Consider the following 53,063-nt stretch of genomic DNA (forward strand, 5'->3'; position numbering starts at 1 on the left):
ACATTGGCTGCCTTGACCATTGCGTCAGCAGCTTCAATAGCTGCTACCAAACCTTTGGTTTCAATCATTCCTAGTGCATTATTCATTATCTTTTCCTCCTATTTATGTATTAAGTTTATTGATAACTCTTTCAACTAATAAATTAATGAGCTGCTCCTTAGAAAGATCTTCTCCAGCTATATTTGAAGATTGTTCTCCCGCTGCCCCGCGGATATCTTTCATCGTGCGAACACCCTGAACAACACGCTTAATATTAATTAAATTAAGTGGACTGATATTATCAGAAGTTGAACTTCCTCCAACAGCTCCGCAGCCCAACGTCAAAGCTGGAAACAAGTTTGTCGTTGCACCGATGCCGCCTAAAGTTCCCAGCGTATTAACCAGCAAACGTGATACTGGCTTTTCTAAAGCAAAAGCTTTAATAATATCATCATTTTGTGAATGAATGGTCATGGTATGTCCAGCTCCTTCATTCGTCAAGATTTCACAGCACAAACGGCAGGCATCCTGCCAATTATCAACTGTGTAAAAGGCTAGTATCGGTCCTAGTTTCTCACGAGAATAAGGTATTTTGTTTCCTACCCTGGTTTCTGGAGCAATAAGAACGGTAGCATCATTCGGCACATGCAAATTAGCTAATTTGGCAATAGTAGCAACATCTTTACCAACAATTTGAGGATTCATGGTACCGTTATCACGCAGAATAAATTTTGCCAGCCTTGCAGACTCTTCTTTATCTAAAAAATATGCTTTTTGCTTCTTTAATTCTGCAATGACTTGATCTTTAATTTTATTGTCTGTGATAATTGACTGCTCAGACGAACAGATTGTCCCATTATCAAAGGTCTTTGATTCAATAATATTTTTTACTGCGGTTGCGATATCTGCACTTGTTTCAATATAAGCCGGACCGTTGCCAGGGCCAACACCGATTGCTGGTCTTCCCGAAGAATATGCTGCCTTTACCATGGCTGAACCACCTGTTGCCAGAATTAATTTTGTCAAGTCGCTTTTCATCAGCTCTTCAGTTCCGGACATCGTTAAAGTAGTCTGAACACTGATGGCATCAGCCGGACAGCCAGCCTCAACAGCTGCAGAACGGATCAAATCAACCGTTTTGTGAATACAGTTTTTTGCAGCTGGATGGGGTGAAAAAACAATGGCATTACCTGCCTTGAGGGCAATTAGCGATTTATAAATAACTGTTGAGGTAGGGTTGGTTGAAGGAATGAGGGCAGCAATGACACCTATTGGGACTCCAATTTCTGTAAGCTTCTGCTCTTTATCTTCTCGCAAAACGCCTACTGTCTTCATATTTTTGATAGCTTCAAAGACCCTTTTTGAAGCAAACTCGTTTTTGATTACTTTATCTTGCCACTTACCAAATCCTGTCTCTTCAACAGCCATCTTTGCCAGCTCTTCACGGTTATCAAAACCCGCTTTTGCAATAGCTTTGCAGATACTGTCAATTTGTTCCTGACTCATTTGGGATAGCTTTTTTTGAGCTGCAGTTGCCTTTCGCAATAAATCGCGTGTTTCCTGAATAGAAGCTAAATCTTTATCAAGCACATTATTCAACTCCTTTTTCTCTTAATTTTTGCACTAAGGTTTGCTTATTAGCAAACTTAATTTCTTTTTTTGTTATGGATTCTAATTCTAAAGCATAGGCCAAGGAACGCAGTTCTGTTACTTTTAAGTCCTCAAGCCGCTCAATCTTTTCACGATTGATTCTTTTTAAAAACTGAGTATAAATTGATTTGATGCTGTTTCCCTGACTGATCGATACATTTTCAGGAGTTTTTTGAATGTTAGTATCCATTCTTTCAATAGACTTAGACAATGATTGCAATATCATCTTTTCAACTTGAGGATCGAGATTGGCAATGACATTTGAGCTAATATAGCAATTCATTTTACTGACCGACTCCCTTGCACTTTGTACCGCTTCCTTAATGGCTCCGACATCACCAAATAATTCCACACTTGTCAAACCGCCCTTTATCGTACTTTGATTCACAATATGCACCTCAGCAGTCTTAACGGCAACATCAGCAGCTACAATTGACCCCAGCAATCCTCTGACTTCAATCATCCCTAAAGCATTTTTTACCACTTGTCATCACCCACTTAATATTTAATAGGAGCATTTGCTACATCAGTCACTGCTTCTGCGAATGCTTCGCAGGCAGCTTTACAAGCAGATTGTGTTCCTGTTAGTAGGGCCCCAGCAAAATTTGTTTCTGAAGGGGGACCATAAAAAATTCCTAAACGGACCTCAGCAACCTTCAAAGCTGCATCAAGCGCTACAATAGCCTCGGCAGGAGGGGCTATAAGATAAGCAATTGCCTGTCCAACTGAAACATTTGCTGCTTCAGATAGATAACTGCCGCTCCTTGAGATACAGTGAGCAAAATAAGGAATAGAGTTATCTTCATTGGCACTGTAGAAGCTTGCTTCTGACTCTATAACACGAACTGCCGCTTCCAAACCGCTCTTTACTTCCGAAGGACTTGGTCCGGCCAAAATGCCTATTACTTCACCTGCTAATTTGGTTGATGCATTATTAGCACCAGCATACATACTTCTGCCATAAACTACTTCAACTTCAGCTGCCTTGGTGGCTTCATCTAAAGCTACATAGGTCACATCGTCACAGTCAGAAGTAATAATACCCAAACTTTTTTGATTTTCTTTTAAATCTAATGCCTCTATCAAACCTGCATCTGCATTAGAAATAACTTGGACACTGAGCACCTCAGCACCTAAACGTTCTCCTATCATTAAGTAACCTCCTTTCTTAGTACAAATCAACACCAGACTTCTTGGCATCCAACATCTTCTGTATTGTATCAGCAATGTAGGCTCCGGCTTCTACAGCAGGAGTTCCACCACTGTGAATATTAGAAATAACCGTACGTTTTGCTTCTGCTAAACCAGAATGAGGACGGTAAGCCATATAAGCACTCATTGATTCTGCAGTTGCTAATCCAGGACGTTCTCCAACCAATAAACAGATAACCTCCGCATTGGTGATATCTCCGATTTGATCCATTGCCGGAACTCGACAATATTTTATAAATAAAATGTCTCCTATTTCTAAATTATGATTTTGCAATCCCTGTTTTAATGAAGGCAATACCTGCTCAATATTAGCCTCAATAGCTGCAGAACTCAGACCATCACCAACTATGACAGCAACTTTAGCATTTGATTTGATGGTACTGCGGATAATCTCTGCATTTTCATCATCAAATTTTCTGCCAAAATCCGGGCGTGTCAAATATTCATCCTTATCTTTGCAAATTGTCTTGACAGGAATAAAATTCATTTTTTGGATGAGGGACTCATCAACATCACTGAACACAGCATCTTGGGCAGCTGCATGATCCAGACGAAAACGCAGCATTGGTTCTGTCAAATAACGTGTTCCTGTACGCCACAGCCCGACACGCGCCGGTGTTTTTGCCTTTAATTTTGCAAAAGCTTCCTTATTTAAGGGAGTTGGAACTAAATACTGATCTTGAATTCGGATGGCTGAGATATCCGGCAGCTCCTCATCACTGACATCAGTCTTAGAAAGAGAACTTGTTTTTTGTTTTTTCAATGTCTCGTCTGTCTTAATATCACCCTTATTCTCTGCTATAACTTCTGAAAGAATAGTTTGAATCATGACTTTTAATTCTTGGTCATTCACAACTTTCACCTCCCAATTTTTATTTAGTTAAGAAGTAAGAACCATCACCGGCCTTATCTGTTAATTTTCCATTTTCCATAAATCCATGCTTTTCCAGCCATTCTTCAAACTCTTTAATAGGACGCTTATTTAATAATTGCCGAATGGCTGCTGCTTCATGGTAGCCCGTTGTTTGATAGTTCAGCATGATGTCATCACCATTTGGAATTCCCATAATATAATTGACTCCTGCTGTTGCCAGCAAAACAGTCAGATTTTCAGCATCATTTTGATCAGCTTTCATATGATTGGTATAACAGATATCACAGCCCATTGAAATACCTGTTAGCTTACCCATAAAATGATCTTCTAAACCAGCACGAATAACCTGTTTAGCATCATATAAATATTCTGGACCAATAAACCCTACAACAGTATTCACCAAGAAAGGATCATATCGTTTGGCAAAACCATAACAACGTGCTTCCATCGTTACTTGATCCGTTCCGTGATTAGCATCAGATGACAATTCAGAACCCTGTCCAGTTTCAAAATACATTAGATTAGGGCCGGGAGCCGTTGACTTTTTCTTGGCAAGCTCATAAGCCTCATCCAGCATGGATGCCGAAATCCCAAATGCTTCGTTGCCCTTTTGAGAGCCAGCAATACTTTGAAAAACTAAGCCAACCGGTGTTCCTTGCTCCATTGCCTTCATCTGAGTAGTCACATGAGAAAGAACACAGTGCTGTGTTGGCACTTCCCATTCCTCAATAAAATCATTAAAACGATTTAAAATACGCTTTACTGATTCCAAAGAATCGTCTACAGGATTCAGCCCTATAAGGGCATCACCTGCTCCCATTGATATTCCTTCAAATGTTGAAGCCATAATACCATCAATATCATCTGTTGTATGATTAGGCTGCAGACGTGAACTAAAGGTGCCCGGACGGCCGACCGTCGTTTTACAGGTCTTTTCAATAACCATTTTGCTTGCTGCTAAAATCAAATCCAAGTTTGACATAATCTTACAGACTGCAGCCACCATCTCCGAAGTCAATCCATTGCGGATCATATGAATATCATATCCAGTTGTCGTATCCGCTAGCAGCCATTCACGTAAATCTGCTACTGTCCAGTTTTTAATTTTGTCAAAGATGGTCAAGTTAGTCTGATCAATAATAATGCGCGTAATTTCATCATTTTCATAAGGAACAGCTGGATTATTGAAAATATCATTTAATGTCAAATGGCTTAAAACATATTTTGCAGCTATTCGTTCCTGAGCATTAGCAGCAGAAACACCAGCTAGTTTGTCACCTGATCGTTCTTCATTTGCCTTATTCATCACTTCCTTTACTGATTGAAATTCAAAAGTGTCACCTGCAAATCTTGTTTTTAAAATCATAATATCCTCCTTTTACATTTGTATCATTTGAAGGTGTTATCAACTAAAGACCAATGTTTTCACTACCACCGGCAAAACTTCTCCATTAGCAATCGGCTCTCCAATATCAATATAATCGCCGTTTTCGGCAATAACACGGTCAATACAGATTAAGTAATTTTCTTCCTTTAATTTTGCTTTTAAATAATGTCCCAGTGATTTAGCCATATCATTTTCTACGACAACAACAATTGGAAAACCCTCCTCTCGAAGAAACTGACTGCCTTCATAAATCGCATCGCCAAGATTCATGATATTTTGATAGGTTGGATTTTGATAGCCAACAAAACTTAATGCACAGTTTTGTGGATCATCTGAATTGTGCCATAAAATTTTTTCTTTAATCAGTGCCGGCAATTTTTCCTGATCGTTCGCCTCTGCTATTGAAAAGCTGACTACTGGCAAGTTTTTCAATGGAATGGCATCTTTATCGTAAGCTATTGTACTACCGGAAATATCCATCGTATGAGATCCTGCACCAACTACAGTCGCGCGAATTGTCTCAGCAGTTTTTATAACGTCATTATCCTGGTAAAGCGATGATGCTTTTAGCCTTTTTCCAAAAATTGGGCCAATGTCCCCATATTGGTAAGGAGATAAATTATTTTTGATACAGTCTGCTACTCCTCCTGAAAAAGAAATATGAGTAATCTTGTCATAATTGTCTAAACTAAGTCCCTTATTTGTTATTAAAAGATCGTAATATTTACTCTTTTTACCTTGACCTATAGCGTTGCTCAGTACTTGGATAAAAATATCAATAACAGCATAAATTTCATTTAAATTTGGAGCATCTCCTTCTTTCAAAGACAGTCCCTCACTGTCAATCATTTTTTTCACCTTGGGAGCTATATAGGAAACCTTCCCCTCTTCATCAACTTTTATTTGACGACCGCCAATATCAAAGCATCCCGTATCAAGAATATCGCCATCACGGAAAACGACTATGTTTGTTGTTCCCCCTCCAATATCTAAATTAGCAACCAAATTATGATGCTCTAGGCTATAACTGTAAGCTCCGCTTCCTTTTCCAGCTATAATACTTTCCAAATCAGGACCTGCTGTCGCTACAACAAAGTCTCCGACAAAGCCACTAAGAGCATCTGCGACATTCTTAGCATTCTCTTTTCTAGCTGATTCCCCAGTAATGATAACTGCGCCCGTTTGAATATCTTCCTTGTGAATATCAGCTTTTTTATATTCCCGAACAATAAATTCTTGAATTTTTAAACTATCAATGCGATTTTGAGCATCAATCGGTGTTATGATAATATCACTTTTATAAATCACCTCTTTATCAGTAATGACAACACGCGGAACTGTAAAGCTTGATGCCATATTTTCAAAAGTAATGATTGATAAGATCATTTGTGTTGTCGAGGTGCCTATATCTATCCCAATACTTAATAATCTTTCGGCCAATCTGATACCTCCCTAATTGGAAATCGTTTGATCAAATGTTATCTTTACCACTGTTCCTCCTTTTTCAGGGAAACTAAAGGAGCAATCTCCCTTTAATTTATCTACTGTGAATGCCTTTATCAATTGAATTCCCAGCTTGTCATCATCAATGGCATCATAATCAAAACTCACACCATTATCCGACACTGTCAATTCTATATGAGAATTGACTTTAGTTAAGCTAACAGTAATTTTAGGCTTATCAATTGTTTGGTCAAAAGCATGTTCAAATGAATTTTGCATAATTTCATTTGTAATCAGTGCAATAGTAACAGCCGTATCGCTGTTTAAAACAAGCGAATGATCCAAAAATGTTTCTAAAATGATATTGTCATCATCAATATAAGCTCTTTTTAAATGATTAATAACTCGATCTAAAACTAATGATAATTGAACCTTGTTGCTCTTTTGCTTTGAAAGCAATTCATGTATGGCTGAAATCGCCATAACTCTATTAATAGATTCGCTTAGAACTTTTTTTGCCTCTTGACTTTTAACCCTTCGGGACTGCAATCTCAAAATGGATACAATAGACTGCAAACTATTTTTGACACGATGATGAATTTCTTGATTTTCAATCTTAGATACTGTATCTGAAAGCTGTCTGTCAAATTCCGTCAATATCATGACATACAAATTGTTTTCTACTAAGCGAATAGTTTTCTGGATGTAAGTTTTTTGATTAATATGGACAACTCTTTCTAGATAAGTCTTTCCTGTTTGAGAAAATTCTTTTTGCACACTGTCAAAAGAATCGAAATCCAAGGTGACATTATTGTAATGCAGCTTTTCAAGACGATTAATATAGCCAAATTCCTTGTACTTTCTTTTCGCAGCTTGATTGCAGCGAATCAATGTTCCATTCTTATCAAAGATCAAAACAACTTCTCGTAAATAGTCAAAAATCGTATTATCAATAGAATTAACCTCAGATACCACACCGCTGAACATATTAATATGGTCGGTGGAGTTGCCCAAATCAAATGTATCTAATATCTGCGAACTGATATCTTTTTCTGTAATAATAACACCAATAATACGTCCATTTGAACGAATTGGTGAGACCTCCTGCTCAATAAATTTTCCTTCTTGAGTCTGTGCATACAAACCAAGCGAATGCCGCCCCGTATCTAAAGTCCTAAGTACACCGGGCTCATCTTTGCGAAAAGCTAATTCACCTACAACAGTATGATTATAATTGGAAGAACATTGAGAAGGGAGACGATGAAATACAACCAAGCCCTCGCTTGTAATCCGATCGCGAACATCAATAAAAACATCCTTATCTTCATTACTGCAGTCTTGTAAAATGGAATCTCTAACTAATTCTAAATAGCGAATATCCTGTTCTGTCAGATCTGTCTGATTTAAACAAAGAGTTCTTATTTCTTCAAAATATGTATATGCCATCTCATTCACCAATTAGTATTCTTGAAAGTTCACTCATGGTTAAACGTTTTTCCATAGCTATTGTTCGTAACGTTTTGTAAGCCTCATCTTCTGTTAATTGCTTTTCAGACATCAACAATCCTTTGGCACGATCAATATATTTACGATCTTCTAATTTCCCTTTTAATTCTTCCAATTGTTGATCTAATTCTTGATAATTCCGTCCATTAGCAATTGCCAATTCAACAGCCGGAATTAAGGATCTTTCATCAATTGGTTTGACTACATAGCCTTGAGCGCCAATTTCGCTGGCTGTTTTCACTAATTCTTTATCGCTGTAAGCTGTCAACAGTAAAACTGATAAAGCGTAGTTGCTGCTGATTATTTTTTTGGCAGCTGATAAACCATCTAATAAGGGCATTTTCACATCCATAATCACCAAATCAGGATTATAATCTTCACACAGTTTTACTGCCTCAATCCCATCCTTAGCTTGAGCAACAACATCATAACCTGCATTAGTTAACATTTCACTAATATCTAAACGCATAATTGTTTCATCATCTGCTATTACTACTTTATATACCATATGCTTTTAATCTTTCACTTTATTATTGCTTATGAGATGCTCAACTCCACTGTATCGAATCCCATATCATTTTTTAATACCGATTGCATTGCTTCTAAACCATATTTCACAGAGCTGTAACTGCCGACAATAGCTAAAGAACCCGAAAAACGATCTAAAAAACCTATTTCAACCTCTGCGCTTTTCATCGCAATATCAACTGCAATGATCGCTGCTTCACAAGGGGTAACTGTAGCTAATCCAACAGCACAGTCCTCAAAGCCGGCAATCCCTAATTTTTCATAAACTTCCAAATCAGGGTGAGCGATCAAATGTATAACAGTCATTTGCTTTCCCGGCACATACTCTTGGATAATTCTCTCTTTTTCTGTCATTATCTAATAAGTCCTTTTTAATAACATTTCTAAGTCAGAAATATTCGGTTTTCTAGGATTTGTTGGTGTACAGCGATCCTTTAGTGCTGCCTGAGCAATAGCTGCTGTTGCTTCTGCATACTGCGATGCATCAATACCAAATTCACTGAACGTTTGCGGCATCTCCAATTGCTTTAGTAAGCGCTGAATATTTTGGGTTAACTGCTGAACTGCAAATTGAGGATTCTTAACGGTTACACCAATCATTTGGGCTATCTCGCTATACCTTTTCAGAGCTCTGTCTGTTTCCGGACAGCGCTGACTGTCTATAAGACCTGCATTGTAAAGAATGACATTTTTTAACAAAACACCATTAATTCTGCCATGCACCAAGTGAAAGGTACCACCAATAGCATGCGCCAAGCTATGGTTAATACCCAGTGAAGCCATCGTAAAAGCCAGACCTGCAATTGTTGACGCCTGATGCATCTTTTCTCTCGCTGCCCGATCCTTTTTTCCTGCTGCATAGGCTTTAGGCAAATTTTCGAAAACCAATCTGATAGCTTTTTCAGCTAAAGCATCAGAAAAAGGTGAGGCATTCGTAGAAACATATGCTTCAATGGCATGCGTTAAAACATCAATACCAGTATCTGCTGTAACAGCTGGCGGCAGCTCCATTACTAAATCAGTCTCAAGCAAAGCCGCATCAGGCAAAAGATCATCTTCTACCAATGGATACTTTAAACCTTTGTCTTTATCAGTAATAACAGCAAAATCTGTTACTTCTGATCCTGTTCCGCTCGTTGTTGGAATAACCACAAAATAGATAGAGCTTCTATCAATCTGGGTATTCACCTTACAAGCAAAATAAACAATCCCTTTGGCCGCGTCAATCGCTGAGCCGCCACCTATTGCTATAATTACTGTCGGAACAGTTTCTTCAAAAGTTTTAATTCCTGCAATGATATTTTCAATCGGTGGGTCAGGAACAACATCTTGAAAAACAGTTACAGTATTATTTATAGCAAGAGTTTCTTTAATCTCTGCAAAATTTGGTAAAGAAGAAATAAAATGATCTGTAATAATAACAATTCTTTCATTGACCATCTCCTTTAAATAGTCCAAAGCATGATCTCCAAAAATAATCTTTGGAACAAGATTAATTTCTTGCATCTTTAACCTCCTCATAAATAAAGTAAAAAAAGCGAAACCATCCTTACTTACAATTGGAAAGTTTCGCTTCATTGCGTTTTTACAGACATCATTGTCATTATAATTTCTTTAATTGTCAAAAATATCATTTTTAGTAATTTCTTTGTGGAACACCTTGCCGCCGCGATCGTATAAGGTATCAATCTGATGATCCCACTTGTTAATCGCTCTAGCCAATGCATAAAAATAATCAGATAAACGATTTACAAATTTCAAATCTTCAGGGAACATATCATTAGTCCACTGAAAAGCTACAACAGCTCTCTCAGCCCTTCGGGCTATTGTACGGCAAACATGAAAAGCACTGCCGGCAGGAGAACCACCAGGTAAAATAAAGGACTCCACTTCATCAGGAATTATTGAATAATCATCTATCCTAGATTCCAGCCATTCAACTTCATGCTGCGTAATTCTTTGACTTTTCATAGAAGGATCAGCTAGGTCGCTGCCACAGTCAAAAATCAGCTTTTGAACTGTAAACAACTCGTCAAATAGACTGTCATTATCCAAAAAACTCATGGCAAAGCCTAAAAAAGAATTAAGTTCATCCAGTTCCCCATAAGCAGTTACCCTAGTACTATCTTTAGCTAATTTTTCACCGCCAATAACTTTTGTGAATCCCTTATCGCCAACTCTTGTGTAGATTTGCATCATTTCACCTCGCTCAAATACTTTCTTAATTCATCTAAACCATCACCTGTTACAGATGACACTTCAAATATTTTTTCGGTACCTGCAAGCTCCAATTGCTTGCGGGAATGTTTGAGCTCTTCTTCTGATGCTATATCAATATAAGTTAAAACCCCAATAACAGGTTTATTGAAACTTTGTGCATAATTTGGTGAATAAACTTGCTCCTTTGCAGTTGCATTCAAAACAAATATCAGGAGAGAAGCATCCTGTGAAGTCACCTGTAATGCGATATTAAAATGCCTATGCTGGACAAACTCACCTGGAGTGTCAATAAAATCATCAGTATAAATAACATCCTGAGTTTTGTTATAAACCAGCTTTTCTTCAGTTAGTCTTTGAATTAAAGTCGTTTTCCCATGGCCAATCGGCCCTAACATCATTATTCTTGCCATTAATCTATGACCTTGTAATATTACAAACGGAAAAACTCATCAACGTTTGAAGTTCAGTCAATACTTTAGTCATGCTGGATTCTACAGCAGACACATCACCAATAACACAGACCGAGCCGCTGAAGCGATCAACAAATCCTATTTTGACATTTGCCTCTTTTTTAGCAAAATCAACAGCAATAACTGCAACATCACTTGGAGTAATAGTCAAAATTCCCATGGCATTAGCTGCTTTATCTCCTAATCCCAATTTTATAAATAATTTATCATCAGGATGAGAAATGATATGTGCCAGAGTGACCTGCTTTCCAGGGACTGATTCAAAGACTTTACGTGTTTTTTGTTCCAATGAGCTTTCACCTTCTTATAACCAAAATTTTGTAAAATAAAATCACAATTTAAAAGCATAGCATTATGCCATAAATTGTGAGTCTTAATTTATAGGTAATCAAAAAATACTTCGCCTTTGAATAATTATTGAAAACACTTCTAAAATCAAGACTTCAATTTTGTATTACTAAAACAGTCATGCATCATTGCACAATAAACCATTATTTAAACTTCTTTTTCCGCGAAAAAGTTCAAATATTATAGTAATAACCTTCAAAGACCTGACTCCAGCTAACGCTGATTACAGTGGCGGGACCGTATTGGAATTTAACCAAACTTCCATGAAGTGTTATACAATTATCCATTTATATTGACATTCTATCACAAGCTGAAAGCGATTGCAACAAAAAACTGAGAAATAAAAAACGAAAGATTCCCCTGAAATCCTCTTTGCTCTCATGTCCAAATCCTGCTAAAGCAGACTTTGTCAAAAAAATTATAACTCTCAGCTCCTATTAAAGCTGCCACCTTCAACAACCCCATGTAACCTTTAGGGGCAGAACGCAAAAAAACCTGCATAAAAGCAGGCTTTCTTTTATTTATTTTGCGATTGGGTAAACAGATACTTGTTTTTTATCGCGGCCTTTGCGTTCAAAGCGTACCACACCTTCAACCTTAGCAAAGAGTGTATCATCTCCGCCGCGGCCTACATTAGCTCCCGGATGGATATGAGTTCCGCGTTGACGGTAAAGGATTGAGCCGCCTGAAACAGTTTGACCGTCAGCAGCTTTAGCACCAAGGCGCTTGCTTTCTGAATCGCGTCCGTTAGATGTAGAACCGCCACCTTTTTTGTGGGCGAAAAGCTGCAAGTTAGCAAGATTCATTTTTAACATAATGTTGTATCCTCTTTTCAATTAATTTTCGATGACCCTGACAGCTACAAATTCTGATGAATTTTCTGCCAAATTGGTCATACCTAAGAGAAAGCTTTCAAACAAAAGCTGAACTTTCTCATCTTTTTTGTGTGTCACATGTGAAAGATCAATCTTCATGTAACCACCATCAATTTCATTTAAATCTAAAGCGGCCTTACAGTCTGTCAGAGCTTCAAGTGAATTAACAAAATTCATCGCTAGGGCTGAAACAGCTGCACAGACAATATCAAAGCCATATTCGCCGCTGCCGGCATGTCCGGTCAGCTGGATACTCTCCAGCAGATTATCATGACGAATAAAGGTTGCTTGAATCATAAAAAGAAAGATTAAGCGTTGATAGCGTTGATAACAACTTTTGTATAAGGCTGACGGTGACCTTGTTTACGATGGCTGCCTTTTTTAGGCTTGTATTTGAAAGTGACAACTTTCTTTTGTTTACCTTGTTTTTCAGCAGTACCAACAACAGTAGCTCCTTCAACAATCGGAGTACCGACAACAGTTTTGTCGCCGCCGACAAGAACAACTTCGTTAAATGTTACTTCTGATCCAGCTTCAACATCAAGCTTTTCAACGTAGATGGTTTGTCCCACTTCAACTTTAACTTGTTTTCCGCCAGTTTTAATAATTGCGTATGTGCTCATTATGCACCTCCTATAAAATATTGTTTGAGGTTTCCCTCATGTGAAGACTCGCCTTGCACCGTGAGTATAAAACTGCTTGGAACGGTGTTCGTGCGGTTGCACAGGATGTGCATTTAGTCAACTTTTATATTGTAACATGTTTATCTTTTCATTTCAAGCAAATAATCTAAATTATAAGGCATTTTTAGGCAGCTTGTTTTATAGAAATAGGAGCTACCATTTCAAGTCCACCAAATCCGTCATTTCTCGATAGGCGGTGTCAGCTTTGGCCTTCATCGCATCATCCAGCTTATGCCGGTACTTACCGCCCTTAATAAAATCTTCCAAAATCAAAACTCGGTAGTCCTTATATTCATAGCCTTCAGCACCGACTTCGCCTTTTCCCCAAGACCAGACCATGGTCGGGTGGGCTTTAACCGTTTTGATAGCTGTCTTACCTGCTTTTTTCTCAAACGTAACATCCATAAGCAGCCCGCGCTCTGTCCAATAATTTTGCAGATTTTCATAGGACTGGTTAGAGATAAAATTGCCCATAGAATAGATAATGAACTTCTTCTCTCCATCTTTTTTCAGGGTTTCAGACGGCTCTGCTACATGCGGATGACCTCCGAAAATAACATCTGCTCCCCATTTAACCATCTTATGGTAAAGTGTCTTTTGCTCTCCCGTCGGCTCAAGAGCATATTCCGTTCCCATCTGCGGCATAACAATGGTGACATCTGCTTTCTTTTCGGCTTCTTTCAGTTCGGCCTTTATTTTCTTTTGATTGAGATTGGAAAGATGAGCTGCCCGCTCTTTTTTCGTCAGGTTGGCTTCCATACCGTTATAGCCGTAAGCATAACCCAAAATAGCTATTTTGATCCCATTGACAGTTTTAATCAGAATTCCCTCTTTAGCCCGATTTTTCTTGTAAATGCCAATAGTATCCAGCCCTAAGTCATTAAAAGTCTTTACTGTATTCAAAGCGCCTGACAGCTGAGAATCAAGAATATGATTATGAGCCAAGTCAACAACATCATATCCGGTATCCTTCATGGACTGGGCAGCAGCCGGCGGCGCATTAAACAAAGGATAGCCGCCCAAAGGAAAGTCCGCACTGATAGTTCCTTCAAAATCTCCAATGGCAAGGTCTGCTTTAGAAATCCACTCTTTAGCATATTCAAAGTAGGGATTGAAATCGTAAGAACCGTCACTTTTTCGGGCACTCGTATAAAGGATATCATGATAGAGAATATCGCCATTTGCCACAACACGGGCCGTTTTAACCTGATCACCGGTGCCCTTTCTCACTTCATTTTTATCTTTGTCCATAAAATGATAGATCAGAAGCAATAGCAGCAAAAGCCCGAAACCGACTGCCAAAACAAGCGTTTCTTCTTTTTTACGATCCTTTATAAACCTTTTCTTTTCCATCTTTATCACCTCTCCAGCAAGAGAAACCGACGGTGCAACAGTTTTTATTTATTATATCATAATTTTTTCTGCCTCATAAAGAGACCACAAAATCCAAAAAAGAAAAACTTGCTCTTACATTTGATTAAAACTGCTGCTCTTTTAAATGTCAAGATTCAGTTCACAAAACGGTTAGTTAAACCGGCAGCGTTTAAGCTGCTATGGGATAATTCACCTTAGTGAACATAAAAAAGGCCGGAGCACTCCGGCCTTGCTGCCCAAACAGGATTACAATAAATCAGCAATCAAATCATCTACTTCATCAGTTTCTTGCGTCTGGGGTGTTATTTCTGTGACCTTAATGCCGGCCACTGCACGCGCAACCAAGCCATCAACGTCCAGTCTGGATTCATATTGTTCAACATTTTTAATCTTTGGATTGGTTTTTGGCCGATCAGGGGCAAAAATCGTACAGCAGTCTTCAAAAGGCTGAATGGAAATATTAAAGGTATCGATTTTTTCTGCAATATCGATAATCTCAAGCTTGTCCATGGTCACAACCGGTCGGATAACAGGCGTCGCGGTCACCGCATTAATGGCCTGCATGGATTCCAGAGTTTGGCTGGCAACCTGACCCAGACTTTCTCCGTTAATGATCACCAATCCTTCCCGCTTCTCACGGATACGATCCGTAATCCGCATCATAAAGCGCCGTGTCAGAGTCATCAGATAAGCCTCCGGTGCTTTGGCTTTAATTTCTTCCTGAATTTCCGTAAAGGGGACTTCGATAAATTGGATGTTGCCGCCAAATTTAGTCAGCTTACGGGTCAGATCATGAGCTTTTTTAAGAGCACCCGGACTGGTGTAGGGAGGACTGGCAAAATGAACAGCTTCAATATCAACACCGCGCTTCAAAGCCAGATAGCCCGCAACCGGTGAATCAATACCTCCCGACAGCATAAGCATGCCCTTACCGGCAGTACCTACAGGCAGGCCGCCGGCTCCCTTAATATTTTCATAAGACAGGTAAGCCGCCTCCTCGCGAATTTCAACCTTGAGGGTAATATCAGGATTTTTCATCTGAGCCTGTATCTGCGGCAAAGCCTCAAAGACAGCACTGCCCAATACTTGGTTGAGCTCACGGCTGTCAAGTTCAAACTGATGATCACTCCGTTTACTTGAAATCTTAAAGGTTAGTCCGTCACGGTAAAGACTGGTCATGATTTCCTGCACAGCTTTTTCCAAGACAGCAACATCCTTTTCAACCTTGTAAGAAGGAGAGAACGCCTGAATACCAAAAATCTGTTTAAGCGATTCGGCCACAAGATGATAGTCCGTTCCATTTAAATACACATGGGCACGGTCCCGGTCTGCTGCTACTCTGACTTCCGGATAAACCGATAAGACATGTTTCATATTTCGTTTTAATTGATTGATGAAACGCATACGGTTTTTGCCCTTGGTAGACAGCTCTCCGTAACGTACCATAATTTCTGAATACTGCATCATATATAAAGTTACAAAGACCCTCAAAATTAAGGAAACCACTTCTGGCACAGCTGAGATTTTGCTGCAGCGCTGCCTGAATTTCCAAACTTTTCGGGTCGTGTTCAATTCCTTTCTAAAAATACAAAAGTTAAAAAATATCCGGGGAAGAAGAAAGTCTTAGTCACCCTGAGTTATAGAAATCTTCTCTGCTTATCCAGCATCTCTGTTTCCCCAACCTTGCAGGCTTTGAAACAGACCTTTTACCGGACTTTTCTGGTTTGCTGGTAAATGTGTTTAAAAATCGTTAAAAACTGTTCAGCCTGGCTCATATCATTATCATCGTCCAGACTGATCCGAACAGCGGTCTGAGCCAATTTGGCAGGGATTCCCATCGAAATCAGGGTACCTGCAGGTTTGCCCGCTTTCGATGAGCAGGCGCTGGTTGTCGATACATAAATATCATGATCTTCAAAAGCATGTACCAGAACTTCACCGCGGACACCCTTAATACCAAAAGTCAGAATACTAGGCGCAAATTGCTCCTTCCCTGAAAAAAGGATGACATCATCATAGCCAGACAAACTGTCTGCAAGGGTCTCTTTGATTGCGTGAAGTTTTTTTTGTGCTGCTGCTTCTTTATCAAGCACCATTCTCAAAGCCTTGGCAGTTGCCGCAATGCCAGCCACGTTTTCAGTCGTGCTCCTAAGGCCTGCTTCCTGTCCGCCGCCATTTAAAAGAGGCGAAATCCGCTTGCCTGCTTTTTTATAAATAAAGCCTACACCGCGTACCGAATGAAACTTATGACCGGAAAAAGTTGCAAAATCAACACGGTCAGTCAAATAAGCTTCTTTGGCCACCTTGCCAACAGCCTGAACAGCATCCACGTGGAAAGAAATGGTCGGCTTATCAGCCAAGAGCTTAGATATGGCCTCAATCGGCTGAACAGAACCGATCTCATTGTTAACGGCCATGACAGAAATCAGCGTTGTCTCAGGTCTGATCAAGTCAGCCAAAGCCTTGACATCAACAAATCCCTTAGCATCAACAGGAACAAAATCAACTTCAAAGCCCTGACTTTGCAGCCACTTGGCAGATTCTTTGACGGCCGGGTGTTCAATATCAGAAACGATAATGTGTTTGCCGTAGTGCTTTTTCTCAAAAGCGACACCTTTAATGACCCAATTATCTCCTTCCGTTCCGCCGGACGTGAAAAAAATCTCCTCAGCAGACGTGCCCAAAAGATCTGCAATCTGCTGTCTGGAAGCTTGTAAAATCCGTGCTGCCTGACTGCCCAAACGGTGCAGACTGGAGGGATTTCCAAAAACTTTAGCCGCTGCTTCCTCATAGGTTTTAATAACCTCCGGATAAGGAAGCGTTGTCGCTGAATTATCAAAATAAATCATATTATCACCTTTTTAAATACAATAGCTACATTATATCATATTTCCCTATACTTCTTTAGAAAATAAGAACGACTTTTTTATGGCTTTTTTAGGGAAAAAGCGTATAATATTATAAAAAAGGAGGAAACATGGCAAACAATTATTCTCGTCGTCAACAACCCAATAAAAAACTGAAAGAACAAAACCGCAGACGCCCGACCGAACATATCAAAACAGGCTTTTCAGCCCTTCAAAAGACAGTTGCTATTGTCGCTGGGGTTCTGGGTATTATCACAGCCTTGATTACTATCAATAATTACCGCAACAATGCCAACAGCGATAAAAACGATACGACTTCTAAAACCACTATTATCAAAGAAAAAGAAGTCGATAATCAAGATGCAGGCAACAGCGGCAATGCTGATGGTGCTCAGGCCGGCGAAGCTGCTGACAGCAACGCTGCCGGCAACAGCAACAATTCTGCTGCTCAAAATCAAGCGGCAACGACAGTCGCAGACGACAGCAATGCTGCCGGCAACAGCAACAATTCTGCTGCTCAAAATCAAGAGGCAACGACAGTCGCAGACGACAGCGACAGCAATGCTGCTGCTCAATAATTTCAAAAGGCGGGAAATATCAGTTTCCAGCCTTTTTATTTTGCCCAAGCTTTGTCATCTTTTGACCTTGTTCATCAGAGATAATGATATAATAAAATGAATCAAAACTATCAAAGGATAAGATATGAACTATCAGCAAACACTGGAGTGGATCCACTCTTTCAAAGCCAATGGACGCAGGCCTGATTTAAAACGGATGGCCTTTCTTCTTGAAAATAGCGGCAATCCTCAACAAAACTTAGCTGCTGTTCATATCGTCGGCACCAACGGCAAGGGGTCTACCGTCAGCTTCCTCCAGCATATACTGACTGAGTCCGGCTATAAAACAGGCACCTTTACTTCTCCTTTTATCACCCGTTTTAATGAACGCATGGCGATTAACGGACAGCCTATTTCTGATGACGAACTCATTTGCTTAGCTGCAAGAGTAAAGCCTGTCATTGAAAAATTGCAAAGCACTTCTTCACTCGGTCAGCCAACGGAGTTTGAAATCATTACCTTCATGATGTTTGTTTATTTTGGACAAATCAATCCAGTCGATATAGCCATTATTGAAGCGGGCATCGGAGGACTGCATGACTCTACCAATGTTTTCAAGGCTTTAGCCCTTGTCTGTCCTTCTATCAGCAAAGACCATACCGAAACACTGGGCAACAGTTTGACAGAAATTGCACAGCAAAAACTCGGTGCACTTGACAAAAAAGTGCCTCTCATCTTTGGACCGATGCCAGATGAGCTCAAGCCTGTCTTTTACCAAACTGCTCAGCAAATGCGAAGTCCTGCTTATGAATTTGGAAAAGATTTTTCAATTAGTGAGAAGGACAAAACATTTGATTTTAGCAGTAAACTGGCAGCTATTGCCGATATTCGTTTGAAAATGCCGGGCCGCCATCAAAAAATCAATGCCAGTCTGGCTGCCATGACCAGCCTCATTCTTTCTCAAAAGTTTCCCAAAATGACGCCAGCTGTCATAAGAACTGGGCTTCAGTCAGCCCTATGGCCGGGGCGGAGCGAATTGATTACAGACAATCTGCTGCTTGACGGCGCTCACAATGAAGACAGCATTAAAAAGCTGATTCAGCTGCTCGAGGACGAATTTCCTGACAAAACAATTCATATTCTCTTTGCCGGCCTGAAAAGAAAACCGCTGGAAGAGATGCTGAAGCTCCTTGCCTCCTTTAATGTTACACTGACCACTTTCTCTTTTTATGGAGCTCAGCCGCTGCAGGATTACCCTGACGGCTATCCCAAGATACAAGACTACCGTGCCTGGCTGAAACAAGCTGAGAAGTCTGACGACCTCTTTGTCGTAACGGGCTCCCTCTATTTCATTTCAGAAGTCAGGAATTATCTGCTTAAAAAAACAAGGTCCAGCTGAACCTTGTTTTTTAATTCTTAACGCATGGTGACAAATTCTTCAGCTCCTGTTGGATGAATGGCCACTGTATTGTCAAAATCAGCCTTGGTAGCTCCCATCTTAATTGCGACAGCAAAGCCTTGGATCATCTCATCTACACCATAGCCAATGCCGTGCAAACCGACAACTTTTTCATCCGGTCCAACTGTTACCAGTTTCATCTTGCAAGCTTGACGATGGCTGGTAATCGCTGTGTACATGGACGTGAAGGTTGATCGATAAATCTTTACTTCCTTCTTGCCGTATTTAGTAAGGGCAGCTTCTTCTGACAGCCCAACTGAACCGATAGCTGGGTGACTGAAAATAACCGTCGGCACATTGGTGTAGTCTAATTTTTCTTCAGGCTTATTGTTGAACAGACGCTCTGACAGACGGCGGCCTGCAGCTACTGCAACAGGGGTCAGCTCCAACTTGCCATTGACATCGCCCAGTGCATAGACCCCTTCAACATTGGTATTTTCAAATTCATCCGTGGCAATAAAACCTTTTTTAGTGAGGGCAACACCTGTTGCTTCTAAATTAAAGCCCTTGGTATTTGCCTTGCGCCCAATTGCCCAAATCAAAGTATCAACAGTATATTCTTCCCCATTTTCCAAAACCAAAGTCAAACTATCATCAGCATTCTTAATGACTTCTTTCGGTACAGAAAAAGTATGCAGTTCAGGGCCGTCTTCTTTCATACTGTCAACCAGTGTCTCAACAATCTCCTTATCAAATTTTCGAAGGGGACGGTCACGGCGAACAAAGAGGTGCGTCTGACTGCCTAAGGCATGGAGAACACCGGCTAATTCGACAGCAATATAGCCGGCACCAACAACAGCTGTACGTTTAGGAACGGCATCTAATTCAAAAAAGCCATCTGAAGTAATGCCGTATTCCTTGCCCGGAACATCAGGAAGAAGCGCGTGCCCGCCCGTCGCAATTAAAATGTGCGGTGCCGTATAGCGTTCTCCTCCTGCTTCTACCGTGTGACTGTCCACAAAAGTCGCATAGTCGTAGACACGGTCAACCCCGTTATTGTCAAAACCACGTTCATAAGAGGCGTGGATGCGGTCAATATAAGCCTGACGATTTTTCTTTAACACTTGAAAATCAAAAGCTTTTTCTCCTATATCAAAGCCGTAGTCAGATGCATAGGTATTAATCGTGTCCGCAACCTGCGCGCCGTACCACATAACCTTTTTAGGCACACAGCCAACATTAACACAGGTTCCGCCGACTTCTTTAGCTTCAAAAAGAACAACTTTAGCACCGTGCATTGCAGCACGGTTGGCAGAGGCAATCCCTCCGGAACCGCCGCCGATAACAATATAATCATATTGTTTTGTCATACAAACAACTCCTTGATTTCATAATAGAATTACTGTATCACAAAAAAAATCAGCTGACAATTTTTTGATACTAAAAAAGCTGATAGCTCACCTGCGGACTGTCATAAGCCTGCTCATTAAAGGCAGACTGCTTTCAGATAAGCAGTCTGCCTTTAATGATCTCGCTGCTGATTCAACTAATTGTATTTCTGCAGCGTACGGCTTTTGGCAGCATTGTTGCTTGTGTTGCCTATCTTAGTCCGGATAAATATAGGTAAGACGTCCCCAGTAAGCGGCAGTCGGGTCAAACCAACCGCGAAAGTTGGCAATATACTGCTGGTTCTGATAGTTTGCCTCTTTGACTTGGATACGATTATTGCTGTCCACATGCGTCACATAGGCAACATGGCCGTAACCACCATCATCCCAGCAGGCAATGGCACCTACCTGTGCCTCATTTCCTGTTCTGAAACCTTTAGCACGCGCAGAGGCTGCCCACTGACCGCCATTCCCCAGCCAATTGGGTGCCCAAGGCGCCAGTTCCTTCACTCCCCAAGTGCACTGGCCGACCGGATAGGTGTTGGTCTCACTGATATAGGTTATAATTCTTGGTGCAGAAGGCTCAAGGGGCAGAGGCTCAGCTTGATTGAGCTGCAGATTTGGCAAAATGTGGCCGGCTGTCGTTCCATCTGTGTAATGTATATAGGCGTGAACATTATAACTGCCGCTCTTATTGCCATGTTTTTTCACATCAGCAGTAAGGGAAACCTGTCCGTTTGACAGATGGTCCGATTCATACCAGTGCAGATTAGCTTGATCCGCATCTGACCAGACAGCAAGGCTGATGGATTTGATTACCTTAGAATCGGCAGTCTCCATAACATTGACATCAAAAGTACCCTTTTTTAAATTATGATTGTTGATCGTTATTTGAGGATCCTCATAGGCCGCTATCGCATCAACGTTAAAGGCAGACGAAGCCAGACCTTCTAGCTGCTCATTTCCTAAAGGACCGCTGCCATATAGGTGAAGCTGGTAAGTGCCCAGCTCAAAGTTATGGTTTTTCAAAGTGATCGTCGTCTTAAAAGTACCATCTGCTGCTCTTGCTGCCCGATACCACTGAATGTCATCCTGATCGTTTTTATCACTCCAGACAGGAACATAAATGGAGGTCATGTAAAAAGGAACATTGCTGATAACAACTTCATAGCTTGTGTCCTTCACTTTGTTCAGCTGGTAGCTGGCACTGGGCCTAAGAAGCTGCAAGGTCTGAGCAGCAACAGGCCGCATTTCCTCATCTTCCCTCAAATAGGTATGAATATGATAAGTCCCATAACCCTTGTGACCGTCATAATCAGCCAGAGCGTACCCAGCAGCATCAGCTCCATACCACCGAATATCATCTTGACCTCCCTCATCAGACCAAACAGCAGAAACCAGCTCTCCCTGCCCGCTTGGTTTTAATTTAGAGAATATCTGAATACCATTTTGAGTCAAAGCCAACTGAGGTTCTGACAGCGCTAGCCTTTGCTTTCCCAAATCCACACCATGCCTGCTGCCATCCGTATAGGTCACATAAGCATGAACAGCGTAATCCCCAGCTTTGCTGGCATGATTGGCAGGATCAAAATGAACTGCTAAAGGATCGCTGCCAGTATTATAAGCTGAATACCACTGCATATCATCCTGTCCTCCTTCTTCTGACCAAATAGCAACATCTAAAGACTGGATTGTCTTACCATTCAGTGCCTGATCGGCCTTAACATCAAACGTGCCAAATTGTTTATTGTAATGGCTGATCCTTACCTGAGCCTCTTTTGTATCAGCCGCAGCATGACCCGCCATAGCCGCCATGCCCAAAATACTCGTCGCTAAAAGTACTGTTTTAAACTTTTTCACTAACATCTCCCTCTCGTTTTCTCTCACTTACCTTATTCGAAAAAAGAAGGTGGAATTGAGGGGGAGTGAAAATTTCAAAACTAGAATTTTTATTGCTTTGAACATCACAAAAAAAGAACTATTTCTAGTTCTTTATATTGAAATGTTTATATATTACAATTAAGAAAGGGATTTTTGCTAATTGATGAGTTACCCCTTTTCTTTAATAATATAAACAGGTCTTTTTTTTGTTTCTAGGAAAATCTTTGCGATATATTTCCCAATAATTCCCAAAGCCAATAACTGTAATCCACCAATGAAAAGAATAATAGATACGAGGCTGGCCCAGCCTGTTACAGCATCTCCAAACAAAAGTTTTCTACAAACGATAAATAAAATACTGAAAATGGAAACAATAAAAGAAACGGATCCTGTCCATGTTGCTATATTCAAAGGTGCTTCAGAGAAATTGATAAAACCATCCATAGAATAGCGCAGCAAACTCCAAAAACTCCATGACGTTTCTCCAGCTACTCGATCACGATTCTCATAGGAAATGTAATAAACATCATAACCAACCCAAGCAAATAATCCCTTTGAAAAGCGATTAACCTCATTCAATTCCAAGATACTATCAACAACTTGACGTGTCATTAAGCGAAAGTCTCGCGCACCATCAACCATTTCAGTACTTGAAATTTTATTAATTAACCAATAAAAAGTCTTGGCAAAAAAGGATCGAATAATAGGTTCTCCCGTTCGATCAGCACGACGAGTTCCCACAACATCATATCCCTTTTGAATATTTTGATACATCTCTACAAGAAGCTCTGGTGGATCTTGAAGGTCAGCATCCATCACAGTAACAAAATCACCATCTGCTGCTTCTAAGCCTGCCAGCAAAGCAGCTTCTTTTCCAAAATTTCTAGAGAAAGAAAAATAATGGACATTTTTATAGGTTTCCGCTACTTCTCTTAACTTTTCCAGTGTCTTATCTTTTGAACCGTCATTGATAAAAATATAATCAAATAACAATTCATGAACCATCTGAGCTTCGACTCTTTGACAAGCCTGTAGAAAAGAAGATATTGTTTTTTCCTCATTGTAACAAGGAATGACTATTGATAATTTTTTCATAGTTCTTCCCTCTTATTTCGTAAAAAAGATATAAAAATGTATCCAAGCAGTGAAGACCATCCCATAAATTCTATTGTAAAACCTATAATTTGCATTTTTGTTTTTTGGTAAAATATTTTAACCTTACCGCTGGTTTTAACTTTGATAACAGCTCTGCCATCATATAAAGCTTTTGTATTAGTTTTAGGTTTGTGTAAACGCTTATAATTTTTTATTTCATTCTTAGATAAACGCTTATTAATTATCTTTGGATTACTTCCAGATGCTCCATCAGAGTATTTTGCAACATAACCTTTATACCAAATTCTAGGTAAAATAATATCATTATTTGAATTTTTATCTTTTATTTGGTATTTAAATTCTAGAGAATTATATCTGTTTCTAACATTTGAAATACTAATATTGTTTTTATCAAAGTTAAATTTATTGAGTGAGTGATCTCTTACATGATTGTGATTAATACTCAAATTAAAGTACTCATCTCCCGAAGTATCGTATGTCGTTAAAGAAGGATGAGTAAAAGCATTAATCCCCTTGGTATTTTGTTCTCTCATTACATTAATATTAGTTGTAGTCAAAGCATATTTTTGTGCATAATTTGCCGAATTTGGAGTAAACCTGACTGGAAACCAAAAGATATAAAACAATACTTGAATACAAGCCAAAGTCAATACAGTCGATTGTTTACATGATGTAGTTATTGCCATGAAAATTAAAATGGGCAAGAAATATGTTAACCTGCTAGTATATTGCAATGTCGCTAAAAAGGAATATTTTAAAATATCTTCCCATGGCAATATTCCCGATGAAATGGTAAAAATTACAATAACGATAACAACAAGTTGTTTAGAGAATCGAGTAAGTTTCTTAAATATCAATAGCAGGAACAGTAAAAATATCAGAGAAATAGGAAACATGTAATTCTTGATAATTACAAATAAATCATCTTCTACCATTAATGCTGACGTTGGGAAAGGGAAGTCTCTCAATATCCACGAAACAAAAAATAACTGAGATTTACTTTGCTCTAGATACTGTAAAATGAACCCTGCTGACAAAGCTAAAGCTATCAATAAGGACAAGAAGAAAGACAAAATCACTTTTTTAGTAATTTTTTTATAATTAATAACGACAAAAATAAATGATGTTATAGCTAAGACTACGGTTGAAATAATATGAGTTTGAACCAGCAATGCTACTGTAATTCCCAGTGGAATTGGATTAAATTTGTCTAAATAAAATACCTTATAAAGACAAAAAATCAAGTATGGCACCATAAATACTACCGCAGTCATACCAAAACCAAAAAATGGATAGCTTGCAGAAACTGCCATTGCAAATGCTAATGATTTGGGCTTACTTTTCGTTATCTGGTATAAACTATAATAGGATACCCATGTCGTTAAAATAACTAAAATAAAAGCGAAAGATGTAAAAGCCATTGTTGCAACTTTTGTTTTCAAAAAGACCAAGGCTGGAATGTAAAAAAGCCAATTTCCATAAAACATCGGAACAGGGTAACCAACTCCAAAACCATACAAAAAGTTTAGATTAGGCAAAAAATCATTATGGCTAATTGATTGAGCTAATCCTAATATTCTGGCCATATGAAAAGGGTAATCAAATATTTGGCTATTAGTATTAATTGAGATATAAGAAATTCCCGTGAAAATAACTGAATAAACTAATAAAACAAAGTAACTATTACATATTATATTTTTTGTCTTGTTCAAAATTTACCTCTTTCATCTAGGTATTCTAAAAAAGCTAGACTTATCTTTTAAATACTTTCTACCAGAGATTAAATCATACTCAACCATTTGCAAATCCTTTGCAGTCTTTTGCTGTTCTTTTGTCAATTTTTCTTTATCAACACTTGATTTATCGAGAACTTCTGTTAATAGAGCATAATAAGGAGATACTTTAGAAGACGTTTGCTTCAGCAATTCCGCCGAGAAATCACTGGAATTAACTAACGGATAAGTCAATTTCTTAGTAGGGTAGTTACTCCAAATGAAATAATCTGTTTCATATTGAATATTCGGATTATTTTTAAAAGCACTTTGAGGATAAAAACTTGGCAAATGATCTCCATAAAAAACAACTGTTATTTTTTGTTTTAATTTTTTTAATTCATTTAAAAAATTTAATGTAGAATTATCAGTATTGTTAAGCAATCTAGCATAATTTGATAATTGATTGTTCTGATCGTCAGAGAAGTTTTTTCCTTTACCATAAACATCAGAAGGATCTGAATAGCTCCAAGGAACATGGTTTTGATAAGTAATTACTGAAATAAATTTATTTCCATTTCCTATATTATTTAATACTGTAGAATAAGTTGATTCATCACTGGGGAAGAGACCTTTACGAACAAAATTTTTGACATTTTCGTCTCCATTTTTACTAGCAATAAATTTATTAAACCCCAATTTTTTATAAACATTTTTTCGAGAATAAGTTTGTGCATCCCCTAAATGAATCACCAATCTATTATTGGGTTTATATAGATTACTTATAGAAGGAACATAAGGCATTTTAGGAAAAACATCCGTAAAGAGAGCTGAAATACTAGGGGATAAGTTATACATAGGTAAACTGGTCAATGTTTGAAATTCCATATTTGCAGTACCGCCACCGTAACCATCGGATTTCATCAAACCACTTGTATTTGTGGATTTTAATGAATCAATATTAGGTAATATATTTTTTGATAGCTGTACCCCATCAATTCTTTTAGGATTCGAAAGGCTTTCACTTAAAACATAGATAACTGTCTGATCTTGAATATTATTAACTCTTCCTTTATTTATGTCTTTTGAGAGACTTTCATATTTTTTATAAATATGATCAATTTTCTCTCTACTATAACCTTTTGGCATCTCCATCACAGGAGTAGTCAATTGTTTAACCCATACAAACATCAACGATCTATAACTAGCATGTGTTGTTGTCCCCATCCAAAAAACATTATAATTATTATTTAATTGGGTAATAATAGGAATATCAGTTGGTATTTGCTTATTTTTTTCTGAAGCAAAAACATTTAAAGTTGAGAAAATAAAGAACCCAATTATTAAGTTTGTTAATAACCAAAATCGTTTCTTTTTAATTATTCTATTATGAAAAAGTTCTTTTTTAAAACAAAAATAACCAATCACTACTATTAATAGTAACATAAAAAGAGCATAAAATACTATCTGTACATTAATAAATTGCATGATTAGATCAATCTGCTTAATCCATGCAAAATCTGATGGAAGCATCGGCTCATTACGCATATCCTGTTTTAAAAAATTCACTATAGAAACAATAATCCAGAAAGTCATATTAACAACAGTTGCAATGATGTAATTATTTAGTAGAGAGTAAACAAATAAACAAAGGACAAATATTACTATTATTTGGAAAGTAGTCGCTGCTGGAAATACATACATTTCCATCAGCTCCCCTTGCTTAGCCACTCCCATTTGTAATGTATAGTTAAATATTATAGCAAATAATGAACTCGTCAAAATACAAAGTGAATAGGTAGCCTCTTTTTTCTTAAAGTCCTCTAATCCTTTTGATATTTGATAAAGCAAAAGTGAATAAAAGATAGTTAAAAAAAAGATTAATGTTGACTGACTATATAAATCATCATATTTTGTCAAAAATAGCTTATGTAATGTTGTTATAGATAATTTATCATTTAACAATACTGAAGAAAAAATAATAGATAATAAAAATTTATTATTATAAAACTCAAAAGAAATTGTTGAGCTTTTTCTAAATTTTGGCAGAAGTTTCTCCACTATTAATTTTCCTAAAAAAGCTATTATAGTCATAAAAATTATGACTGGTAGGAAATTAGACTGCCAAAAGTTATTTTCAACTATATTCCAAACTTCAAAATTTCTATTATTCAAATTTCTTGTAATAATAAGAAAATAAGAAATAAGCAAATATAGAAAGTACCCACTAAAAAGCTTTAAAATAAATTTCCAACTTAAATGACCAATTAGATAAAAAGAAATTCCTAAAACAGATAATATAAAGAAGGTTGTTGCTACACTTTCATGACCTTGAAAGATCTTATTTAAATCTTTTATTCCTTCCCAAATACTTTGATTAACAGTATAAAAATTGATAAAAAAAGTTAAAATTATCAATATTATGAAATTTATAATCTTAGACCAATTAATATTTTTCAGATCGTTTTTCATGATTTTATCTTTTGCAGAGAGCGTTTGATAATATATTTGACTGCCCTGGCCGGTCCGATGAAGATATATTTAAAAGCTCCCTTTATTCCTCCCATATGGTTAAAATCAACAAAGGTATTCGGTGCTGAATTCCCGCGTTCGTTTAACAGTTTATTATCGATGAATGGTGTCAAATCAACCGGATTCTTAGAGATTCTAAAGTCGTAGTGCTCATTCCAAGCGATATAGACTAACAGCCGCTCAATCGCATGCAGGATGGAATTTTGCGGCAGAGGTTCTGAAGGCACGTCTTTATCTGTCAGATCTAAATCAAAAAGCGGCTTTAAAGCATCGTATTTAAACCAGACAAAAGTACCATAACTCATGACAAAGGTTTGAAAAGTTTCAAAATCAACAGTCTTGCTCATTCCCATCTTCTGCCACAGTTCATTCATCTCCGGTGCGATCAAGTGCTCATTCCAAGCGGTAACAATCTTATTGTAGCGAAAGAAAGTCGGAATATCTGCAATAACCAGACCGATTTTAGGATTGCGGACAAACTCCGAAAGAATGGTGTCTGCCGGTTTAATCAGCATGCTGATCAGTTCCGTGCGCCAAGATTCACCTGCCCAGAAGTCGGCTTCCTTGGATTTTTTGGTATGAAAATGACCGACGTAATCATACTGAGACAGCTCTGTTTTTAATTTGAGCATGGGCAGCACATCGCGGCCGATATTGCCTGTCACAAAGAGCTCCGCCTGAACGCTGTGCTGATGCAGGATGTCCTCAATCTCTTCTTTTTTACTTTCCTGATCTGTTGTGATGAACAAATCATAGGCAAAATGAAAATGGGTAAAACTGCTCAAAAATTCTTCCAGCAAATCCACGTAAAACACATGAAGATGAACGGCAATCTTTTGAGCGCTCAAGTCAGCAACGGGTTTTCTTTTGATGTACTTATGACCCAGCAGATAACTGAAATCCGGATAATTAATTTCTGACATGTGAGAAACGATGAGATCAATAGGGTAAGATGACCTTCTCTCAATGTCATTCAAAAGATAAGGTGTTATAGACTGATTGGCATCAATGGCCTTAACCTTAATAAAAGGAACCTTGTGGTTTAAAATAGCTGTCGGGTGATAGTAAGAAAAGTCAGCATGCAGGAGCTGGCTGGCATCTTCCTCACGTGTGTCAAAAACCACACCGTATCTGAAACCAGCATCCAAAAGAACGGTTGTCACCTGTGTTTCATAGTGAGCAATGACCTCCTGAACATCTTGGTACTCTCTGACATTCTCCCAAAATTCTATGAAAGCACTGCTGTTGATAACAGGCTTCTGGAAAGAAATAAAGTAGCTTTGAATGTGCTCACGAAAGGCTTTGGTTGCACGGTTATTGGTCAATCCCCAGAAATCCACGGCCTCGTCTGCTTCAAATTTCTGATAGACTGCCGCCATATCCCAAAGCGGACCAAAGCAGGTATCATTCATTGTCGTAACGGAATCATAGGTTTTTAGCTCATCAAAGCCGATAAAAGCCATACCGTCGCGCCATGCCGCAAAATCAAAACCGGAATTTTGACGCTGAACAAAATGATCCATCAAATGCTCTTCTCTCAGCCGTTCAAAGTCCGCTGAAGCAAGTTCGCTGTTTGAGATAAACACAATTTTTGAGAACAGCGGTCTTAACTGTGTCAGCTGATAGATGACATGGGAGCTGAGGCGGTTATATTTATTAAAATGGACATACAAAAGCAGACGCTTCATTTCTTTCTCCTGAATAGATTGATAATTTTTGTCGGAATACGCCAGCGGCGGGAATAAATAACCGCATTATAACGATTAATCATTTCGTTAAGCTGCTTGTGATAGTGATCCCTATCAGAGGCGGCTTGCTGGTACTGATATTTATAAGGCAGTAATTCTTTTAATTCAGTTCTCGCTGACTCCAGCTCTTTCGCCAAATGATTAGCAACAAAATCGGGCTGATCAGGCCTGTCAGCATTGAACCACTCATAGGTCAGCTGAAATTCTCTGCCCTTCTGCTCAGGAATCTCATAGATAATCTGAGGATCAGGAGCTGTGAAATAGTAAGCTTCGCCAATCACTTTCGCATTGGTCCAAGCCGGCAGCAATTCCGTACCAAATTGGGTATTGACCAAGGAAACCCGGCGATAATAACTTGGTATTTCAGACAGGTCAACACGGATCTTTTGAACATCTTCTGCAAGTACCAGCTGGTGACTTCCTGAATAGTCCAAAGGAAAATGCAGACAGTCGTCTTCTGAAAAAGCCTCTTCCCGGCCGCGATCCAGATAAATGGTAATCTGCTGGTTGTGCCAGCTGTTCTCACCTTTTTGAGCTAAGGCTTTTTCAAATTCATTATGCTGAGGCAGTAAAAACTCTAAAACCTTCTTATAGTCACTGTCAGGGTATTTCGCGATATACTCCAGCTGTGTGGCTAAAAGTTTGTCAAAGCGCTGTCCTATCTTGGCGGAATCTTTTGTTCGGGAGTCGGATTCAGCGTCCATTCGGTAAACGGTCGTTGAATCCTCTAAAAAGGCTAATTTGGTCCTGCGGAACAATTCCAGCTGAATATTGAAGGTGTCATCAACCGCATGGCTGTCAATTTGACTGTTGACCTCTAACATCAGCTGCGTTTCCACAAGCCAGGTGGACGCCATGGTCATGCCTTTTAAAGCAAGCATTTTTTCATAGGAATCCATGAAAGGAATAATGCCGTTTTTCAAGACATTTTCATGAATGAGTGAACCCTTTGAATCCACCATATCAAAGTCCGTATTAGACCATTTGGACTCCGGAGATGCTTCTAAAAGTTCGACTTGTTTTTGGAGTTTTAGCTTATCCGTCCAGTAATCATCGCCGTCACATCTGGCAATGTACTCTCCCTTAGCTTCTTTACAAATATCAATCCAGGTTCTCGCAATCCCTTTATTAGTCTCGTTGAAAAAGAGCCTTATTTTATCAGAATAGCGCTCGCCATACTGCCGCATAATATCCGGTGACTGATCGGTTGAAGCATCGTCAACGACAATAATTTCAAAAGGAAAATCTGTCTGCTGAGCCAGAAAACTGTCCATAGCTTCCGCGATCCAATCTCCCTTATTAAAATTAGTACAAATAATGGAAACCTTCATACGTCTTCCCTATCTTATCCAAATTGCCACTGGCCATTGCGCTGATAAAGACCGCTGGCCGAGTCCAAGGCTGAAAGATCATCCGCCTCAATATCGTCACGGTGAACAACAATAATCGGTGTCTGATTAGCATCAGAGAAAGCCAGCATCTGATTGTCGTCATCACGAACGGTCACTTCCAATTTTAATTTGATATCATTCAGATGGGCAATATCACATTCATAGATGACCGATTTATGGCCGGCACCTGATGTTTTATAATCCATGGAATTATCATTGTAAACCCAGATATTGCGGTCTATATCTGTCAGTGACAGGGCAATATAGGTCGGAACGTCGTTGAGCACATCATAGGAAATTTCAAACCTAATCTTATCTTTGGGCGTCATCGGATTATCAGACAAGAGCTTCAGCGCTAAATTTTCAACGTGTGTGATTTGTTCTTTGTCGCTGTCAGCCTCAATCGTCTCACCATTGTCATCAACAACCTTGTCCGTATTGTCAAAACTGTATTGGTTGGCAACGTTGAATGGCTCACCGTAAGCTTTAATCAAGCCATCATCAATTAAGACAGCCTTGTTGCAGTACTTTTTAACTGCTGCCATATCGTGGGTTACAAGGATAGTTGTCTTGCCGCTTTCTTTTCTTTCCATAAAGTAGTCATTACACTTACGCTGGAAGGCTTCATCGCCGACGGCCAAGACCTCATCAAGAATCAGAATGTCTCCCTGCGCCTTGATGGCAACTGAAAAGGCCAGACGAACCTGCATCCCGCTGGAATAGTTTTTAAGCTTTTGGTTCATGAATTCTTTGAGTTCAGCAAATTCCACGATGTCATCATACATGGCATCTACTTCTTCCGTTGAAAAGCCCAGCATGGCGCCGTTCATATAGACATTCTCACGGCCTGTCAGCTCAGGATTAAAGCCGACTCCCAGCTCAATGAAAGAAACCAGTTTCCCATCAATCGTCACCGAGCCTTTTTCAGGTACATAAATCTGTGAAATGATTTTTAACAGTGTGGACTTGCCCGAGCCGTTTCGGCCGACAATTCCGAAGAAATCACCTTTTTCAACTTCAAAATTAATGTCACGCAGAACGTGCTGCTTCTTATAGCCTTTAACACCTTTAAATCGGTTGACCAAAGTTGTGCGCAGGCTGTTTGTTGATTCGACAGGCAGCTTAAAATATTTGCTGACATGGTCAACTTTTACTGCAATATTATTGTCTTTCGTCATTATAGAATCTCCGCAAATCTCTTAGAACTACGATTGAAAACGACTAATCCTATGCCAAAAATAATAAAGGGCAGTACATAAGGAATAGCGTAATACCACCAGTGATTAATCAGCTGCCAGATGGTCAGATTGGCCTTATCAATCAAGAGGTAACGCAGATCTTGAATCATCTGCGCCAGAGGATTGAGCATGATGATTTTACCGGCCAGCACTCCTTTGGCTCCCTGATTCGTGATAAAGGTCAAGGGATAAATAATCGGGGTTGCATACATACCCGCTTGAAGAATAACTTCCCAGATTTGACCGATATCCCGAAATTTAACATAGAGAGTTGACAAAAGAAGAGCTACTCCCCAAGCCATGATGAAGAGTTCGAAAAAGAGCGGGATGGAAAAGACAGCATTCCAGCCGATATGAACACCGTTGACCAAGGCAAAAATCAGCACAACAATCAAATTGATGCCGAAGTTAATCAAGGCTCCGCACACCGCTGAAAGGACAATAATCGATTTTGAAAAGTTCAGCTTGCGCAGCAAATCACCGCGGGTGACGATAGAGACCATTCCCATGCTGGTGGCTTCCATAAAGAAGGACCAGACGACATTAGCCAGCAAGAGCGCTACAGGGAAGTGAGGCACGTCTCCTCCCAAACGCAGAAAGCGAATGAAAACCAGATACATGATCATAAAGAGCAAGAGCGGTTTTAAAATCGACCAAAGGTAGCCGATAACACTGCCTTGATAGCGCAGCTTGAAATCTGTTTTAATGAGTTCTTTTAGTAGGATTCGATTTTTCTTACTAAGTAAGTCCATGATATTCTCCTATGGCTGATAGCCGTTTTTTAGATAATGACTATAGCCGATTTTTGTTGTAATTAAGGTTTTAAAGATCAGGGTATGAAAGGCTCGATTTTTAGCAAAACCATACGTTTTAAGAGCACGCCGTCTGCGCAGCCAAGGCTGATTGAGCAAAGTAAGATAGGCCGTCACCAGCTGGTGCTTCTCCTGCGGCAAATCCAGAGCTAATAAATAAGCAGCTTGTTTTTGGCTGGACGAGATCAGCCACCAATACTTAGCGAGCAGCTTATGGGGCTGCAGCCAGTTTTTAAAACGCTTAGACCAGGTTCTCGCTCCCAAAACATTACTCTCATGCTGGCGGTAGAGTTCTGTCGCAGTGTCCAAATAAACCAAGTCTCCCAAAGCGGCAGCAATCAATGCTAAGTACCAGTCATGCATGAGAATACCCTCGCAAACGGTCCATTTCTCAGCCAAGGCATGGTTAAACATGGCTGTACCGCCGGTTACTGTATTTTCGGTTAATTCCTGCAGCAATGTTTTGTTTGCATGGTGAGACTGTGTCTTGATCATGCTCTCATGCAGCACCTGCAGCTTTTTATCAACGACCTTCAAATCAGTATAAACCATCAAAGGCTTCTTGCTGTCATATTTTTGAGCTTCTGCCAGCGACAGTTCTAATTTATTAGGCAGCCAAATATCATCCTGGTCGCTTAAAAAGTAATAATCAGCCTTTTCATATTTAACCAGCGTATAAAAATTTTTAATCACACCGTAGTTCGTACGTTCAGCAGCATTTATAAAATGAATACGCGGATCCTGCTGCGCAAAGTCTGCAATAATTTTAGGCGTTTCATCAGTTGAGCCATCATCGCGAATCAGCAGTTTCCAATCCTTAAAGGTCTGCTGCTGAATGCTTCTAATCTGCTCTGCGATAAACTCCTGACCATTGTAGGCAGACATTACAATATTAACTTTCATGCAAAAACAAGTCCTCGTACTCTCCTACAATTTTTTCCCAGGTATAATGGCTGCAAATGATGTCCTTAGCCTTTTGACCGTATGCTGAAAAATCCGTTTGTCCGTCAACCTGCTCAATCAAATGCGCCAGACTGCCTGTGTCTTTAGTCCAATAACAAGCAGCATCCCGCGCAACTGAACGATTAAAATCAACACCTAAGACAAGATTCAGATCAGTGTGCGCCAAGGCTTCAAGCAAGCCAGGATTGGTTCCGCCGACTTCATGCCCATGAATATAAGCAAAAGCATGCTCACGGATATAAGTCAGCAGAGCACGATCATAAACCGTTCCGACAAATTTAACACGAGCATCCTTATTAAAGCCGGTCTTTTGCTGCAATTCTTCAAAATAGGCATTTCCTTCATGGTTGCAGATAATGACGAGATCGCGCTTACTTGCCGATGCCATAAATTCCCGGATAGCCGTCTCATAGTTGTTTTCCGGCACGAAACGGCCAACAATCAAATAGTAACCCTTGCTTTTGAGTGTCCATTGCTCATAGAAATCTTGAACTTTAGTCGCTTTTTCATCCAGTCCGGATGGCGTCAAATCAGTTCCATAAGCAATAAAAGCCGTTTTTGACCAAGGGTAGGTCTGCTTGATATAATCTTCAATCCCGATATTATCTGAAATAACCAGATCAGCCGTCTTTGTCATGCACTTTTCAGCATATTTCAGATAAGACTGCACAGGACGCGACCATTTGGATCGGCGCCACTCCAGACCATCCGGATTGATGTAAAATCGGCCGCCTGCCTTCTTAATCTTTTTAGCAAAGGGAGCCATGAAAGCACCTATTGTATTGCCTAACACATAAAAAATAGGGGCTGCAATATTTTGGGCCTTTATTAATTTTAAAGCGTAGCTGATAGCCATCATATCATAGGCAATCACTCTGGCAGGTCCCAATTTAGGTGCCTTAATGGTAAAACAATCAACATTCAAATAAGTAAAATGCTTATGGTGGTCAGTTTCACTGAGACAGGCCACATGGTAAGTCAGATCCTGTGACTGCCTGTTTTTAACTAATTCTTCTACAAAAGTCTCAAAGCCGCCGTATTTCGCGGGCAATCCTCGACTTCCGATGATGAATACATGACGCAAACTCTATTCCCCCATTTTAACAATACAATACATGTTATTATAGCATATTTCAGAGAATTTTGCGAAAAGAAACAGCAGGCTTAAGCCTGCTGCCATTTACAATATTATAAAGATTTAATTAAGACGTTTTTTCATCCTATTTTTTCACATCTTGTCTGTAAAATTCCTGCAGGGCTTCCTGCCAAGTCGGGATGACAAAACCGGTTGCTTTTGCTTTTTTCAGACTCATGGTTGAATTGAGAGGACGTTTAGCTTTGGCAGGGAATTGACTGGAGTCAACAGGTTTGACCGTAACATCTGTATCTTTCAGAATTTCACGGGCAAAATCATACCAGGTGGTATCTTCTGCTGCATCATTTGAAAGGTGATAGTAGCCAAATTCTTTTTGATTTTCAGCCAAATAGGTCATAAATTCAGCTAAGGTGCGGGTCCAAGTCGGACGGCCGTGCTGATCGTTGACAACAGTCAGTGTATCATGGGTCTTAGCTAAGTTTTGCATGGTAAAGACAAAGTTTTTCCCATAATTTCCAAAGACCCAAGCAGTACGGATAATATAGAAGTTGCTGACGTATTTTTCCACAGCTTCTTCGCCCAGACGCTTGGTGCGGCCGTACTCCGTTTTTGGATCCGGCTGATCGTCAACTTCCCATTCTTGTCCGACAGGCTTTTGACCGTCAAAGACGTAGTCCGTGGAGATATAAACCAGAGTTGAACCATATTTTTCACAGGCCTTGGCAATGTTTTCAGTTCCTGTCACATTGATAGCGTAATCCAGCTCTTTTCCTTCGTCCTCTGCTGCATCAACAGCCGTATAGGCTGCGCAGTGATAAACCAGACTGGGCTGTACTTGTGAAAAAACCTCATCTACTTTTTCCGCATTCGTAATGTCCATTTCTGCAACATCTACGGCTACATACTCTTCATTACGTTCGTCAAGCAGATGGCGTAATTCCGTTCCCAATTGACCATTGCTTCCTGTGATTAAAATCATTCGTATTCTCCTTTAATTAAGATACAAAGGGCGTGAAGAAATCCGTATAAAAATAGGAAACCGATGCTGTGTCGCTAAGACACAAGGACGTTTATCTTTTTTACTAGGATTTTAGCCCGTGTTTCATTAAAAATGTATTGCCTAAAAAGACAGCAATTCTTCCGACACAGGGCCTGAAGATCTGTGAAAAAGTAATATTCTCTTTACCGCGGCAGCGGCAGAAAAAGCGCTGACTCTATCAGCCTTTTTCAGCTAGGTCAGCCTTACTGACGCTTCTTTCAGACCCTTGTTTTAAAATTTTTGTGCAGCTGATCAGCGAATGCCCAAAGCAATCCGTGCATAGCGGCTCATTTTATCTACCGACCAGGCCGGCGACCAAACTAGCTTAACATCAACATCAAGAACCTCAGGCACATCTTTTAAAACATCATAAATTTGGTCAGTCAGCAAATCTGCCAAAGGACAGCCCATCGTTGTCAGAGTCATATCAATTTCGGTATGGCCTGAATCCTCAAAACGGATATCATAGATAAGTCCTAGATTGACAATATCAATGCCCAGTTCCGGGTCGATAACCATTTCCAAAGCTTCCAGAATTCTGTCTTTAATCTTTGTGACTTCTTCGGGAGTATAGTTTCTTTCTGCCATGGCTGCCTCTCCTTTTAATCCTCAACGAAATCACGCAGCTGCTTGCTGCGGCTCGGATGGCGTAATTTGCGCAGTGCCTTTGCCTCGATCTGGCGAATCCGTTCGCGAGTGACATTAAACACTCTGCCCACATCTTCCAGTGTACGCATCTTGCCGTCATCTAAACCAAAGCGCAGACGCAGAACATTTTCTTCACGATCAGTCAGTGTGTCAAGCACCTCATCCAATTGCTCGCGCAGCACAACACGCGTTGTGTAATCTACCGGGTTTTCGATTACTTCGTCTTCAATGAAATCTCCCAGATGGCTGTCATCTTCTTCACCGATTGGTGTTTCCAAAGACACGGGTTCCTGAGCGATTTTCAGGATTTCTCTGACCTTATCCGGAGTCATATCCATGCGCTCTGCAATTTGTTCAGGCGTTGGGTCCTGACCTAATTCCTGTAAAAGGTTGCGCTGTTCGCGCACCAATTTATTAATTGTTTCCACCATGTGAACCGGAATACGAATCGTGCGAGCCTGATCGGCAATGGCACGCGTGATGGCCTGACGAATCCACCAAGTGGCATAGGTTGAAAATTTAAATCCCTTAGAGTAGTCAAACTTGTCAACCGCCTTCATCAAGCCCATGTTGCCTTCCTGGATAAGATCCAAAAACTGCATGCCGCGGCCGACATACCGCTTAGCGATGGAGACGACCAGGCGCAGGTTGGCTTCTGCCAAACGCTGCTTAGCTTCAAGGTCACCATTTTCAACCGCAATAGCCAGTTCCTTTTCTTCTTCATTGGTCAAAAGAGGAACAACGCCGATTTCTTTTAAGTACATGCGTACAGGGTCATTGACCTTGGCAGAATTGCTTCCCAGCAGTTCTTCATCGGTCAGCTCTTCAGGTTTAATTTCTTCAACTGCATATTTCGACGAAGGATTGCCGTCTTTGTCAGTGATAGAGATGCCGCCGTCAGTCAAACGTTCCAGCAAATCATCAATTTGCTCAGCCTCAAGTTCAAAAGGGATGACGAGTTTTTCAGTAACTTCATCGTCAATTGCAACCCCTTCTTTTTTATGGTTGCGAATAAAATCTGCTACTTGAACATTAAAGGTGCTTGATGTTTTTTTACTACTACTTGCCATTTTTCCTCTATTCCATATTTCTTTTTTGAGCGATGAGAGCTGCTAAGCCCTCAACTGCAGTATCTATGTCCCCGTGATTGCTGTTTTCACGGATGGTTTTGCTTTGTTTGCGCATTTCCTGCTGCTGCAGGTATTTGTCTCTCTGCTCTTCGAGCTGCCTGATTTCACCCTCGGCAATCTCCTCAGGGAGATTTTCCTCTAAAACACGGTAATAAGCCTTTTGAAGTTCCTCAGGAAGCTGGGACAAATCATAGGCATTCAATTCACCCTTGCTTTTTAAAAGCTGATAAAGTTCCTGCAATTCCGGAGTTTCAAAGGTAAAATCATCCCGATTGCGAAATTCATTTAACAGATAATCATGGTGGAGAATCCGATGAAAGAGCTGGTTTTCCGCCTTAGCTACAGCCGTCAGATGCTTACTCATGGGCAGGTCTACCCTGATTGGCTGGCTGAGCGTCTGTTCACTTCTTTGCGAACGTGTCTGAAGGCGCTCATTGTTAACAGCCTGCTCTACCTGCTGGTAATTAAAGTCCGGCAGAATTTCAGCCACCATATTGATATAGGTATTCTGAGCAGTAATCGAAGGAGAAGCGGCAATGATTTTCGCCATTTTTTCCACATACTCAATCTCCGCCTGCAGATTATCACTGTTTTCAGGTTTTAGGTGGTGGAGCCAAAATTCAACGCTGCTGATTCTGGCCTGCGTCAGCAGTTTTTTCAGATCTTCCGCAGAATGTTCCTTGATAAATTCATCAGGGTCCATCTGACCGGGAATCCTGACGATTTCCACCGCCATGTCCGACAGGATGGCCAAGGATTTAGCAATGGCATTCTGCCCGGCACTGTCACCATCATAAGTCAAAATGACTTTTTTAGTGAATTTTTTTAAATGCTTGACATGCTCAGGTGTCAGCGCTGTTCCCATGGAAGCCACAGCATTGCTGATGCCCGCACGATAGGCAGCGATAACATCCATGAAACCTTCCATCAGGTAAATTTCATGTTCTTTCTTGGCAACCGCTTTGGCCTTATCCAAATGATAGAGCTCATAAGACTTGTTGAAAACAGCCGTTGCACGCGTATTCTTATATTTTGCCAGTTTCTTAGCAATGTCTGCCTTCGTCCAAATCCGGCCTGAAAAGCCGACGATGTGACCAAACTCATCTGTCAAAGGGAACATAATGCGGTTTTGGAAGGCGTCATAAACAGTGTTGCTGTCAGACAAATTAAAAAGACCAGAATTAATGATGGTATCTTCATCATATTTTTTCAGCATAGCCTGATAAAGATAATCATGTTCATCCGGAGCTAAACCGATCTTAAAATAATCAATCAGCTCATCCGTCAGTCCCCTTTCATAAAGATACTGCCGTGCTGTTTCACCTATCTTAGTCGTCTTTAAAACGGCCTGATAAAATTTGCTGGCATCCTCATTGATGTTGAAAAACCTTTGGTTGGGGTGTTCCTGCCTTGTTTCCTGACTCTTGTCTTGAACCGTAATATTAATTCCTGCGCGGTCGGCCAGCACCTGAACACTCTCCAAAAAGCTGATATTACGATAGTCTTCTATAAATTTAAAGACATCTCCTGAACGGCCGCAGCCAAAACAGTGAAAAAATTGCCTGTCTTCAATGACATTAAAGGAGGGCGTTTTTTCTTTGTGGAAGGGACAAAGGCCCAAATAATTGCGGCCAGCCCGTGAAAGGCTGACAACTTCGCCAATGACATCAACAATATTGACGCTGTTTTTAATGTCGTTAATCATTTCCTTATCGATAGCCAGAAATCATCACCTCCACATAAAAATCCCTATTTTAGCGTTGCTTTTCATTATAACATTTTTAGGACTTTTTGTAAATTAAAGAGCACAAAAGCACCCTCTTGGTTTGGTCTTTGCGACCAAGTCAGAGAGTGCCTCTATTAGGATATGTTAAGAGCAGCTGTCAATCTATATCGTTATCATAGACAGTGCCTTTGCGTTCTGTCTTTAAGTGAATGGCTTTAAACAGCCAAAGCTTATTTTTCTCACTGATATTAAGGCGATCAACCAAAGTGTTGCTGAACAGATTATTGTAAATCTTAATCGGTCCTACATCGGAAGAATGCTGACCGACACTTCCGCTGTAGGCTTTGATATTGCCCTTGCTGTCATAATAAGGAACAAAGGAATTATCAGTAATCACAATATTTCTGCTGAGCTGTCTGTCTTTATTGTGGGCGCTGTAATTAGGGTCAAGGCCCTTGAGCAAACCGCCGTCCCATACACCATTATCACTTGAAGCGTCTAACTGGATAGCCTCAGAATAGTAATCATGAAGGGAAAGATTGGCATCAATTTGTCTGGCATTAACCAGCTCAGGAGCATAGCCTGTAAATTGATTACCTTTAAAACTGGAATTTTGCAGACCTCCCATGTCAAAAACATGGCTGCCCATTTTATGAACCATGGTAAAACTATTGTTCAGAACCCGCCAGTGATCACCGTGGTTAGCCATAACCATAAAATGGTTGCCCTTATCCAAGTCACTGGCCTTGATGTTAAGATTGCGCATGGTGAAGTTTTTGACCCCGTCAGTGGCACGAGGACCAGTTGCCAAGGCAAACCAGCAGGCCACTCCTTCAACCAGAAGTGTCGTATTGTCGCCTCTGATTTCTGTGTCAGAAGCCAAGGTAATGTAGTCTTTTGTAGGTGTTTGACTGCCGATCTTAAATTTACCGCTAGGCAGGCTTAAAATGGTGCCCGGATGCTCCTTAGCATAAGCAAAGGCCTGTCTTAGAACGTCATTGTTTTGAGCGGCGCTGTTTTCTGCTTTTAACTTAACCTGATAAACAGTGTCCAGATCCCCTTCTTGGATATCTGTGACTTTTCCGCCGTCATCAAAGGTAATATCATATTTGTAACCGCCGGCAGCACTGCTGTGATTGTAAGAAACCTGCTCAACTCGGCCGGCTGATGCCCGATAATCAGCCAAACTGTGACCGTCTAAGTTCTCTTTGGCTGACGATGTTAACTTAACAACCTGACCCTGACGGTATCGTGATTTCTTGATTTTTGCTAAATCTTGTTCACTAACGTGTTTTACGGTCCGTCCATTGCCAAACTTAACGTCATAGATGTATGCTGTCTTTCGCTGTGAGGTCTCCGTCGTTTTTACTTTCTTGACTGTTCCGATCCAATTTTGATAATCAGCCAGCTTTTCACCAGATTTAATTTGAACCTTTTGGCCGGAAGAATATTGTGATTTCTGCTCAGCTTCCTTATTGACAAAAGGAAGAACGATCCCGACAGATTTTAGATGCAGAGTTTTGGCCAGAACCCCTAAAGAATTAGTTGCCGCCAGCAGCAAAACAGCTGATGAAACAAAAATAGTTAATACGATGATTTCGCTTTTCCGAACTAGTCCCTTTCGCTTATGTCTTCTGTTTCCCATTGTCTTCCCTTCAGAAAATATATTTTTTACAGCATTTCAATTTTATCATATTTTTGAAAAAAGTGAAGCACATATATTGTCAAATACCTCTTTTTCCCGTATAATAAGTAACTAATAATAAGAAAGGAAAAAAAGAAATGATTAAAGAACTTAAAGAGTTTTTGTTCCGAGGAAGTGTCCTTGAACTTGCTGTAGCCGTTGTTATGGGGGCAGCATTCAATGCTATTATCACATCCTTCGTTTCAGATGTCATCACACCGCTCTTCTTGAACCCTGCTTTGAAAGCTGCCGGTGTCGACAAGATTGCTGAACTGTCATGGAATGGCGTTGCTTACGGTAATTTCTTAAGTGCTGTCATTAACTTCTTGATTGTGGGAATAACACTCTTTTTCGTTGTTAAAGCTGCTAATCATGCTATGGCAATCAGCAAAAAAGCTGAAGAAGATGCTGCCGAAGCTGAGCCTACTGAAGTTGAACTGTTGGCAGACATTAAAGCCCTGTTAGAAAAACAAAAGTAAAAAATTGAAAGACAGCCTTGATTAAACAATCAACGTTGTCTTTCTTTTCCTTGTTAAACTAAAGACAGCCTAAATCAGGGCTGTTTTTTTTATGATTTTATTTATTTAGTATTTATAGGTGCAAGATAAATAAATTACCGTCAAAATTTCCATTACCTCATGAGGGTTAAATTCTAATGCCTCATTTCAGCTGAATTGACAGCAAAACAAAAAACTGAAACGCTGTTCCAGTTTTTCAATAATAATCACTTTAGAATTTTTTACGTTTGCGAGCTGCTTCTGACTTACGTTTACGTTTTACAGAAGGTTTTTCGTAGAATTCACGTTTGCGTGATTCTTGAAGTGTTCCAGCTTTAGTTACAGAACGTTTGAAACGACGAAGAGCATCGTCAAGTGATTCATTTTTACGCACTACAGTCTTTGACATGTATCTCACTCCCCTCAATTTCATTGTAACATTTACACGTTCTTAAACATTATACAAGAATGTGGAAATAAATGTCAAGGCATTTTCAGGCTATTTTAAAATTTATTTTCAAGAACGCTGAAAACCAAATCTAAAAATCAGTATTCTTAATCAACCTGCCGGCCGGTCAATTTAACCGCATCGCTGATAAACTGTTTGTACTTACCTTCTTTTTTAAGCTTTTTAATAACCTTATTCACTGTCTTAACTAATTTGCCGCTGTCTTTCGGCAGCGCAACAGCTTTGGCATCACCTTCACCTGTTTTCAAGGCAACTTTTGCCAGAATCAGGTCACTGTTTTGAGAAATATAACCTTCTGCTACTGGTTTTTCCAAATCGATAGCATCAACTTGACCTGATTTCAATTCATTAACCGCTTCACCCATTGACGTCAGAGAAGTGATATTTGATTTCTTAAGCTGTTCCTTGGCCAAGCCTTCTTCAATCGTTCCCTTTTGAACAGCCACTTTGGCCTTGCTGAAGGCAGCCAGCGATGGATATTTAGCAAGATCAGACTTCCTGATTAAGATAGCATTTTCTGTCTTGTAATAAGCATCTGAAAAATCATAGGCTTTGGCGCGTTCTTTGGTATAAGACAGACCGGAAATAGCGATATCAGCCTTTCCTGTCTTTAAGCTGGAAAGAACATTGTCAAAGCTCATTGATGATATTTCCAATTTGACGTCCAGCTCATCAGCAATTGCTTTTGCCAATTCAATGTCTGCCCCAACAACAGTATCTTTGCCGTCGATCAGAGCTTTGAATTCAAATGGTGCATAGTCCGGACTGACAGCAACAACCAGTTTTTTCTTTTCTTTTACTTTATCCTGCATGTCTTTCGCATTGGAAGCGCCGCAAGCAGTTAAAGCAACCACAGCCAAAAGGCTCAGGAAGGTCAGCAATAATTTTTTAAGTGTCATTTTTTTCTCTTTTCTATTTGATTATTCTGTTATAAATTTTATAACCTTTTATTAATTGAAGCGCCTCAAACACTGGGATAATTTTGACAAGCCCGTTTTTAAAATGTCCTTGTCACCGCAGTAGCCTAGGCGAACATAGCCTTCAAGATCAAAACGGTTTCCCGGAACAAGCAGCACACCATAGTCTGATAAGAGCTGTTTGCAAAAATCTTCAATGGGAAGCGGTACATCCAGCTTAATCAGCGAAGTGGAAACATGATCCGGCAGGATAGCATGAGCTCGCGGTTCCTCAGCCAGCCAATGGTTTAAAATCCTAAGATTTTCGCTGACAATCTTTTGATTTCTCTCCATAATGACCCGACGGTTTTTCAAGGCAAAGGCAGCCAGAATATCATCAAAGACACCGGCACAAATCATGGTATAATCGCGATAGTCCCTGAGAACGTCTGCTACTTCCTTATTTGAAGCCACCCAGCCTACACGTATACCGGGCAGAGAGTAGGCCTTTGACAGACTGTCAACTGAAATGCCCTTATCGTATAAATCAGCAATGGCTGGAGCTTCTCGCTGATTAGAAAATGATTTATAAACCTCATCGGACAGAATATAGGCCCCGCAGGATTCAGCGATAGCAACCAATTCCTGCAAATAGGCCTCGTCCATAATGGCTCCTGTCGGATTATGGGCATTGTTGATACAGATCATTTTAGTATTGGGACGGATCAGCCTGCGCAAATCATCCAAATCCGGCAGCCAATTGTTTTCCTCTCTAATCTGCCACAAATCCACTTCTGCTCCGAGAGATTTAGGAATGTCATAGAGCTGCTGATAGGCGGGGTAGACTGAGATAACGTGATCCTGAGGCTCAATTAGGGCGTAGAGCGCCAGCATATTGGCACCAGTTGCACCATTGGTCTGCAAAATCTGCTCAGGCTGAATGGTCTTATAAAGCCCGCAGACTTCCCTTTTGAATTCGGGCGAACCCTCTATCCAGCCGTAGTCCAGCTTTTTTCGGGAAAGTTCCTGAAAAAAAGTGCTCAGATCTTGGTGTGTCAGCTCAAAAAGCTCCTCCAAGGTCAAAGCCGAGATAGATACACCGGCAATATCATAGAGGGCATCCTTTTCATGAACATTCAGCCATTCTTCCACTCCAAAACGTGGTAATTTCATCTTGACTCCTTTTATTTTCCTACATATGATAATACTTAATAAGCAGGCACTTGTCAATGCTAAGAAATTAAGAACTCCGCCTCCGTTTTCTCATTAATAGCAGAAAACCCTCAGCAGGCTTTTAAACACCTGCCGAGGGCTGCATAAGTATAACATTTTTATTCTTTGCTGGAAACAGACAAGTTATAGGCTTCTTTCACAAAACTGTCAATTTTATTAGATTTCTTCAGCTTCTTGATGACTTTATCAACTTTTTTCTTAAGAGCGCTGCTTCCCTTAGGCATGGCAACAGCATAGGAATCAGAAGAGCCGGATTTTAGCTTGATCTCGGCAATGGCTAAATCACCGTTTTTAGCCACATAGCCTTCTGCAATCGGCTTTTCCAAAACAACGCCGTTAACCTGGCCCGATTTTAATTCATTGATCATCTCACCATTTTGAACGAGAGAGATAATTTTGGCACCTGTTAATTGCTTTTTGGCAACATCTTCCTGAATACTTCCCTTTTGAGTGGCTACGGAGAGGCCTTTCAGAGAATCGGTTTTCTTGTATTTGGCTAATTCAGATTTCTTGACAATGACCACATTGACAGACTCATAATAGGTTTCTGAAAAATCGTATACTTTTTGACGTTCTTTGGTTGCCGAAATGCCTGAAATCGCAATATCCGCCTTACCTGACTGAACACTTGACAGGACATTGTTAAACGACATGGCCGAAAATTCGACTTTGACATCCAGTTCTTTGGCGATAGCTTTAGCAATCTCAACATCTGCTCCGACGATGGTATCTTTACCGTTGACTAAGGTTTTAAATTCAAACGGAGCAAACTCAGGGTTCATGGCAACAACGAGCTTTCCCTTGTCCTCGATTTTTTTCAAAGAATTATCCTTAGATGAAGAGCCACAGGCGGCAAGACTGACCAAAGATAAAGCAGCAAAGGCTCCCACTAACACTTTTTTAGCTAATTTCATAACAATCCTCAACTTCTATTTTTATTAAGATAGGATTATTATATTTTATATTTATACATTTGTCAAGTATTTTTTTATAAAAATTCAATATCGATCTCAATCTCCGATTGCCGAATTTAAACAGCTGTTAGATTTCACCAAAATTCTCTCACAAAATCGTCTTTCAAACGTTCACTGTAAAAAAGTTCTGAGAGCTCCTCTTCTTCAAAGACGCGCAGCAGATTGAGCAAATCATAGGCCAAATCCATGCGAGGCAGTTCCTCACGCGCTGCCCAGCGCACTTCTCCCTCATCGGATGACTGAATTTCCCCTTCAAATTCATCGGCACAATATAAAAAAACAAGGTAACGAATCCCTTCTTTGGTGTGCCAATGTTTCATACCAACCAAGCTGGGATTAAAAATAGTTAAACCAGTTTCTTCAAAAATCTCACGAACAACCGAAGCATGCAGAGATTCTCCAGCTTCAATATGGCCTCCCGGCAAAGCTGCCCCTGACCAAGCGTAGCGCTTAGGGTCACGATACTGTATAACAACATTGCCTTTTCCATCTTCAATCAGGCACATATTGGTTAAAATAACATTTTCACTGCGTGACATATTGACTCCTTTTTAATGTAATATCACTATTCCTTTTACAATTTAGACCACTTAACTAAGAATTTGGCTGTTTTCTCCTAATCCCAAAATTATCCAAAGAATTTTCAAGCCGTTAAAAAATAAAAAAGCAGATGGCAAAAAAACAGACCATGCAGAGTTTGCGTCTTTTCTCTCAAATAAGTAAAAAAGACAGCCATCAGACCGGTCAATAAAAGAGCCAGAGGTTTAGCTGCAAATTGTGAAACATAGCAAAAATGAGCCAGAAGAAATAAAATCGGCAATAAGCCTAAAGTCAGCTTGAAAGACAGGTACTGACGCAAGTAATTTTGCAAGAGGCCAAAGGTAATATAATCCTGCCAAATGACAGATACTGTCGTAAAAAGTAAATAGTAAACCGCCGGCAAACCAGTCCAGTGGTAATGCAGCAGTGTGCTGATACCGGCCAGTAAGAGGATAAGATAGAGCAAGTAAATACTTTTCTGTCTGACTGCTACTAAGTCCTGCGTCCAACTGCGATGAGTGACTGCGAGAACGATTAACCCCAGAAAATTAAGCAGTACACCGCCAACAATCATGCCGCTCTCATCAAAATATAAACTCAGCAAATCATGAGAAAGGCCAAGATTAACCGTTAAGCCAAATAAAATAAACCAAACAACAATGGCAAAAATCTCTTGAAATAAGTATTTACGGTTTGTAACAGGTTCTTGCATAGTAGTTCCTCTTTCTGCGTTATTTCTTGAATAGCTAATCCATCGCCTTCAGCTCCAGCACCATATCGCGGAGTTCGGCAGCCAGCTCAAAGTCAAGCAGTTCGGCCGCTTCCTGCATTTGTTTTTGCAGCTTCTTGATGACTTCTTGGCGTTCTTTTTTGTTCATAGCGCTGTAGTCCACTTGCTCTTCAGCCACATCGCTTTCTGTTGATTTGCTGATGGCGATAAGATCACGAATATCTTTTTTGATGGTTTGGGGAATAATGCCATGCTCTTCATTGTAAGCCATCTGAATTTGCCGCCGGCGGTGCGTTTCATCAATAGCCTTTTTCATGGACTGGGTCACCGTGTCAGCGTACATGATAACATGACCCTCACTGTTTCGTGCCGCCCGGCCGATGGTTTGGATAAGGCCACGCTCATTGCGCAGGAAACCTTCCTTGTCCGCATCGAGGATCGCAACTAAGCTAACTTCCGGTACGTCAATACCTTCGCGCAGCAGATTAATCCCTACAAGCACATCGAAAACGCCCAGACGCAGATCGCGGATAATTTCGGTCCGCTCCAAGGTCTTGATGTCCGAGTGCATATATTTGACCTTGACACCCATTTCCTTGAGATAGTCGGTCAAGTCTTCTGCCATTTTTTTCGTCAGAGTGGTGATAAAGGTTCGTTCGCCTTTTTCGGCACGCACGGTGATTTCACCCAGCAAGTCGTCCATCTGTCCCATGGTCGGCCGGACTTCCACTTCCGGATCGAGAAGGCCTGTCGGACGAATGATTTGCTCAACGATCGTATCTGTCTGTGCCAGCTCATAATCTCCCGGAGTGGCAGACACGTAAACAATCTGATGAACATGGCTTTCAAATTCTTCCCGGCGCAGCGGACGGTTGTCCAGGGCACTCGGGAGACGAAAACCATAGTTGACCAGCATTTCTTTACGTGAGCGGTCGCCATTATACATCCCCTTAATCTGCCCCATGGTCATGTGGCTTTCATCAACCATGATCAGAAAGTCCTCAGGGAAAAAGTCCAGCAGCGTATAGGGCGGCTCGCCTTCACTTCTTCCGTCCATATGGCGGGAATAGTTTTCAACACCGTTGGTATAGCCCATCTCCCGCAGCATTTCGATGTCATAGTTGGTTCTTTGTTTCAATCGCTGAGCTTCTAAGAGCTTACCTTCTGATTCAAAGAGCTTGAGCTGTTCTTTCAATTCCTCTTGAATCCTTGCTATGGCAATCTCCATGTGCTCGTCATTGGTCATAAAGTGAGTCGCCGGGAAAATGGCTAAATGATCGACTTCTCCTAAGACACGGCCGGTCAGACTTTCAATCTCCCGAATACGGTCAATTTCATCGCCGAAAAATTCAACACGAAAGGCATGCTCGTCTCTGGAAGCAGGAAAAATCTCAACCACATCGCCGCGCACGCGAAAACGGCCGCGCTGAAAATCGATGTCATTGCGCTCAAACTGAATATCAACTAAACTATTAAGTAGCTGATCCCTAGAAATTTCCTGACCCGGCCGCAAACTGACAACGCTGTCCGCATATTCCTTAGGCGAACCCAAACCATAAATACAGGACACAGACGCTACCACGATAACATCATTGCGCTCAAGTAGGGAGGAAGTCGCCGAGTGGCGCAGTTTGTCAATCTCATCATTGACCGAACTGTCTTTTTCGATATAGGTATCGCTGGAAGGCACATAAGCTTCCGGCTGATAGTAATCATAGTAAGATACAAAATATTCTACGGCGTTGTCAGGGAAGAATTCTTTAAATTCTCCGTAAAGCTGGCCGGCCAAGGTTTTATTATGGGCGATGACAAGAGTTGGCTTATTGACCCTTTGGATCACCTGACTCATGGTGTAGGTCTTACCCGTACCGGTTGCTCCCATCAGGATTTGCGCTTTCTCACCGCCTTCAATATTATCCACTAACTGTTCAATGGCCTGCGGCTGATCGCCCGACGGCTGGTATTTAGAAACAAGTTTAAACTGGTTATTTTCTGTCTTATCTATCATTCACTGCCACCTCATTTTTCTATTCTCTATTTTATCATAAGAAAAGCCTAAAAGAAAAAGCCTGAGTTCAAAATCAAGCTTCTTTATAAATAGAGTTACTCTCTTTTTTGAGCAAAAGAGTAAGTATGACGATAGCTGCCAAAAGAACCAAACTGGTCAGGAGACTTCCTTCTGTTCCAAAGGCACCACCTGAAATCCAGTCAGCCGCGCCGGCTTTGCTAGCAAAGTGAAATAAAGATGTCCCTGCACCCTGTCCGCTGACAGCTACTCCATAGAGATTACCCTGGGTAAAATTCCAGGCACCGTGCAGACCGGCAACGCCCCAAAGGTTATCTGTTTTTAACATATAAAGTGCCATAAAAACACCTGATAAAATAATACTGAGAATTGAAAAAACGGTCACGTGGCTGTTCGCTAAGTGCATAAGTCCAAAAAGACTGCTGGAAATCCCGACAGCTGCCGCAAGATTGCTGCGCTTATTAATCAGGGGCAAAAGCCAGCCTCGTGTCAGCAGTTCTTCTGTCCCGCCCTGAATAAACCAAAAAGGAATAGTTGAAAGAACAGACAAAACAGCGGCTGTAGAAAAATTAACAGACCGCAATTCGACACCGCCAAAAAGGTAAGTTAGCAGAAAAGCTGCAGAAAAAACAAGCATGCCTACACCCCAGCCTTTGACGATATCCTTGATCCAATTTTCTCTGAATAAGCCCAAGCTAGAAATTGGACGCTTTTCAGCCCACTTCACCCAAGCAAAGACCAAGAGAGCAACAAAGAAAAACAAGGATAACTGGAAATACAGGCTGCTAAAAGCCACAGTAAGACTGAAACCTGTCGGATTGATGAGGTAAAGCACCATTATCGGCAGAGACAGCATTGCTCCCCCGACAAAACTCCCCAGAAAAACAAAGAGATAGACCATGATACAAGCTAAAATGATAAAGAGCCAGTTGGGTAGTTTCTGATAAAAAAGCGTGGGTGCCTCTAAAATTCTTTTTTGCATAGATGATTTTTTCCTTTAACTATTTTGGCAAAGATGCCTTATAATATCTTGCAATTTACACTTTTTCCCCTTAAAAGTCAATATCAGTTCTATGTTATGTTTTCTTACATAGTGTGCAGGGCTGTTCTTGCCTAAATCTGTAATATTTGGTATAATAAGGTAATTTTTATGAAGGAGTACGAACATGAAGCGAAAGATATTTGCTCTTATGACAGCATTTTTGACACTGGCTTTTATGTTTGGCGCAAAAGTTTCTGCTGATACGATCAAGATTGTCTCAGACTCCACTTATGCACCATTTGAATTTAAGGACAGTGACCAGGTTTATAAGGGAATTGACGTAGATATCATCAAAAAAGCAGCTGAAATCAGCGGCTGGGACTATAAGATGACTTTCCCGGGATTTGATGCGGCGGTCAATGCCGTCCAGTCCGGTCAGGCTGATGCTTTGATGGCAGGAACAACTGTCACCAAAGAACGTAAAAAAGTCTTTACGTTTTCAGATACTTACTATGACACCAAGATTGTCATTGTTACTCGCAAAAAAGACAAAATCACTAAGTACAGTCAGCTCAAAGGAAAAACGGTCGGTGTTAAAAACGGGACAGCAGCTCAAAGCTTCCTCGAAAAAAAGAAGGACAAATATCACTATAAAATCAAATCCTTTGATACCGGCGATTCCATGTATAACAGCTTAGAATCTGCTTCTGTCGATGCTGTTATGGATGATAAGCCCGTTGCCCAATATGCCATCAATCAGGGGCAAAACCTCCGCATTGAAATGGACGGAGAACCTATCGGCAGCTTTGCTTTCGCTGTCAAAAAAGGCAGTAAATACGAATACCTCATCAAAGATTTCAACAAGGCCTTAAAACAAATGAAGGCTGACGGCACCTATGATGAAATCATGAACAAGTGGATTTCTTCTAAGTCTGCTTCTGCTGCTGCTAATTCACAAACCACCGGCAATGCCAAGGCCAAAGCAAAACCGGTTAAAAGCAGTTACAAGATTGTAATGGATTCTTCTTTTGCTCCCTTTGAATTTCAAAATGACGGCGGTAAATATGTCGGGATTGACGTTGATCTGATCAAAGCCATCGCTAAACAGCAGGGCTTTAAGATTCAAACGGAAAATCCGGGCTTCGATGCTGCTCTTAATACTGTTCAGTCAAGTCAGGCAGACGCTGTTATGGCAGGGATGTCCATTACTGACGAGCGCAAAAAAATCTTTGATTTTTCCGACCCTTACTATACATCAAATACACTATTAGCTGTCCGTAAGGGAAGCGACCTTGTGTCTTACAAAGATTTGAAAGGCAAAAAAGTCGGTGCCAAAAACGGAACTGCTTCTTATGCTTTCCTCGAAAAAAATAAAGATAAGTACGGTTATACCTTAAAATCATTTGACGAAGCGTCAACCATGTATGATAGCTTGAATTCCGGTTCTATTTACGCCCTTATGGATGATGAAGCAGTCCTTAAATATGCTATTCAGCAGGGACGTAAATTTGAAACACCGATTCCGGGTGAAAAGTCTGGAGAATATGGTTTTGCTGTTAAAAAGGGCAATAACCCTGAACTCATCCAAATGTTTAACAACGGCTTAGCTGCCCTTAAAAAATCAGGTCAGTACGATAAGATCATCAACAAATACCTGTCTGATGACAAGCAAGATGCTAAATCCAAATCAGCCGTTGATGAATCTACCATTTGGGGGCTGATTACCAACAATTACAAACAGCTCCTCTCCGGCCTTGGAACAACCCTGAGCTTAGCGCTTCTGTCATTCGGCCTTGCCCTGATTGTCGGCATTATCTTTGGTATGATGAGTGTCAGTCCTTACAAGGCACTGCGTATTATCGCTGCTGTCTTTGTTGATGTAGTGCGCGGTATTCCGCTGATGATTGTCGCTGCCTTCATCTTCTGGGGAATTCCTAACCTGATTGAGTCTATTACTGGTCATCAAAGTCCTATCAACGACTTCGTAGCAGGTACCATTGCTCTGACCTTAAACGGCGGTGCCTATATTGCTGAAATCGTTCGCGGCGGTATTGAGGCTGTTCCAATCGGACAGATGGAAGCCAGCCGCAGCTTGGGTATTTCTTATAAGACGACCATGCAAAAGATTATTCTGCCGCAGGCCTTCAAAATGATGCTGCCTAACTTCATCAATCAATTTGTTATTTCACTTAAGGATACCACCATTATCTCAGCTATCGGACTGATTGAGCTTTTCCAAGCCGGCAAAATCATCATCGCCCGCAACTACCAATCATTCCGCATGTATGCCATTCTTGCTCTGATGTACCTTGTAATCATTACACTCTTGACACGTCTGGCAAAACGCTTAGAAAAGAGGATTAAATAATGACTGATTTAAAAATTGATGTTCAGGATTTGCATAAATCTTTCGGACAAAATGAAGTCCTCAAAGGCATTGATGTACAATTTAAGGAGGGAGATGTTGTCTGTATCATCGGTCCTTCGGGTTCCGGAAAATCAACTTTCCTGCGGACGCTGAACCTCCTCGAATCTGTTACCAGCGGCAAGGTTATCGTTGACGGTTATGAGCTCTCAGACCCTTCTACCAATGTCGATAAAGCTCGGGAAAATATCGGAATGGTTTTTCAGCACTTCAATCTTTTCCCGCACATGACCGTCCTTGATAATGTTACTTTTGCCCCGATTGAACTCGGTAAAGAATCTAAAGAAGAAGCTCAAAAGCACGGTATGGAGCTTTTAGAAAAGGTTGGTCTGTCTGACAAGGCGCAGGCTTACCCCGACAGCCTCTCAGGCGGTCAGAAACAGCGTGTCGCTATCGCTCGCAGCCTCGCCATGAGTCCTGATATTATGCTCTTTGACGAACCGACATCAGCTCTTGACCCTGAAATGGTCGGGGATGTTCTCAATGTTATGAAAGATCTGGCAGAGCAAGGCATGACCATGCTGATTGTCACCCATGAGATGGGCTTTGCGCGCAAGGTCGCCAACCGTGTTATCTTTACCGATGGCGGCCAATTTCTGGAAGACGGCACTCCGGAACAAATCTTTGACCACCCACAGCATCCGCGGCTCAAAGACTTCTTGGATAAAGTGCTGAATGTTTAATGTGTTAAGTTTATCTGTGACTAAAGTCACTAGCTAAACTATGCAAGGTCCTATAAGACCTTGCTAAACACCTTACTAGTAAAAAAACTTAGTTATTGTCGAACTAAGTTTTTTTACGTCGTCATATCAGCC

At 40.4% G+C, this 53,063-nt stretch carries 49 protein-coding genes, 1 riboswitch and 1 other annotated feature; of the genes, 5 read left to right on the forward strand and 44 right to left on the reverse strand.

Annotated features, from left to right (window positions below; genetic code table 11):
* The 20 genes from G573_RS11020 to G573_RS0108105 all read right to left on the reverse strand — a co-directional run.
* A partial coding sequence (locus G573_RS11020; protein WP_037586854.1) for a BMC domain-containing protein occupies positions 1 to 86 on the reverse strand: 86 nt, incomplete at its 3' end.
* 16 nt (positions 87 to 102) lie between these two features.
* The gene (locus G573_RS11025; RefSeq protein WP_051175732.1) at positions 103 to 1,569 is read right to left on the reverse strand and encodes an acetaldehyde dehydrogenase (acetylating); all 1,467 of its coding nucleotides are present in this window, start codon (positions 1,567 to 1,569) and stop codon (positions 103 to 105) included.
* 1 nt (position 1,570) lies between these two features.
* Positions 1,571 to 2,113 carry a BMC domain-containing protein gene (locus G573_RS0108020; RefSeq protein WP_027976241.1) on the reverse strand — a complete coding sequence of 181 codons (543 nt, stop codon included), beginning with the start codon at positions 2,111 to 2,113 and terminating at the stop codon, positions 1,571 to 1,573.
* A gap of 14 nt (positions 2,114 to 2,127) precedes the next feature.
* Positions 2,128 to 2,781 (reverse strand): ethanolamine utilization microcompartment protein EutL, encoded by a 654-nt coding sequence (gene eutL / locus G573_RS0108025; RefSeq protein ID WP_027976242.1) that lies wholly within the window; start codon positions 2,779 to 2,781, stop codon positions 2,128 to 2,130.
* Between the two features lie 16 nt (positions 2,782 to 2,797).
* Positions 2,798 to 3,694, reverse strand: a complete 897-nt coding sequence (eutC, locus tag G573_RS0108030; RefSeq protein WP_027976243.1) for an ethanolamine ammonia-lyase subunit EutC — start codon at positions 3,692 to 3,694, stop codon at positions 2,798 to 2,800.
* A gap of 19 nt (positions 3,695 to 3,713) precedes the next feature.
* Positions 3,714 to 5,081, reverse strand: a complete 1,368-nt coding sequence (locus tag G573_RS0108035; RefSeq protein WP_027976244.1) for an ethanolamine ammonia-lyase subunit EutB — start codon at positions 5,079 to 5,081, stop codon at positions 3,714 to 3,716.
* Between the two features lie 39 nt (positions 5,082 to 5,120).
* The gene (eutA, locus tag G573_RS0108040) at positions 5,121 to 6,542 is read right to left on the reverse strand and encodes an ethanolamine ammonia-lyase reactivating factor EutA (protein WP_027976245.1); all 1,422 of its coding nucleotides are present in this window, start codon (positions 6,540 to 6,542) and stop codon (positions 5,121 to 5,123) included.
* Positions 6,543 to 6,554: 12 nt separating this feature from the next.
* Entirely contained in the window at positions 6,555 to 7,991 is a 1,437-nt protein-coding gene (locus G573_RS0108045; RefSeq protein ID WP_245543145.1) for a sensor histidine kinase, read from the reverse strand.
* Position 7,992: 1 nt separating this feature from the next.
* A complete protein-coding gene (locus G573_RS0108050; protein WP_027976247.1) occupies positions 7,993 to 8,559 on the reverse strand; it encodes an ANTAR domain-containing response regulator in 567 nt (188 codons plus the stop codon).
* Between the two features lie 29 nt (positions 8,560 to 8,588).
* Complete coding sequence (locus G573_RS0108055) at positions 8,589 to 8,933, reverse strand: BMC domain-containing protein (protein ID WP_027976248.1); 345 nt, start codon at positions 8,931 to 8,933, stop codon at positions 8,589 to 8,591.
* A 3-nt stretch (positions 8,934 to 8,936) separates the two neighbouring features.
* Complete coding sequence (locus tag G573_RS0108060; protein ID WP_027976249.1) at positions 8,937 to 10,085, reverse strand: 1-propanol dehydrogenase PduQ; 1,149 nt, start codon at positions 10,083 to 10,085, stop codon at positions 8,937 to 8,939.
* A 108-nt stretch (positions 10,086 to 10,193) separates the two neighbouring features.
* Positions 10,194 to 10,775, reverse strand: coding sequence for a cob(I)yrinic acid a,c-diamide adenosyltransferase (locus G573_RS0108065; protein ID WP_027976250.1), 582 nt, complete (start codon positions 10,773 to 10,775; stop codon positions 10,194 to 10,196).
* A complete protein-coding gene (locus G573_RS0108070) occupies positions 10,775 to 11,209 on the reverse strand; it encodes a EutP/PduV family microcompartment system protein (RefSeq protein WP_027976251.1) in 435 nt (144 codons plus the stop codon). The genes G573_RS0108065 and G573_RS0108070 overlap by 1 nt, the downstream gene beginning before the upstream one ends.
* Before the next feature lie 4 nt (positions 11,210 to 11,213).
* Positions 11,214 to 11,558 (reverse strand): BMC domain-containing protein, encoded by a 345-nt coding sequence (locus G573_RS0108075; RefSeq protein ID WP_027976252.1) that lies wholly within the window; start codon positions 11,556 to 11,558, stop codon positions 11,214 to 11,216.
* 201 nt (positions 11,559 to 11,759) lie between these two features.
* Positions 11,760 to 11,908, reverse strand: a riboswitch (adenosylcobalamin (AdoCbl) riboswitch).
* A 230-nt stretch (positions 11,909 to 12,138) separates the two neighbouring features.
* Positions 12,139 to 12,432: a 50S ribosomal protein L27 gene (rpmA, locus tag G573_RS0108080; protein ID WP_027976253.1), complete on the reverse strand. Its 294-nt coding sequence runs from the start codon at positions 12,430 to 12,432 to the stop codon at positions 12,139 to 12,141.
* Between the two features lie 21 nt (positions 12,433 to 12,453).
* A complete protein-coding gene (locus G573_RS0108085; protein WP_027976254.1) occupies positions 12,454 to 12,789 on the reverse strand; it encodes a ribosomal-processing cysteine protease Prp in 336 nt (111 codons plus the stop codon).
* Between the two features lie 11 nt (positions 12,790 to 12,800).
* The gene (gene rplU, locus G573_RS0108090) at positions 12,801 to 13,115 is read right to left on the reverse strand and encodes a 50S ribosomal protein L21 (protein WP_027976255.1); all 315 of its coding nucleotides are present in this window, start codon (positions 13,113 to 13,115) and stop codon (positions 12,801 to 12,803) included.
* A 34-nt stretch (positions 13,116 to 13,149) separates the two neighbouring features.
* Positions 13,150 to 13,223: a sequence feature (ribosomal protein L21 leader region), on the reverse strand.
* 105 nt (positions 13,224 to 13,328) lie between these two features.
* Positions 13,329 to 14,528: a CapA family protein gene (locus tag G573_RS0108095; protein ID WP_037586858.1), complete on the reverse strand. Its 1,200-nt coding sequence runs from the start codon at positions 14,526 to 14,528 to the stop codon at positions 13,329 to 13,331.
* 267 nt (positions 14,529 to 14,795) lie between these two features.
* Entirely contained in the window at positions 14,796 to 16,013 is a 1,218-nt protein-coding gene (gene thiI / locus G573_RS0108100; RefSeq protein ID WP_027976257.1) for a tRNA uracil 4-sulfurtransferase ThiI, read from the reverse strand.
* Positions 16,014 to 16,255: 242 nt separating this feature from the next.
* Positions 16,256 to 17,398 (reverse strand): cysteine desulfurase family protein, encoded by a 1,143-nt coding sequence (locus G573_RS0108105; protein ID WP_027976258.1) that lies wholly within the window; start codon positions 17,396 to 17,398, stop codon positions 16,256 to 16,258.
* Positions 17,399 to 17,526: 128 nt separating this feature from the next.
* Between G573_RS0108105 and G573_RS0108110 the strand changes: the two genes are divergently transcribed.
* Together G573_RS0108110 and G573_RS0108115 are read left to right on the forward strand one after the other, a co-directional pair.
* Positions 17,527 to 17,994: a DUF6556 family protein gene (locus G573_RS0108110; protein ID WP_027976259.1), complete on the forward strand. Its 468-nt coding sequence runs from the start codon at positions 17,527 to 17,529 to the stop codon at positions 17,992 to 17,994.
* Positions 17,995 to 18,118: 124 nt separating this feature from the next.
* Entirely contained in the window at positions 18,119 to 19,372 is a 1,254-nt protein-coding gene (locus G573_RS0108115; RefSeq protein WP_027976260.1) for a bifunctional folylpolyglutamate synthase/dihydrofolate synthase, read from the forward strand.
* Positions 19,373 to 19,389: 17 nt separating this feature from the next.
* Here the strand turns inward: G573_RS0108115 and gorA are convergent, their stop codons facing one another.
* The 16 genes from gorA to G573_RS0108195 all read right to left on the reverse strand — a co-directional run bounded on the left by gorA (position 19,390) and on the right by G573_RS0108195 (position 41,437).
* The gene (gene gorA, locus G573_RS0108120; protein WP_027976261.1) at positions 19,390 to 20,742 is read right to left on the reverse strand and encodes a glutathione-disulfide reductase; all 1,353 of its coding nucleotides are present in this window, start codon (positions 20,740 to 20,742) and stop codon (positions 19,390 to 19,392) included.
* 234 nt (positions 20,743 to 20,976) lie between these two features.
* Positions 20,977 to 22,620, reverse strand: coding sequence for a GBS Bsp-like repeat-containing protein (locus G573_RS0108125; RefSeq protein ID WP_027976262.1), 1,644 nt, complete (start codon positions 22,618 to 22,620; stop codon positions 20,977 to 20,979).
* Positions 22,621 to 22,809: 189 nt separating this feature from the next.
* Complete coding sequence (locus tag G573_RS0108130) at positions 22,810 to 23,736, reverse strand: glycosyltransferase family 2 protein (RefSeq protein ID WP_027976263.1); 927 nt, start codon at positions 23,734 to 23,736, stop codon at positions 22,810 to 22,812.
* A complete protein-coding gene (locus G573_RS11030) occupies positions 23,733 to 25,469 on the reverse strand; it encodes a hypothetical protein (protein ID WP_051175734.1) in 1,737 nt (578 codons plus the stop codon). The genes G573_RS0108130 and G573_RS11030 overlap by 4 nt, the downstream gene beginning before the upstream one ends.
* A gap of 12 nt (positions 25,470 to 25,481) precedes the next feature.
* Positions 25,482 to 27,941, reverse strand: a complete 2,460-nt coding sequence (locus tag G573_RS0108140; protein ID WP_027976264.1) for an LTA synthase family protein — start codon at positions 27,939 to 27,941, stop codon at positions 25,482 to 25,484.
* Entirely contained in the window at positions 27,938 to 29,689 is a 1,752-nt protein-coding gene (locus tag G573_RS0108145; protein ID WP_027976265.1) for a rhamnan synthesis F family protein, read from the reverse strand. Before G573_RS0108145 ends, G573_RS0108140 begins: the two co-directional genes overlap by 4 nt.
* On the reverse strand, positions 29,686 to 31,080 hold the full coding sequence (locus G573_RS0108150) for a glycosyltransferase family 2 protein (protein WP_027976266.1): 1,395 nt from the start codon (positions 31,078 to 31,080) through the stop codon (positions 29,686 to 29,688). Before G573_RS0108150 ends, G573_RS0108145 begins: the two co-directional genes overlap by 4 nt.
* A 14-nt stretch (positions 31,081 to 31,094) precedes the next feature.
* Positions 31,095 to 32,318 carry an ABC transporter ATP-binding protein gene (locus tag G573_RS0108155; protein WP_027976267.1) on the reverse strand — a complete coding sequence of 408 codons (1,224 nt, stop codon included), beginning with the start codon at positions 32,316 to 32,318 and terminating at the stop codon, positions 31,095 to 31,097.
* Entirely contained in the window at positions 32,318 to 33,130 is an 813-nt protein-coding gene (locus tag G573_RS0108160; protein ID WP_027976268.1) for an ABC transporter permease, read from the reverse strand. The genes G573_RS0108155 and G573_RS0108160 overlap by 1 nt, the downstream gene beginning before the upstream one ends.
* A gap of 9 nt (positions 33,131 to 33,139) precedes the next feature.
* Positions 33,140 to 34,093 carry a glycosyltransferase family 2 protein gene (locus G573_RS0108165; RefSeq protein ID WP_027976269.1) on the reverse strand — a complete coding sequence of 318 codons (954 nt, stop codon included), beginning with the start codon at positions 34,091 to 34,093 and terminating at the stop codon, positions 33,140 to 33,142.
* Positions 34,083 to 35,237: a beta 1-4 rhamnosyltransferase Cps2T gene (cps2T, locus tag G573_RS0108170; protein ID WP_027976270.1), complete on the reverse strand. Its 1,155-nt coding sequence runs from the start codon at positions 35,235 to 35,237 to the stop codon at positions 34,083 to 34,085. The genes G573_RS0108165 and cps2T overlap by 11 nt, the downstream gene beginning before the upstream one ends.
* Positions 35,238 to 35,373: 136 nt before the next feature.
* Positions 35,374 to 36,228, reverse strand: coding sequence for a dTDP-4-dehydrorhamnose reductase (gene rfbD / locus G573_RS0108175; RefSeq protein ID WP_027976271.1), 855 nt, complete (start codon positions 36,226 to 36,228; stop codon positions 35,374 to 35,376).
* A gap of 312 nt (positions 36,229 to 36,540) precedes the next feature.
* On the reverse strand, positions 36,541 to 36,876 hold the full coding sequence (locus G573_RS0108180) for a metal-sulfur cluster assembly factor (RefSeq protein WP_027976272.1): 336 nt from the start codon (positions 36,874 to 36,876) through the stop codon (positions 36,541 to 36,543).
* Between the two features lie 14 nt (positions 36,877 to 36,890).
* Positions 36,891 to 38,006: an RNA polymerase sigma factor RpoD gene (gene rpoD, locus G573_RS0108185; RefSeq protein ID WP_027976273.1), complete on the reverse strand. Its 1,116-nt coding sequence runs from the start codon at positions 38,004 to 38,006 to the stop codon at positions 36,891 to 36,893.
* A 7-nt stretch (positions 38,007 to 38,013) separates the two neighbouring features.
* Positions 38,014 to 39,771 carry a DNA primase gene (gene dnaG, locus G573_RS0108190; RefSeq protein WP_051175736.1) on the reverse strand — a complete coding sequence of 586 codons (1,758 nt, stop codon included), beginning with the start codon at positions 39,769 to 39,771 and terminating at the stop codon, positions 38,014 to 38,016.
* Between the two features lie 178 nt (positions 39,772 to 39,949).
* Complete coding sequence (locus tag G573_RS0108195) at positions 39,950 to 41,437, reverse strand: hypothetical protein (RefSeq protein WP_027976275.1); 1,488 nt, start codon at positions 41,435 to 41,437, stop codon at positions 39,950 to 39,952.
* A gap of 137 nt (positions 41,438 to 41,574) precedes the next feature.
* Here G573_RS0108195 and mscL point away from each other — a divergent pair, with 137 nt between their 5' ends.
* The gene (gene mscL / locus G573_RS0108200; RefSeq protein WP_027976276.1) at positions 41,575 to 41,955 is read left to right on the forward strand and encodes a large conductance mechanosensitive channel protein MscL; all 381 of its coding nucleotides are present in this window, start codon (positions 41,575 to 41,577) and stop codon (positions 41,953 to 41,955) included.
* Between the two features lie 250 nt (positions 41,956 to 42,205).
* On the opposite strand, the gene rpsU is transcribed toward mscL, so the two are convergent.
* The 8 genes from rpsU to G573_RS0108240 form a co-directional block, all read right to left on the reverse strand.
* On the reverse strand, positions 42,206 to 42,382 hold the full coding sequence (rpsU, locus tag G573_RS0108205; RefSeq protein ID WP_000048058.1) for a 30S ribosomal protein S21: 177 nt from the start codon (positions 42,380 to 42,382) through the stop codon (positions 42,206 to 42,208).
* Between the two features lie 146 nt (positions 42,383 to 42,528).
* Positions 42,529 to 43,341 (reverse strand): transporter substrate-binding domain-containing protein, encoded by an 813-nt coding sequence (locus tag G573_RS0108210; RefSeq protein WP_027976277.1) that lies wholly within the window; start codon positions 43,339 to 43,341, stop codon positions 42,529 to 42,531.
* Between the two features lie 51 nt (positions 43,342 to 43,392).
* Positions 43,393 to 44,511 (reverse strand): aminotransferase, encoded by a 1,119-nt coding sequence (locus G573_RS0108215; RefSeq protein ID WP_027976278.1) that lies wholly within the window; start codon positions 44,509 to 44,511, stop codon positions 43,393 to 43,395.
* 158 nt (positions 44,512 to 44,669) lie between these two features.
* The gene (locus tag G573_RS0108220) at positions 44,670 to 45,485 is read right to left on the reverse strand and encodes a transporter substrate-binding domain-containing protein (protein ID WP_027976279.1); all 816 of its coding nucleotides are present in this window, start codon (positions 45,483 to 45,485) and stop codon (positions 44,670 to 44,672) included.
* A 134-nt stretch (positions 45,486 to 45,619) separates the two neighbouring features.
* Positions 45,620 to 46,084, reverse strand: coding sequence for an 8-oxo-dGTP diphosphatase (locus tag G573_RS0108225; protein ID WP_027976280.1), 465 nt, complete (start codon positions 46,082 to 46,084; stop codon positions 45,620 to 45,622).
* Positions 46,085 to 46,188: 104 nt separating this feature from the next.
* Entirely contained in the window at positions 46,189 to 46,797 is a 609-nt protein-coding gene (locus G573_RS11530; RefSeq protein WP_027976281.1) for a CPBP family glutamic-type intramembrane protease, read from the reverse strand.
* A 34-nt stretch (positions 46,798 to 46,831) separates the two neighbouring features.
* On the reverse strand, positions 46,832 to 48,823 hold the full coding sequence (uvrB, locus tag G573_RS0108235) for an excinuclease ABC subunit UvrB (RefSeq protein WP_027976282.1): 1,992 nt from the start codon (positions 48,821 to 48,823) through the stop codon (positions 46,832 to 46,834).
* Positions 48,824 to 48,896: 73 nt separating this feature from the next.
* Entirely contained in the window at positions 48,897 to 49,823 is a 927-nt protein-coding gene (locus G573_RS0108240) for a CPBP family intramembrane glutamic endopeptidase (protein WP_027976283.1), read from the reverse strand.
* Between the two features lie 184 nt (positions 49,824 to 50,007).
* Here G573_RS0108240 and G573_RS0108245 point away from each other — a divergent pair, with 184 nt between their 5' ends.
* Together G573_RS0108245 and G573_RS0108250 are read left to right on the forward strand one after the other, a co-directional pair.
* Positions 50,008 to 52,191, forward strand: coding sequence for an ABC transporter substrate-binding protein/permease (locus G573_RS0108245; RefSeq protein WP_027976284.1), 2,184 nt, complete (start codon positions 50,008 to 50,010; stop codon positions 52,189 to 52,191).
* A complete protein-coding gene (locus G573_RS0108250; protein ID WP_027976285.1) occupies positions 52,191 to 52,931 on the forward strand; it encodes an amino acid ABC transporter ATP-binding protein in 741 nt (246 codons plus the stop codon). The genes G573_RS0108245 and G573_RS0108250 overlap by 1 nt, the downstream gene beginning before the upstream one ends.
* Positions 52,932 to 53,063: the final 132 nt, after the last annotated feature.

Origin of the sequence: Streptococcus devriesei DSM 19639, assembly GCF_000423725.1 — a bacterium.
Taxonomy (GTDB): Bacteria; Bacillota; Bacilli; order Lactobacillales; family Streptococcaceae; genus Streptococcus; species Streptococcus devriesei.

What these genes read in the sequence shown, in the direction of transcription:
- eutL (WP_027976242.1), bottom strand. Translation starts at nt 2,781, where the DNA reads ATGATAGGAGAACGTTTAGGTGCTGAGGTGCTCAGTGTCCAAGTTATT.
- G573_RS0108035 (WP_027976244.1), bottom strand. Translation starts at nt 5,081, where the DNA reads ATGATTTTAAAAACAAGATTTGCAGGTGACACTTTTGAATTTCAATCA.
- G573_RS0108045 (WP_245543145.1), bottom strand. Translation starts at nt 7,991, where the DNA reads ATGGCATATACATATTTTGAAGAAATAAGAACTCTTTGTTTAAATCAG.
- G573_RS0108050 (WP_027976247.1), bottom strand. Translation starts at nt 8,559, where the DNA reads ATGGTATATAAAGTAGTAATAGCAGATGATGAAACAATTATGCGTTTA.
- G573_RS0108055 (WP_027976248.1), bottom strand. Translation starts at nt 8,933, where the DNA reads ATGACAGAAAAAGAGAGAATTATCCAAGAGTATGTGCCGGGAAAGCAA.
- G573_RS0108060 (WP_027976249.1), bottom strand. Translation starts at nt 10,085, where the DNA reads ATGCAAGAAATTAATCTTGTTCCAAAGATTATTTTTGGAGATCATGCT.
- G573_RS0108065 (WP_027976250.1), bottom strand. Translation starts at nt 10,775, where the DNA reads ATGCAAATCTACACAAGAGTTGGCGATAAGGGATTCACAAAAGTTATT.
- G573_RS0108070 (WP_027976251.1), bottom strand. Translation starts at nt 11,209, where the DNA reads ATGGCAAGAATAATGATGTTAGGGCCGATTGGCCATGGGAAAACGACT.
- rpmA (WP_027976253.1), bottom strand. Translation starts at nt 12,432, where the DNA reads ATGTTAAAAATGAATCTTGCTAACTTGCAGCTTTTCGCCCACAAAAAA.
- G573_RS0108085 (WP_027976254.1), bottom strand. Translation starts at nt 12,789, where the DNA reads ATGATTCAAGCAACCTTTATTCGTCATGATAATCTGCTGGAGAGTATC.
- rplU (WP_027976255.1), bottom strand. Translation starts at nt 13,115, where the DNA reads ATGAGCACATACGCAATTATTAAAACTGGCGGAAAACAAGTTAAAGTT.
- G573_RS0108095 (WP_037586858.1), bottom strand. Translation starts at nt 14,528, where the DNA reads ATGGAAAAGAAAAGGTTTATAAAGGATCGTAAAAAAGAAGAAACGCTT.
- thiI (WP_027976257.1), bottom strand. Translation starts at nt 16,013, where the DNA reads ATGCAGTATTCAGAAATTATGGTACGTTACGGAGAGCTGTCTACCAAG.
- G573_RS0108105 (WP_027976258.1), bottom strand. Translation starts at nt 17,398, where the DNA reads ATGATTTATTTTGATAATTCAGCGACAACGCTTCCTTATCCGGAGGTT.
- G573_RS0108110 (WP_027976259.1), top strand. Translation starts at nt 17,527, where the DNA reads ATGGCAAACAATTATTCTCGTCGTCAACAACCCAATAAAAAACTGAAA.
- G573_RS0108115 (WP_027976260.1), top strand. Translation starts at nt 18,119, where the DNA reads ATGAACTATCAGCAAACACTGGAGTGGATCCACTCTTTCAAAGCCAAT.
- gorA (WP_027976261.1), bottom strand. Translation starts at nt 20,742, where the DNA reads ATGACAAAACAATATGATTATATTGTTATCGGCGGCGGTTCCGGAGGG.
- G573_RS0108130 (WP_027976263.1), bottom strand. Translation starts at nt 23,736, where the DNA reads ATGAAAAAATTATCAATAGTCATTCCTTGTTACAATGAGGAAAAAACA.
- G573_RS0108140 (WP_027976264.1), bottom strand. Translation starts at nt 27,941, where the DNA reads ATGAAAAACGATCTGAAAAATATTAATTGGTCTAAGATTATAAATTTC.
- G573_RS0108145 (WP_027976265.1), bottom strand. Translation starts at nt 29,689, where the DNA reads ATGAAGCGTCTGCTTTTGTATGTCCATTTTAATAAATATAACCGCCTC.
- G573_RS0108150 (WP_027976266.1), bottom strand. Translation starts at nt 31,080, where the DNA reads ATGAAGGTTTCCATTATTTGTACTAATTTTAATAAGGGAGATTGGATC.
- G573_RS0108155 (WP_027976267.1), bottom strand. Translation starts at nt 32,318, where the DNA reads ATGACGAAAGACAATAATATTGCAGTAAAAGTTGACCATGTCAGCAAA.
- G573_RS0108160 (WP_027976268.1), bottom strand. Translation starts at nt 33,130, where the DNA reads ATGGACTTACTTAGTAAGAAAAATCGAATCCTACTAAAAGAACTCATT.
- G573_RS0108165 (WP_027976269.1), bottom strand. Translation starts at nt 34,093, where the DNA reads ATGAAAGTTAATATTGTAATGTCTGCCTACAATGGTCAGGAGTTTATC.
- rfbD (WP_027976271.1), bottom strand. Translation starts at nt 36,228, where the DNA reads ATGATTTTAATCACAGGAAGCAATGGTCAATTGGGAACGGAATTACGC.
- G573_RS0108180 (WP_027976272.1), bottom strand. Translation starts at nt 36,876, where the DNA reads ATGGCAGAAAGAAACTATACTCCCGAAGAAGTCACAAAGATTAAAGAC.
- rpoD (WP_027976273.1), bottom strand. Translation starts at nt 38,006, where the DNA reads ATGGCAAGTAGTAGTAAAAAAACATCAAGCACCTTTAATGTTCAAGTA.
- dnaG (WP_051175736.1), bottom strand. Translation starts at nt 39,771, where the DNA reads ATGATTAACGACATTAAAAACAGCGTCAATATTGTTGATGTCATTGGC.
- G573_RS0108195 (WP_027976275.1), bottom strand. Translation starts at nt 41,437, where the DNA reads ATGGGAAACAGAAGACATAAGCGAAAGGGACTAGTTCGGAAAAGCGAA.
- mscL (WP_027976276.1), top strand. Translation starts at nt 41,575, where the DNA reads ATGATTAAAGAACTTAAAGAGTTTTTGTTCCGAGGAAGTGTCCTTGAA.
- rpsU (WP_000048058.1), bottom strand. Translation starts at nt 42,382, where the DNA reads ATGTCAAAGACTGTAGTGCGTAAAAATGAATCACTTGACGATGCTCTT.
- G573_RS0108210 (WP_027976277.1), bottom strand. Translation starts at nt 43,341, where the DNA reads ATGACACTTAAAAAATTATTGCTGACCTTCCTGAGCCTTTTGGCTGTG.
- G573_RS0108215 (WP_027976278.1), bottom strand. Translation starts at nt 44,511, where the DNA reads ATGAAATTACCACGTTTTGGAGTGGAAGAATGGCTGAATGTTCATGAA.
- G573_RS0108220 (WP_027976279.1), bottom strand. Translation starts at nt 45,485, where the DNA reads ATGAAATTAGCTAAAAAAGTGTTAGTGGGAGCCTTTGCTGCTTTATCT.
- G573_RS0108225 (WP_027976280.1), bottom strand. Translation starts at nt 46,084, where the DNA reads ATGTCACGCAGTGAAAATGTTATTTTAACCAATATGTGCCTGATTGAA.
- G573_RS11530 (WP_027976281.1), bottom strand. Translation starts at nt 46,797, where the DNA reads ATGCAAGAACCTGTTACAAACCGTAAATACTTATTTCAAGAGATTTTT.
- uvrB (WP_027976282.1), bottom strand. Translation starts at nt 48,823, where the DNA reads ATGATAGATAAGACAGAAAATAACCAGTTTAAACTTGTTTCTAAATAC.
- G573_RS0108240 (WP_027976283.1), bottom strand. Translation starts at nt 49,823, where the DNA reads ATGCAAAAAAGAATTTTAGAGGCACCCACGCTTTTTTATCAGAAACTA.
- G573_RS0108245 (WP_027976284.1), top strand. Translation starts at nt 50,008, where the DNA reads ATGAAGCGAAAGATATTTGCTCTTATGACAGCATTTTTGACACTGGCT.
- G573_RS0108250 (WP_027976285.1), top strand. Translation starts at nt 52,191, where the DNA reads ATGACTGATTTAAAAATTGATGTTCAGGATTTGCATAAATCTTTCGGA.